A 57,671-nucleotide genomic window follows, 5' to 3' on the forward strand; every position below is an offset into this window, starting at 1 on the left:
AGTCCCCGTTCCACGGCTTTTCAGTCGAATTTGCTGAACATCAGCTCTACAATACCGGGGAATCTACCAGAAACATCGATTGGAAAGTATTTGCCAAAACGGATCGCTTGTATGTGAAACGTTACGAGGAAGAAACCAATCTCCGCTGCCACATCCTGCTGGATACGTCGTCTTCCATGTATTATCCGGAAGAAAACTATGGTAAAATGACGTTTAGCGTCATGGCTGCGGCAAGTCTGACCTACCTTCTTCAGCGGCAGAAAGATGCAGTAAGCCTTTGCACATTTTCCGAAGGCATTGAGGTCCAGACAGCAGTTAAATCCACCCCGTCGCATGTACATAAGATCATGCTAGAACTGGAGCGTCAGCTGGAAACCAGGCGCCCTCTTTTAAAAACTTCCGTTTCGGAAGTTTTACATCAGATCGCCGAAAAAATCCATAAGCGTTCCTTGGTCGTTATCTTCAGTGATATGTTCGATAACCTTGAAGAAGCGGACAAAATTTTTTCTTCCCTTCAGCATCTCCGGCACAACCTTCACGAAGTTTTACTCTTTCACGTCACCGATCGCAAAACAGAAGAAGACTTCGCATTTGAGAACCGGCCCTATGAATTTATTGATTTAGAAACAGGCGAAAAAATCAAAGTGCAGCCCGATCAGGTAAGGGATTCCTACAAGGAATTCGTCGGTGATTTTTATCAAAAATTGAAATTGAAGTGTGGTCAATATAAGATAGACTTCATTGAGGCTGACATTGCAAAGGGATTTGACCCCATTCTGATGGCCTATTTGGTCAAACATTCAAAAATGAGGTAATTTTTTAAGAAATTGGTAGCAGTTCCTCTATTCAGTTTGCTATCACACGATGAAAAAGTACCTTGCATTACGCTGCCTATACCTCATCTGTCTGTACTTTGCCGGTTGTAAATCTGCGGAGAAGTCACTCAAAAAGGGCGATTACGACAACGCAGTCTTCCAAGCCGTCGATAAACTCACAGGCAACCCCACCCACCCTTCGTCCACGGAAGCGCTCAAACAGGCTTATCCTTTGGCGCTATCTCAGCATCTCGATAATATCAGGGTTAGCCAGTCGTCCGAGGACATCTTTAAATGGGAGCCTCAGCTGCAAGATTATATCCAACTGAACAGACTTTTTAGCGCGGTAACCCAATGCTCCGCCTGTCTGAAAATAGTGGCACCCCAGCATTTCGAAAAGGAGGAAAAAATAGCACGGCTCAATGCTGCCAATGTGCGCTACAAGGAAGCCAAAAGCCTGCTGACCATTGGCGATCGTGAAAATGCCAGAAAAGCATACGAATATTTTGAAAAAGTTGAACACCTGATTCCGGATTTTGAAGATGTCCGAACAAAAATGGATCTGGCCTATGAAATCGCCTCTTTTAAGGTAGTCGTAGAACAGGTGCTTGTTACCTCCAAAAGATACCAGTTGAGCAATGAATATTTCCAGGACAGGGTGAACGAGTATCTACAAACCAATAAACGACTAAATAAATTTGTACGGTTTTACATGCCCGACGAAGCTGCCAAAGCCAAGTTACAACCCGATCATTTAATCATCCTTCAATTTGACGATTTTGTTGTTGGTCAAACACTGATAGAGAAGAATACCGAGACAGTAACCAGTAAGGATACCGTGAAAGTAGGGGAAAAATTCGTGGGGAGGTCAAAGATCCCGGTTTATGGAAAAGTAACTGCAAAGCTGACGCAGGCCCGAAAAACCGTGCGCTCGGGTGGTTTATTGGACATGCAGATTGTCGACTTCAAAACAAAACAGGTGGTTAATCGGGAAAAATTTAACGGAGAATATAACTGGATGTGCGAGTGGGGTAATTTCAGCGGAGATGAGCGGGCTCTTACCCCATCGCAGCTCCGCAAATGCAAGAGCCAGGAACTCCTGCCACCCGACCCTCAACAGCTTTTTATTGAATTCAGTAAACCCATTTATGAGAGGCTGACGAGCAAGCTGCAGAATTTTTACGCAAGATATTGAAGAAACTCCAGCCGTCAGTAGACGGCTACCCGCGGCATACTAATTAAGGAACAGGGACATAAAAAGCTGATCAAGGTGAGCAACCGGTATTACTTCGATCTTCGACCTTTTTAGATCCAATCCTTTGCTGCTGTACTTGGATATATAGATCTTCTTGAAGCCCAGTTTTTCCGATTCGGATATCCGGCTTTCAATACGGTTAACCGCCCGTACTTCTCCTCCCAGCCCTACCTCACCCGCAAAACAGACGGATGGAAGAATGAATTTATCTTCATAAGAAGATACTATTGAGGCAATTACGGCAAGATCAATTGCAGGATCCTCCACTTTCAGGCCGCCTGCCACATTTAAAAAAACGTCCTGAACACCCAACCGAAAACCTCCCCTTTTTTCTAATACAGCCAGCAACATTTGTAATCGCTTGGCATCAAAACCGGTACTGCTCCGCTGGGGTGTTCCATAATTCGCAACACTAACCAATGACTGTATTTCAACCAATAACGGCCTGTTTCCCTCCATCATAGAGCCAATCGCGATACCACTTACCGGCTCATCCCGCTGAGAAATCAGGATTTCAGAAGGATTGCTTACCTGGCGTAATCCCGAACCCAACATTTCGTAGATCCCAAGTTCTGAGGTACTTCCAAACCGGTTTTTGATCGTCCGCAAAATCCGGTAGGTATTGTGGCGGTCCCCCTCAAACTGCAATACGGTATCGACCATATGTTCCAGCACCTTAGGTCCGGCTAAAGAGCCATCTTTTGTAATATGCCCGATCAGAAAAACAGGCACACCCATTTCCTTGGCATATTTCATAAATTCAGCAGTACATTCCCGGACTTGAGACACGCTTCCCGCACCTGACTCAATGTAAGTCGACTGCATAGTCTGGATGGAATCGACAATCAGTATTTCTGGCTGAAAATCTTCAATCTGTCTGAAAATGTTTTGCGTATGGGTTTCTGTGAGTATGAAACAATTGTCACTTTTGGCAGACATCCGCTCAGCCCTCATTTTTATCTGTTGATCGGACTCCTCGCCAGAAATGTACAATACCTTTTTGTTGGAAAGTGTCAGCGCTATTTGCAGCATTAAAGTAGATTTCCCTATCCCTGGTTCCCCACCGATTAAAACTAAAGATCCCTGCACGATACCACCACCCAGAACACGGTTTAACTCTTCGTCAAAAGTGCGGATCCTGGGTTCGTTCTGATATTCAATTTCTGCCAGTGCCCTTGGTCGGCTAGCCAGGTTGACCGATTTCCACGATACCGCTGTTTTCTTGTCCTCCTTTTCAATAACTTCCTGAACAAATGTGTTCCACTCGCCGCAAGAAGGACACCTTCCCACCCATTTTGGCGAATTATACCCACATTCCTGACAAAAATAAGCGGTTTTGGCTTTAGCCATAAGAAGAAAAGTCTAATTTGTATGTATCTAGTGTAAACAGCATTAAGCCGCTATTTATTCAAAGATTTGTACGTTTCAGCCATAAAATCAAAAAAAATATGGCTAAGGTATAGTTTTTTATTTTTTGGCGTTATTAACCGGTTTTACTAAAAAAATTATATTATCCATGAACATCCTGACAAAAGTAGCCTGTATCTGCATGCTATGCATTTTTGCATTGACTTCAGCACAGGCGCAGAAAAAAGGTTTTGCGTTTGGTATCAAAGGCGGGGTGAATTTGTCGCGCCTGACAATGGGAGATGTTTTTACAACGCGTTATGACGATGCCGGCAATCCTTACCTGGGTTATGACGGGAAGGAAGTAAGGGATAATCTAAAACAAAGCTTCAATACCAGGACAGGAGCGGTGGGCGGGATTTATGCACGCTTTGGACGTACCTTATTTATACAGCCGGAAGTGCTGGTCTCTACCAAGGGCGGCTCTTTTGAAATTGTCCAGACAGATCAGGAGCAGCCTGTTACCAAAACCGTTAATATCAAATACAGCAACATCGACGTCCCTTTGCTGATTGGGTTAAAGGGCGGCCCTATTCGCATTCTCGCGGGGCCGGTAACTTCTTTTCGTATTGGGGATAATCAACGATTAAGAGATGCATTTAAATATTATACATCAGATCTGAATAATGCGATGTCCCAGGCGACTTTTGGATACCAGCTTGGCGCAGGCCTTGACCTCGGCAGCTTTAGCCTGGATGTGAGAAAAGAAGGGTCATTCACGAATCTGGCCTCTTTCCAGACCAGCGGCTCAAATGGCGGGAATGTGAAGCAAAAGATAACCTCCTGGCAAGTCACGTTGGGATTGAAGTTGTTTTAGATATGTTGAGTCGCCGGTTGATTGAATTTACTGACTAATCCGCTGGCTTGACCAGTAATTCCCTATAAACAAAACGAGCAGCCTTCGATCAAGCGATGGCTGCTGTTTTTATGAATAACCCACTAATTTAATTCACCAAAAGTTTTTACTTATGCGCTAATACGGAGATTGGAATGGTCCAGGAAGCAGGTGATCTCCTTGATCTTTCTGCGGGATACCATTACTTCTTTGCCGCAAGACAGTTTAAGCATCCTGTCGTCTTCGAGACGTGCCACCACGTAGTCCGCATTTACCAAATATGATTTGTGAACACGCATGAAATTTGGATTCAGCTGTTCTGCAAGCGATTTCAGTGTTTTGGAAACCAGGTACTTTTTGCCTGTGTTCGTATATATAAATGTGTAATTTCCTTCACCTTCAAGGAAGGTGATTACATCGGGAGTCAGAAAGATGGTCCGCCCCATGGACTGAACAGAAATGGAAGAACGGCTGTCGTTGTAGGACCTTTCAGACAGGTTTGGGTGTGTAAAGCTTGCAAAATTTTTCATGGTAATTACGACTAATAAATGTTATGTTTTTCTTGAATCAAAAATAGCACATAGCGTAATGTTAGTAAAATGCGTAAAAGTACGCACAGCTATGTAATAATCTGATTTACAATAACTTAAACCTTATCCTTAAAATCAAATGACGTAACTGACCTTAGTAAAATGCGTAATTTTACGTAGTGTTGAAATTGGATATTTTTCAAGAAAAATGGCCTTGCGTTCGGCATACGGGCGTTATCGGGAAAAATGACCGCCTTCTTTAATTATCTTTACGTCCTGTTTGCGACTGCCAAGCCTCTCCGGCCGGGAAGAAGCGAGTTCGTTACCAACATTAAATTGACCTTATGATTACCGAACGGGTAAAAGAATTGGTTGCCGAAATTGACAACGCCATTGTCAGCAATAAAGAACAACTGGAATTTTTCAGATTAAAATATATCAGCAAAAAAGGTGTTATAACCGAGCTTTTTGACGGGCTGAAAAACATTCCGCAGGAGGACAGACGTGCCGTGGGGCAGGAACTGAATACTTTGAAAAATCTGGCTCAAAGCCGTTTTCAGGAATTTTCAACAGCACTGGAAAATTCGGAAGAATCCAATGCCGAAATGGTCTTTGACCTCACATTGCCCGTCACACCAAATCTATTGGGAAGTCTGCACCCCCTCACAATTGTGAGGCGCCGGATCATCGAGATTTTCGAAAGAATGGGATTTAATGTTTCCTATGGACCGGAAATCGAAAAAGACTGGTACAACTTCAGTGCACTTAATTTTGCAGACAACCACCCCGCGAGGGAAATGCAGGATACTTTCTTTATTTCCAAGAGCGAGGGGGATGTAAAGGACGATGTACTGCTTCGTACCCATACGTCCAATGTTCAGGTGCGACTGATGGAAAGGCAAAAGCCGCCGATCCGCTCCATTATGCCAGGCCGGGTGTTCAGAAATGAGGCAATTTCAGCCCGGGCTCATTGTGTATTCCACCAGGTTGAAGGTCTTTATGTAGATAAAAACGTCAGTTTCAAAGACCTGAAAGACACCTTATACCACTTCGCCAAGGAAATGTTCGGCAAGGATTCGAAGATACGCCTACGCCCATCCTACTTTCCTTTTACCGAACCAAGCGCAGAGATCGATGTGTCCTGCTTTATATGTAAAGGTAAAGGCTGCAATGTTTGTAAATATACAGGCTGGGTTGAGATAGCTGGCTCAGGAATGGTTGATCCTAACGTACTTACCAATTGTGGTATTGATAATGAGGAATATACCGGCTTTGCATTTGGAATGGGCATTGAAAGAATTACCATGCTCCGGTATGGCATTAATGATCTTCGCCTGTTCACCGAAAACGATGTCCGATTTTTAAGGCAATTTGAAGGAGCCTGAGAACCTTCTATCATGAAAAAAGCTTCGTGATCGATGGCCACGGAGCTTTTTTCATTCACAGTCTTTCTTCTAAAACCTGGTCTCGAGATAATAAGGAAGCATCCGCTTCCACACCCACCATTCATGGGGCATATCGCTACCCCAGATATCGAGCTCATGCGGTACATCCTTCGAATTCAGGATAGCGGAAATTTGTCGCGAATATTCGGGGACTTCGTATGCTCCCGAACCTGTCACGAAATGGATATGCCGACTATCCCGGTACATAGAAAGATGCCATTCTGCCTTCAATTGCGGCAGATAATGGACCGGTGAGTTGAAATACACATTGTCGTCGTAATATCCGTCTGTGTAAACACTCAGGTCATAACATCCGCTCATGGCGATCACCCCATTGATGTAATCCGGATGTTTAAAGAAAAGATTTGCCGCATGCATTGCTCCAAAAGAAGCACCTCCGGTAATGATTTCATTGGTAGGACTACTGGTATCCTTGATGAAAGGAATAACTTCTTTGATCACATAGTCATTAAACAGCTGATGGCGGACAGCCTTATCATAACCATGCATATAAGGATTAAGCCAACTTTCCGAATTAATGCTGTTGATGCAATAGACCTTTACTTTTCCAGCATTTATGTATGGACTAATGCTTTCGATTAGCCCATTTTGCTCATACTCAAGATAATCCGAGGCTGCCGTGGGAATCAATAAAAGAGCGAATCCGTAATGTCCGTAAACCGCAATATTCATGTGTTCATTCAGCGCCGGACTATACCAACCGGTTACTTCACGTAGCATTTTTCTATCATTTTAAAGTTACTGTTATATTCTTCATATATGCTCAGGCTATTTCAGATACAGGCTTCGCAAAAGATTGCACACCTTTATCATCAACAGCCCGACAGTAACCGTTTATGATAAATTAGTACAATACCCAGGTATCCTTTCCGCCACCGCCCTGCGACGAGTTCACCACCAGAGAACCTTTGCGCAATGCAACCCTAGTCAATCCGCCAGGGATTACGCTGATGTCGTCACCATAAAGAATATAGGGACGCAAGTCAACATGTCTTCCTTCTGCGTGGCCTTCTATCATACAAGGTACCCTTGATAAGGAAATGGTTGGCTGCGCAATGTAGTTCCTCGGATTGGCCCTAATTTTTTGCCTGAATATTTCATGCTCCTCCTCAGTCGCTTTCGGCCCGATGAGCATACCATACCCGCCCGCCTCATTGGCTTCTTTAACAACTAGTTGTGAAATATTCTCAAGCACATAGTTCAAATCGTCGTCTTCGCCGCAAATGTAAGTTTGCACATTTGGTATGATCGCCTCTTCATTCAAATAATACTTAATGATGCGTGGAACGTAGGCATATACAACTTTGTCATCTGCCACACCGGTACCAGGAGCATTGGCCAATGCAACCCGGCCCTTTTTATAAACTTCAAATATGCCCGGAATACCAATCAGCGAGTCGGGGTTAAATGCTTCGGGGTCCATGAAAGTGTCATCAATGCGTCGATAAATCACGTCCACGATCTGCAAACCGTTCGTTGTGCGCATTTTGACGTAGCCATCGGATACCACAAGGTCCCGAGTATCAACCAGTTCGACACCCATTTGTTGCGCCAAATAAGAATGTTCGAAGTAAGCAGAATTGTAAATTCCGGGTGTCAAAACGGCTACCGTTGGATTGGGCCTGTCTGCAAGGTGTTGCAGCATTTGCAGCAATCGGGTTGGATAGTCTGAAACCGGCCTCACGCCTGTCCTGGCCAGTACATCCGGAAAAATTTGCTTTGACAACTCTCTATTTTCCAGCATATAAGAAACCCCCGAAGGACAACGCAGGTTATCTTCCAACACCATAAACGTCCCGTCGTCGCCTTTGATCAGATCTGTTCCTGTAATGTGGCACCAGATGCCTTTGGGTGGTTTCAATCCCAGACAAGGCTTCAAAAAACATTTACTGGATTCGATCAGCTCACGGGGAACTACACCATCGTTCAGGATATTCTGCTCATTGTAAACATCGTCGATGAACATATTTAAAGCCTTGATACGTTGTTTCAGGCCTTTTTCCAACCACTCCCACTCTGCATTGGACAGCACACGGGGGATAATATCAATGGGCATGATCCGCTCTGTTCCTTCGCCTTCAGAATACACATTAAAAGTAATCCCCATGGAAAGCAATGCACGCTCGGTCGCCAGCTGACGGTTCGTAAGATCATCATGTGTAAGGTTTTCGAATTTGCTTTTCAAATGTTCATAGCCGGGACGTATCTGTCCATCCGGAGTAAACATCTCGTCAAAGAAATTTTCGTTTTGATAACCTGAAAATGAGAAATTCATACTATACAAAATTTGAATAAGTCTATGTCTATAATTTACAGAACAATATATGGTCAATGTTTGAATTAACAAAACATTGACTCATGCGCCTTTTCCCGGCTGATGCAATTGTAATATAAACAATGTACTTATTGCTTTTATAATGCAGTATAAAGCAAACCATAAACTCTTGACTGATAAACCTTCTCTGCTTCTTTAACAGCCATTTTTAACTAAATATTAAAATCATGCCTTAGATAAATGCCCGATTATTTTTCTAATCGGGCAACATTCGTTGCAAGTACACCTAGTTCCCCTTTTCTTTGCAGACGATATAAGAGCGTTATATCCATCATTTTATATCCCACTATGCCCAAGAGTCTTTTACCTGTACTCATCGTCCTGATCTTTGGATTGTCCCTTAGAGGGATATCTCAACATATGCCGGGCGTTGCCATGGGTAATTATGCGGGTATCAATGCGCTATACCACAACCCGGCGTTTGTAGCGGACAGCCGGTATAGCGTGTATGTCAATCTGGTTGGGAGCCAGTTTTATACTGCCAACAACCATGTCAGATACAAGGCCCCGTTTTCCTTCCTGAGCCTGATTACCAACACTGTTTCAGACGAATACCGAAATGAAAGGGGTGTTCTGATGTTCCCGCGCTCTTATCTGGGCGAAAAATTAAATGGAAACAAAAAATACCTGAATGCAGGTGGCGACACCCGCCTTCCTTCAATCATGTTCAACCTTTTCAAAGGTAAAATCGGGGTAGGGATTTCCACAAGGGCAAGGTACATTCTCAATACCAGCCAGGTGACAGAACCGCTTGCCCGTCTGATCAGCAAGACGACCCAGTTGAAAGAACTGCAGGGGCCTGTTTTTGAGCATCAGTCAGGACAGCTACACTTCAACGGGCTTGGAGAAATCGCGTTTACTGTCGGCGGTGTTCTGATAGACGACGAAACCGATTTTTTTAAGGTCGGGATTACTGTAAAAAGGCTTCTTGGCCTGTACAATGCACATGCGATCATCGATAATTCGTCATATAACATTCAGCCCGACGAACTTTATGAAAACAAACGCCAATATATTAACGTCAACGAAATCAATGTGCGTTACGGAATTACACGGGACGAAGGCTTTCAAAATATCAAACTCTCGCCAGCCTGGCTGTTAGGTGGCGCACCTCCGGGCAGTGGGTGGGGGTTTGATATTGGCGCTGTTTACGAATATCGCCCCGATATCCAGAAATTCACTTACACCGAAAAAGGGGAAAGAAAAAGGGATGCTTCCAAAAGCAAATACCTCTATCGGGTCGCTGTGTCCCTGACGGACATAGGTAGCGTGCATTTCAAAAATCCTGCTTATGTACTGCAACAGGAGACCCATACCACCAGTAAAGAATTCAGATACGATACCTTCCAGAAACTGCAGGGTTCAGAAGGTATCTTCAATGCCATCAATACCTCCCTTGACGGTGGCCAGCCGATTGCGCCTAATTTTCGTTCGGTTTTGCCTACTGCTTTCCAGGCGAGTATCGATTATCAATTAAAACCCAGGGTTTATGTAAGCGGATTATGGGTTCAAAACCTGATTTCGCAGGGTGCATTTGGGATGAAAGCCGAATCTTATATTGGAGTCACGCCACGGTACGAACATAAATGGTATGAATTTTCTGTACCATTGTCATTGATGAACCGCTACCGTTCCCCGGCTATTGGGTTGGTAGGAAGGGCAGGCCCTTTATGGATTGGGACGGATCATTTGTCCGGGCTTTTAAATATCGGAAATCCAAAGGCATTTAACCTGTATTTTGGGATCTCCGGAGGCATTTTCCGTCGCCCGCCGGAATCCGCGAATAAATGCTGGCCTCCCGAAGACTCGTGGATTAGACGAATTTTTACCAAACGATAAATATTTCTATAACGTTATAGAGGAGAGCAGTTTTCCGACTGTTCCCATTTCCAATTCAATTTCAGCTAAAATGAGAGAGATACAAAAAACCAAAGAAGAGTGGCAGCAAGAACTCACAGGACAACAATGTTTTGTTCTCTTTGAAAAAGGTACGGAAAGGCCCTTTTCGCATCCTTACAATGACAATAAGGAAAAAGGGACCTATGTTTGCGCAGCTTGCGGAACACCGCTTTTCAGCTCAGACACCAAATATGACTCGGGCTCCGGCTGGCCGAGCTTTTTCCAACCGATCTCCTCCGGTAACGTAGAAGAGATCACCGACCGAAGCCACGGAATGACCCGCACGGAAGTAGTCTGCCGGACTTGTGGTGGTCATCTTGGGCACGTCTTCAGTGACGGCCCAAAACCAACAGGTCTCCGATATTGTATGAATGGGGCCGCGTTGAAATTCGACAAAGCTGAGTAAAAAATCACGTAAAAGCCGGACTTGAAGAGATTTGTCCGGCTTTTCTTATCTTTGAACTCTTACGAACCTTAACGTTTGATGGAAGTTATCCGATCGTTCTTTACCAAAATAAAAGCCCTATTCCAATTCATTGGAACACAGCTGTCAACATTCATCAACCGCATTGCTTATAAGCTGACTTCACTGGTTACCGGCAAAGAACGCGCCGACGAAATGTTCCAGACCTACCGGAAAAGCAAAAGGTCAATCCGCACCTGGTGGGAAGATCATGTAGATGTCAATTCCAAATACTACCGCCCTGTTATCCTGATATGGAAAAGCGTAATTTATGGATTCTTAACCATCGCTATCTATATCTTTTGTGTTGAAACAAATTTCCTTTGGCTGATGGGAAGTATGCCCAGCGTGGAAGACCTTCAAAACCCGAAAGTAGCCCAATCATCGGAGATCTATACAGCGGATGGTGTGATGATCGGTAAGTTTTATACCGAAAACAGAACGCCGGTTACAGCTAAGATGATATCGCCAAACCTGGTAAAAGCACTCATTGCAACAGAAGACGTACGGTTTTACAAACACTCAGGCATTGACTACAAAGCGATGGCAAGCGTCGCAATAGGAATTGCAACGGGAGCAACAGACCGTGGGGGCGGCAGTACAATCACACAGCAGTTGGCAAAAAAGCTCTTCAAAACTCGCAAATCAGGCGCCAGGGGCCTCCTGGGTTATATTCCAGGCTTTGGGACCCTGATTTATAAGACCAAAGAATGGCTTACCGCCATCAAACTGGAAAGAAATTTCACCAAGGAAGAGATCCTGACCATGTATTTCAATACGGTCGATTACGGGAACAATACTTACGGGATCAATACCGCTGCCCAATCCTATTTCAGCAAATCTCCGGATAGCCTCAATGTACAGGAATCGGCCGTCCTGGTGGGGTTGCAAAAAGCGACAACCACTTATAACCCGATCCGGAATATGAAGCGTTCATTGGAACGGCGCAATGTGGTCATAGGCCAGATGCAGAAATATGGTTATCTGTCTGCGAAACAAGCCGATTCGATCAGTGCGTTGCCCATCGAGCTCAAAACAAAATTTGAAACTCCTTACGACGGTAATGCCAATTATTTCAAAAATGCCGTAGTTGATTTTGTAAAAAAATGGGGTGATGAAAACGGATATGACCTCTATACCGATGGGTTGAAGATCTATACAACCATTGATTCTCGGATGCAGGAGGATGCCGAGGAAGCGATGACCCAGAAAATGAAACAACTGCAGCGGGTTTTCGAGGACCATTGGCGGAACCAGAATCCCTGGATCGATGAACAGGGGAAAGAGATTCCCGATTTTCTCGAAAACGTGGTCAAACGAACCAGCAAATACAAATCTTTGGCAGCTAAATTCCCCAATAGCCCCGACAGTGTATCTTATTATCTGAACAAAAAAGACACGATGACGGTCTATGACTGGAAAAACAGCAGCGAAATGACCAAATACTGGAGCTCAATGGATTCACTGGACTACTACAAAAGAATTCTGAGAGCAGGTATGATGGCCATGAATCCCCAAACCGGGCAGATCAAGGCTTGGGTAGGCGGACTGGATTACAATTATTTCAAATATGATGCGGTAAAACAAGGCAAAAGGCAGCCCGGATCGACTTTCAAATCCTTTGTATACACAACTGCAATTGACGATTCCACCTTCAACATGAATCCGTGTGATCAAATTGAAGATAAGCCTTTTGAAAAAACCTATATGGAAGACGGTGTGGAGAAGGTCTGGAAACCGCGAAATGCAACCGGTGTATTTTCCTACGCAAACATGACACTTCGCCGCGCACTGGCACAATCTATCAACTCCGTAACCGCCCAGCTGACTGATCAGGTTGGCGCGGATAATGTGGCCAGATATGCCAAGAGAATGGGTATCACAACACCTTTGAAAGGTGTCCCTTCCATTGGATTGGGGCCTTTCGATGTTTCATTGTATGACATGGTAGCGGCTTACAGCGTTTTCGTCAATAACGGAACCTATACCCAGCCCATTTTGGTAACCAAGATCGAGGATAGCAACGGAAAAATAATAGAGGAATTTCAACCGGAACACCGTCAAGCCATCCGTCCCGAATCTGCTTTTCTGATGGTCCAGATGCTTAAAGCGGGTGTGGAAGAAGCCGGCGGGACTTCGGGAAGTATACGATGGAAATTTAACGTCGCTGCGGATAAGGGGAATGAAATCGGCGGAAAAACCGGTACAACATCTAACAACTCCGACGGCTGGTTCATGTGTATCACGCGCGACCTCGTGGTTGGTGCCTGGGTAGGTGGCGACGACAGGAGTATCCACTTCCGGACTACCAATCTGGGTGAAGGCGCCAAAACCGCGTTGCCAATTGTAGGGAGCTTTCTTGAAAAAATTTACAGAGATAAATCGATAGAGCCGGGGCCCTTTCCCAAACCGAGTTTTAAAATCACTAAGACTTATAACTGTCCAACTCTTTATGCACCAAGCGAAAGCGATTCGCTGGGAATTGAAGGAGATAGTACCCCGGCAAAAAGGAACGAAGAAGATGACTTCCTGATCGGCCCGCCGCCGATCCCGCTGGATACCGGGAAACGGAATTAGATTGGCATAAACACTGGTCAGGTTTTCTAAAATCTGACCAGTACCATTATACGCCTATTTTTAATACCTCCTTATACTGCATCCGGTATAAATTTGCGTACACGCCTTCCTTTTCGAGCAGTTGCTCGTGGTTACCTTCTTCCACGATCTGTCCTTTGTCCACAACGATGATCTTATCTGCTCCCTGGATTGTAGAAAGCCGGTGAGCGATAACAATAGCAGTCCGGCCCTCCATTAACGTTTCTATTGCATGCTGGATCAATTCCTCCGTTTCGCTGTCTACCGAAGAGGTAGCCTCATCCAACACAATGATCTTGGGTTCGTGAACCATCGCCCGAACGAATGAAATGAGCTGTCGCTGGCCTACCGAAAGTGTTGCGCCCCTCTCCATTACATTATAGCTGTACCCGCCCGGTAACCTTTCTATAAAGTCGTGGACACCTACCAACTTGGCGGCCTCCACGATCTTTTCATGCGTAATGGTCAAATCGCCCAACCTGATATTATTCTCAATCGTATCCGAAAAAAGGAAGACATCCTGCAAAACCACCCCGATATGCTTCCGCAAGGCATTCAGTTCGTAATCATGCACTTCAACTCCGTCCACGTAAATGTTACCCTTATTGATATCGTAGAAACGCGTTAACAGATTGATGATGGACGACTTTCCAGCGCCAGTGGCGCCCACAAAGGCAATTGTCTGCCCTTCACTGACTTTGAAATTGATGTCCTTCAATACATATTCCTCTTCATTGTAAGCAAACCAGACGTGTTTGAACTCAACGTCCCCCTTCACCGTTTCGGGAGCAAATGTGCCTTCATTGGAAGTGAACTCCTCGCTATCCAGCAGTTTCAGAATTCTGTCGGTACTCACGATACCCATTTGCAAGGTATTAAAACGGTCTGCCAGCTGACGTATCGGCCTGAAAAACAGGTTGATGAACATCACAAAAGCGGTTACAGTACCAAAAGTGATATCGGCATTCAATATTTGTTTGGAACCATACCACACCACCAGGCCCGTCCCTGCGGCGGCAATGACGTCAGCCACAGGATAGTAAATGGAATAATATAAGATCGAACGAATGTTGGCATCACGGTGGACTTTATTGATTTCTCTGAACTTCTTGTATTCAATATCTTCGCTGCTGAAAATCTGGACGATCCCCATGCCTGTCAAATGTTCCTGTACAAATGAGTTGAGGTTTGATACAGCCGCCCGTACTTCATTGAATGAATCTTTGATCTTCTCCTTAAAAATATAAGTGCAAAAAAGCATCAGCGGGATCATCGACAAGCTGATCAGCGATAATTTCCAATCGGTATAAAACATCACTGCAATGATCAGCACCAGTTGCAGAATATCACCTGCAATTGCCGCCATACCATCGCTAAATACATTGGATAGTGTTTCAACATCCGAAATGGTGCGGGTTACCAAACGGCCGATTGGCGTATTGTCAAAGAATTTTAACCTTAAACCAATGATTTTCTGGTAAAGCTGCACTCTGATATCCCTGATAATATATTGGCCCAACCAGCCCGACATATAAGTGTTCCAAAACTGCGCAACCCCTTGGAAAACCGTAACTACAATCATCACCACGATCATCATGGTGAGTTGAGTAAAGTCTCCGTTTGCAATGGGAGTATCAATGGTGTATTTAATCAAAAGCGGCGTAAGGGGGGCCAGCAATGCATTCAGCAGAATGATCCCGATCAGCAGGTAAAACTGGCTTTGATAAGGTCGAACGAATGCATATAACCGTCGTAGTGTGGGTAGATCAAAAATCTGGCCGCTCTTGGTTTCCTGATTCACCGGAATGGATTTAAGAAAATTGGTTTTGAAACTATTGTAACCTGACCAACAATGCAAAATTAAAAAATGTCGCCGACGTCTGGTGGTTTTTTGCCGCGGCTGCCGCTATAATGGTAGTTTTGGTCGTTTTAAGCCTTTTTCCAACAATATTAAAAAGGAAAAGAGCAGTTCATGATTTCAATATCTGATACCATCCCGGTCCATTCCCTGCCCAAAACACCGAGCAAGGTCCCGGCACTGAAGATATTTCGGTTCAAGAATAGCATTGGGATCAATAAAGACGCCCCCGTGTCGCTACCCATCACACCTTTACCTACTGACACCCCCCATAGGCATACTTATCATGAAATTCTTTTCATTGAGGAAGGCCAGGGGTTTCACGAGATAGATTTTCGCTCCTATGGCATTCAGGGCCCCGGGCTACATTTTCTGACCCCCGGCCAGGTGCACCTCCTTACTTTTTCTACCTCGTTCCAGGGGTACATTGTGGCTTTTTCGGAGGACTTTTACACTTTTTATAACCCCGTTAACCAGCCGCTTTCGCAGCTGCCGTTTTTCCAGCCAGCCAGGAGGCAGCCTATCGTCTCGTTGTCTGAAAACGAAAAACATTACTTCCACAACATCCTCGAAAATATGGTGGAAGACCATCTCAATTCGGGAGCTGACCAAACCCTGCCCGGGCGTTACCTTGGATTGCTATTGCAAAAGTGTGCTCTAATAAGTCAGAAAAATGTGGAATACCAGGAATCTGCGTCATCGACGGTCCCCGAACTGGTAGGCCGGTTTCAGGAGTTGGTCGAGAAGAATTTCCTGGTGATGCATGAGGTGCAGCAATACGCCCAAACACTCTCAGTCTCTCCCGACTATTTAAGTAAAATCATCAAAAAATACCTGGGCACACCTTCACAGGAATATATTCTGGACAAACTGCTTCTGGAAGCCAAAAGACTCCTCGTGTTCACCAATCTCAGCAGCAAGGAGGTCGCCTATCACATCCATTTGGACGACCCCTCTTATTTCAGCAGGATCTTTAAAAAGAAAACCGGACTCACTCCAAACGAATACCGCGAACAAGTTCGGAAAAGTGCCATTTAATATCCAATATGTACCTTGCTATGGCTGCAAGGCCAAGATATCTTTGTATTATCCAAAAATAAAACGACTAAATAATACTATCGATATTTGTCATGCAGATTCGCCACGATTTGACTACCGCATTACTTCAACCTAAAATCGACAGGCTCTGGGAGCTTTCTGCTGAAAAAATCGCCTTGATTTCAAAGGAATATGATAACTCCAAAGGAACTCCGGTATTCACCGTTAACGGCAAATACACCTTACGCGGCTGGACTGAATGGACTCAGGGATTTCAATACGGGGCAGAGGTATTACAGTTTGACGCCACCGGAGAAACTGCATTTCTGGAAAGCGCGAGAAAAAATACAGTTCACTACATGGCGTCGCACGTAGGCCACTTTGGTGTACACGATCACGGTTTCAACAATGTCAGCACCTATGGAAATTTGCTCAGATTGATGAATGAGGGCCGCATTGCGGAAAATGAGTGGGAACGCAATTTTTACGAGATCGCTCTGAAAATTTCGGGGGCAGTACAGGCCAAACGGTGGACAAATGCAAAAGATGGCCACGGGTTTATCCATTCATTTAATGGTCCGCATTCACTTTTTGTGGACACCATCCGCTCGGTACGGGCATTGATGGTTTCGCATTTAATGGGACACAGCCTGATGGGTGAAAATGATGTTAAAACCAGTCTGCTATTACGCGGTACATTGCATTCTATCGCTACGGCAAAATATTCAGTGTACTACGGTGAAGGCCGTGACAGCTACGACATCTGGGGACGCACCGCACATGAAAGTGTTTTCAATATCAATGATGGCAATTACCGCTGCCCCAATTCACAGCAAGGTTTTTCTGGATTTACAACCTGGACGCGTGGCCTGGCATGGGCTATGGTGGGTTTTGCGGAGCAACTGGAAACATTACCAAGCTTTTCCGACGAAGAACTTGCCCCATTCGGAGGGCGCAATGCCGTCGAAGAAATATATCTCAGAGCAGCCCAGGCAACCTGCGATTTTTATATTAAACACACCGCATCCGATGGCATACCTTATTGGGACACCGGTGCACCCGAACTTTACAAACTAGGCGATTATCAATCCCGCATTTCCGACCCTTACAATGAATTTGAACCTATCGATAGCTCAGCGGCTGCAATCGGTGCGCAGGGTTTATTGCGTCTTGGAAAATATTTGAGTGACAAAGGCCAAACTGAGCAAGGCGACCAATACTGGCTGGCGGGCCTAACTACCGTCGATTCCCTGCTTGCCGAACCCTACTTGTCGACCGATCCGACGCATCAGGGATTGATCCTGCATTCGATTTACCACCGTCCAAATGGCTGGGACAATGTACCCGCCAGGCAGAAAATCCCTTGTGGCGAATCGAGTATGTGGGGTGACTACCACGCACGAGAAGTTGCATTATACCTGCACAGGATCAATAATGGGATGCCCTATTACTCCTATCTGGGTTGTATAAAGTAAAGTCATCCTGTAGGGACCTGGCTTCACGGCGGTCGAAGAACGCTACCGGCTCGGCACTATGCCTACTGCATACTGCTTCTCACACTTCGACTCCGCTCCTTTAGATTGGCAGATTACAAGTTCACAATTGGTTAAAGATATTTTTGAAGACAACAAATTGGAAAATATAACACTCGACCGCTGCTGCATCCATACCATTACTACCAAGCCCTGGGAACTCGCTGAGGCGGTGGAAAATTATGCGGCAGCAGGTGTCAAAGGAATAAGTGTCTGGCAAAACGCAGTAGACTGGATCGGCCCTCACCATGCCGGAGAGCTGATCCGGTCCGCCGGGCTCGAAATCGTTTCCTACGTACGTGGCGGCTTTTTCCCTCATACCAGTAGTGCTGGTCGCGCGCAGGCAATCGATCATAACAAGAAACTACTGGAAGAAGCCGCAGCTTTGGGTGCTCCCATGATCGTGCTTGTTTGCGGGGCGTCACCGGACCAGTCTTTGGAAAAATCGCGGGAACAGATCAAAGAAGGGATCGCTGCCATTCTTCCCTTGGCCGAAAAGCTCAACGTAAAACTGGCCATTGAACCGCTGCACCCTATGTACGCCGCAGACCGATCTGCGATCAACACATTGGCTCAGGCCAATGACATGGCCGAATATTTCAAATCTCCTTTCGTGGGCGTTGCCGTGGATGTATACCATTTATGGTGGGACGGCGACCTGGAAAAAGAGATAGCCAGATGCGGTGCCAACGGCCATTTATTGGCTTATCATGTCTGTGATTGGAAAGTCAATACAATCGATTTACTGAATGACCGTGGATTAATGGGCGAAGGGTGTATTGATCTTAAAAAAATCAGGGGTTGGGTTGAGGCGACTGGATTTGACGGTTTTTGTGAGGTCGAGATCTTTTCGAATATCCATTGGGCTAAGGATCAGCATTTGTTTCTGGTAGAGATTACGGAGGCGTTTTTGAGGACTGTTTAATTCCTCTACCAGCCGGAGGCCATACTAATCGGCACGAAGCAGAGCTTCTCGCCAACCACTTAGAAAAAATAAAAACCGAATTGCTAAAAGCTAACAGCTAATAAAATGACAACACATACCATTGGCATTATCATGAACGGCGTAACGGGCCGCATGGGAACAAACCAACATTTGCTTCGTTCGATCAAAGCGATCATCGAGCAAGGCGGCGTAAAAATTTCCGCTGACGAAGTGATTATGCCGGACCCTATTCTGGTAGGACGCAACGAAAGCAAATTGCAGCAGCTTTGCAAACAGTCTGGCATCCAGAAGTATACCACCGATCTGGACTCTGTCATGTCTGATCCAAGTTACCAGATCTACTTCGACGCGCAGGTAACTGGTCGCCGTGCCGCTGCTGTAAAAAAAGCGATTCTTGCCGGAAAACATATTTACTGCGAAAAACCGACCGGTACGACCACGGAGGAAGCATTGGAATTATACGAACTGGCAACTGCCGCCGGGCTCAAAAATGGGGTAGTCCAGGATAAGCTCTGGCTGCCCGGTATGCTGAAATTAAAGCGTTTGATGGAGAATGGTTTCTTTGGAAAGATCCTCTCGGTACGTGGCGAATTTGGTTATTGGGTTTTTGAAGGCCATAGCATTCCGGCGCAGCGTCCTTCATGGAATTATAGAAAAGAGGACGACGGCGGTATCATTGTAGATATGCTTTGCCACTGGAGATATGTGCTCGATAATCTTTTTGGTAACGTAAAAGCCGTTTCATGTCTCGGTGCAACGCACATTCCGGAGCGCATTAATGAAAACGGCCAACCCTACAAAGCCACTGCGGACGACGCCTGCTACGCAACATTTGAATTGGAAGGTGATATAATCGCTCAATTCAATTCGTCCTGGACAGTCCGTGTACGCCGCGACGATCTGCTGACATTGCAGGTGGATGGTACCAAAGGATCTGCCGTAGCGGGGCTTCGTGATTGTTACATTCAACATTACGGAAATACGCCCAAGCCGGTGTGGAACCCGGATATTCCACAGCCAATTCCTTTCTTCGAAGGCTGGGCGAAAGTGCCTGAGCAAGAGGTTTTCGATAATGCATTCAAGGCACAGTGGGAGCTTTTCCTCAAACACATTGTAAAAGACACGCCATTTCCATGGGATCTTAAAGCCGGAGCGCGCGGCGTTCAATTGGCTGAAAAAGGGATCGAAAGCTGGGAGAAACGCCAATGGGTTAATATTGAGGCATTATGAAAAAAACCGCATTGATAACGGGCGGAAGCCGTGGGATTGGTTTTGGCATCGCCAAAGCATTGGCCAGAGAAGGATTTAATTTGGCGATCAATGGGGTTCGTGATGAAGAAAACGTCACCGAAGCATTGGATGAACTTCGCAACCTCGGCGCAGAAGTCGTTTACTGCCAGGGAAGCATCGCCAGCCCAACCGACCGCGATTCGATTATTGAGAAAGCCTATTCGGTTTTGGGAGAAATCAATATTCTGGTAAATAACGCAGGTATCGCTCCCCGCGTGCGGCTCGACCTTTTAGAAACCACTTTGGAGAATTATGAAGAAGTAATGACCACGAATTTGCAGGGGCCGTTCTTCTTCACCCAGGCCATCGCGAAAAAAATGGCGCATACCAAGCAGAATAACCATGCCTTTGATGCAACCATCATTTTTGTAACATCCATATCGGCGACTGTCGCTTCCATTAACCGTGGAGAATATTGTATTTCAAAAGCCGGGTTGGCTATGACGAATTTACTTTTTGCGGTAAGAATGGCAGAATATAACATTCCTGTTTTTGAAATCCGTCCGGGTATTGTCGCTACTGATATGACTTCTAAGGTTACCGAGAAATACGACAATCTTTTCCAAAGCGGCATCGCATTGCAGCCTCGCTGGGGCACGCCGGAAGATGTCGGAAAGGCCGTCGCATCATTAACAAGAGGCGACTTCCCCTACTCCACCGGTCAGGTGATCGGCGTGGACGGCGGGATGCTGATCGATCGATTGTGAGTAGCTTTTAGCGATTAGCGGTTGGCTATTAGCTTCTTAGGTTTTATCTGAACTAAACATATTGTCAAACAAGCTAACAGCTAAACGCTAGCAGCTAAAAGCTCTCAATAATGTCCCTAAATCCTGAATCCCGCCCTTCCCTGCTTTCGCAATTGCTCCAAGTGCCGGTCATTGTGGCGGCATTGGGTTATCTGGTCGATATGTACGACCTTTTCTTGTTCAGCGTCGTGCGCGTCCCGAGCTTGAAAGCACTCGATGTACCTGCTGATCAATTATTGACCGAAGGTATCCGCCTGTTGAACTATCAAATGGCAGGTATGCTCATTGGCGGCGTTCTGTGGGGAGTTATTGCTGATAAAAAGGGGCGGCTTTCGGTCCTTTTTGGGTCTATTATCATGTACTCCATCGCTAATATCGGCAATGGTTTTGTGCAATCTCTGGATCAATATGCCCTGCTCCGGTTTGTAGCCGGCGTTGGGCTGGCGGGCGAATTAGGTGCAGGAATCACACTTGTAACGGAGGTTCTTCCGAAGGAAATCCGAGGCTACGGTACCACATTGGTAGCAACATTGGGCGTGATGGGCGCTATCCTGGCCTATTTCGTGGCTGACCTTTTCGCGTGGAGGGTATCCTACTTTGTAGGTGGGGGAATGGGTTTGCTGCTTCTGGTTCTTCGGTTCAATGTTTTTGAATCCGGTATGTTCAAGCAAGTAAAAGAAAATACGGTTGATCGCGGAAACATCATGATGATCCTGACCAATGGAAAGCGCCTTGGGAAATACATGATGGCGATATTGGTAGGCTTGCCGATCTGGTTTGTGGTGGGTATCCTCATTACCTTTTCTCCTGAATTTGGCGCTGCAAAAGGTGTCGAGGGAATCAATGCGGGTAAAGCGGTTATGCTGGCATTTTCCGGGCAGGTTGGCGGAGATATCATTAGCGGGCTTTTAAGCCAGTATTTGAAAAGCCGTAAAAAGGTGATCCGATTGTTCATCCTGCTTTCTCTTGCAATGGTGGTTGCGTATCTCATGATTCCAATGCAAGATCTCTTTTCGTTTTACCTGTTATGTGCGTTGCTCGGTTTCTGCAATGGATACTGGACATTGTTTATCACCATTGCTGCTGAGCTTTTCGGGACTAACCTCAGGGCTACAGTCGCTACCACAGTTCCGAACTTTGTCAGAGGCGCTACTATTCCACTTGCCGCACTGTTCGTCAGCTTCAAGCCTGACCTGGGTGTGATCCAAAGTGGTCTGGTCATTGGCGTTGCCACCTCGGTTGTCGCGTTGCTTGCCCTGTATTTCCTGGAAGAAACATTTACCAAAGACATGAATTTTGTTGAGAAGGAATAGTTCCTCCTCTTGTTTATCACTCCGAAAAACGGCTCCTGCGAAACAGTGAGCCGTTTTTTTTAACAGTTATTAACATTTCTCAAGCAACATTGTCCCATCAGGTGCTCTCATTGAGTCAAAATTCAAATAACCGCTTAATTGCTCATGAAAGATAACAACCACTCATTTACCTAAAATTTCCACTTGTGTACTATGCAATACATAGTACCGTAAAACCTGCCACTTTTGTCATGTCCTCAGGGGGCAAAAAAGAAAATCAAACCAACAATAGCCATAAAAATAAAATAGCCATGAAAACTTCAGTAAAAACAATCGCATTCGCATTCGCTTTTATCGCCTCTACTTTCGCTGCCAACGCAGAAGACAAAGAAACCAAAGCTTCCAAATTCGGAACCGGTATCTACCCCACTAAAACTGGTAAAATCAACGTTCTGGTCAACAAAGCAGACGCTCAAAACAATACAGTCCTTTTGTTGAAAAATGAAAACGGGGATGTGGTATACCGTGAAACAATCAGCAAAGACAACCAGAAATTCGGTCGCTCTTTGAACATGGACCAAATGGAAGCCGGTCAATATAAATTGGACGTGATCAGCGGAGACGAAGTTCAGTCCAAATCGTTCCAGGTCTCGGAACAAAAAACAGAAAGAGTTTTGACTGTTAAATAGTCACTTTAATGAAGGTTCGCAAAAGCTCCCAGGTTCGCCTGGGGGCTTTTTTGCTTTATACGTATAGACCATTTATTTTGGGACGTATAAACTCAGCACTATGGATACGAAACTGACTTTAAAACTCGACACCGATACGATCGAACGGGCAAAAGATTATGCAAAAGCAAAAAAGATAAGCCTTTCACAGCTTGTGGAAAACTACTTGAATTTTGTCACGTCAAAAAGTGAAAAGTCTGACGAAATCACTCCGTTGGTAAAAAGCCTTTCGGGAGTAATTTCCCTTCCTCAGTCTTACGACGAAAAAGAAGAGTACAGAAAACACATTATAAAAAAATATAGTAAATAACATTGGAGCAAGTATTTGTAGATACTGACGCGTGCGTAGATCTGTTGTCGAGCAATTACCATTCTTCCAGTCACAGACAAAATCATCGATCGCGCATTATCATCCGGCTTCCCTGATTTCGAAGATGCTATTCAATACCACACAGCTATTGAGAAAGGTATTTCGGTTTTAGTGACAAGAAATATCAAAGATTACAAATTAGCCCAGATTCAGGTTGTGACGCCAGAGGCATATCTGGCCTAGATAATAAGGAGATAATTTCCGCCAAGCCCTTTTCCAGTTGTTTCCAACACTTTAACAACTGACTATGAATTCCCGCCGTGATTTCCTGCAAAAACTTTCACTAGGAATCGGAGCCGCCACGCTCGCTGACCTCACTCCTGCCATAGCTGGCCCGACACTTCCGAATCCGTCAGCCGACAAACAACTACGCGTAGCATTAATGGGCCTGGGCGGTTACGCGAACATTGTAGCCCGGGGAATGAAAGAATGCAAAACCGCGAAACTGGTGGGGATCGTAACAGGCACTCCTTCCAAAATCCCGGATTGGAAGCAGAAGTATGGGATTGAGGATAAGAATGTTTACAACTACGAAAATCTCCATGAAATCAGGAATAACCCGGACATTGACCTTGTATATGTGATTACTCCTAACTCGCTGCACCATAAGCATGTATTGCAAGTTGCAGCTGCCGGGAAACATGTGATTTGCGAAAAACCGGTGGCCGATAATGCACAACAGGCGAGAGAAATGATTGCGGCTTGTGAAAAGGCTGGTGTGAAATTTTACATTGGATATCGGTTGCATTTTGAGCCGCATACGCGCGAACTGATCAGAATGCGCGAGGCTGGGGAGTTTGGCAAGATTATGCACGTCAATAACTATGCGGGTTTCCAAATCGGCGATCCTACGCAATGGAGGCTGAAAAAGGCATTGGCAGGAGGCGGCGCTGTGATGGATGTTGGGGTCTATTCTACGAATGGCGCGAGGTATTGCACGGGTGAAGAGCCGATTTGGGTCACGGCACAGGAGTCTAAGACCGATCCTGTCAAATTTAAAGATGTAGATGAAACCGTTACTTTTCAGCTCGGATTTCCCAGCGGAATTATTGCCAATTGCGGTTGCACCTATGGTTTCAACCACGTTGAAATGCTGCGCCTGATGGGCGAAAAGGGTTGGGCTGAGTTGAACCCTGCATTTGGATATGGTCCGATTAGGGGTACCACACATAAAGGACCGATTGAGCAACCCGATGTAAATCACCAGGCTTACCAATTGGACGGAATTGCAGATGCAATCCTCAATGGCAAACCGGACCCGAATGTAACCGGCGCCGAAGGCTTGAAAGATATGCTAGTGATCGACGCCATTTACGAATCGCTTGGTAAAAACGGCGCAAAAGTATTTATCAACAAATAATCACTCAATTACTATGGATACTCGTCGTAATTTTCTCCAAAAAATGACATTAGGAATTGGTGCCACTGCATTGTCTGGTTTGCCTGCCATGGCCAGCGGGTCTTACCCAGGACCCAAGGCTGACAAACAGTTGCGTGTAGCTTTGATGGGCCTCGGCAGCTATGCAACGCGAGTTGCAGAAGCGATGAAGGACTGCAAAATGGCCACGCTCGTAGGGGCAGTTTCGGGTACGCCCGCTAAGTTGGAAGACTGGAAAAAGAAATACAACATTCCTGAAAAGAACACCTACAACTACGAGACAGTCAGCCAGATCAAAGATAATCCGGATATTGACATAGTGTACATCACCACACCTAACTCGCTGCATCACAAGCATGTGCTGCAAATCGCGGCGGCCGGGAAACACGTACTTTGCGAAAAACCGGTTGCGGATAATGCGCAGCAAACCCGTGAAATGATCGCAGCCTGCGAGAAGGCCGGGGTGAAATTTTATATCGGTTATCGCATGCATTTCGAGCCGCATACCCGCGAACTGATCCGTATGCGCGAGGCTGGCGAGCTAGGTAAAATCATGCATGTCAACAATTATATGGGTTTCAAATCAGGCGATCCCAATCAATGGAGGTTGAAAAAGGCACTGGCTGGCGGCGGAGCGATGATGGATGTGGGAATTTACGCATTGAACGGCGCGCGGTATGCGACGGGCGAAGAGCCGATTTGGGTGACGGCCCAGGAAACCAAAACCGATCCGGTGAAATTCAAGGAAGTGGACGAGACGATCATGTTCCAGCTGGGCTTCCCGAGCGGCGTGGTGGCGAGCTGCGGCACGACCTATGCATTTAACAATTACGAAAGATTGTACGTGATCGGCGAAAAAGGTTTCGTGGAACTCAGCCCCGCATTCAGCTACGGCCCGATTAAAGGCCGGACGCACAATGGCCCGATGAACCAGCCCGTGATCACGCACCAAACCCTGCAAATGGACGGTATCGCCGACATTATCCTCAACAACAAGCCCGACCCGAATGTGAGCGGGGCCGAAGGATTGAAGGACATGATCGTCGTCGACGCGGTTTACGAATCCATCCGCAAAGGCGGCGCGAAGATTATGTTGGCAAGCAAATAGCATTTCAAATCACAAAGAATCACCATGAAATTCCCGAAGTTGTTCAAGCAATGCATCTCCGTTTTCATGGTGATTCTTGCATTCAGTACCAGTTGCAGCAAGAAAAGTGTCACCGTTTCCAAAGGCGGCGATACTGATAATCGTTTTAAGGTAATCGGCTACCTTCCAAATCGGACGGATTTGCTAGTCTCTGCAAAACAAATTGATTTCGCGAAGATCACGCATTTGTACATTGCCTTTATCAATCCCGATTCGCTAGGTAAAGTCACAAGAACCGAAAACCTCAAAGAAGTCGCGGCACTAGCGCATTCCAAAAATGTGAAGATCATGGCTTCCATCGGCGGCGGCGGTGCTCCGAAATATTATCCTGCCTTTTTGATTGGAGAAAAGAAAACCAAATTAATCAAAGACCTTGTAAATCTGGCAATTGACAACAATCTCGACGGCATTGACGTAGACCTGGAAGGTGCATTGATCGACGCCAACTACGAAAGCTTCGTGATCGATTTCGCAGCAGTATTGAGGCTGAAAAACAAACTGATCACGGCCGCTATCGCCACAGTTTACAAAAGCCAGTTTACCGACAAAGCCTTGGCACAGTTCGATTTCGTCAACATCATGTCCTACGACCGCACCGGTCCGTGGCGTCCCGACAAGCCCGGCCCGCACGCCCCCTACTCCATGGCCGAAGAAGACCTCCAATACTGGCTCGAAACCCGCAAAATCCCCAAAGAAAAGCTAACCCTCGGCGTCCCATTCTACGGTTACGGCTTCGGCGGCACCGCGCCTGAAAGTATGTCTTACAAAAACATTCTCCGCCAATATCCTGATTCCATTAACCAGGACCAGATGCATTTGAATGGCGGGATGGTTTATTATAATGGTCTGCCGACGATCCGGAAGAAAACTGAGCTGGCGAAGGATAAGGTTAGCGGGGTGATGATTTGGCAGTTGTTGCAGGATAGTACGGGGGCGAAGTCGCTGCTGGGGGAGATTGATGGGGTGGTGAAGGGGAGGTAAAATTAATAGACTAATCAAGATGAGTCTGATAGATGAATTTTTCCAAGATAAAGCCCAGCTATACGACGCGATTGTTGAGTTTGACAAAATGCATAAACAAACTCTTGAAAGGAAACTCGCTTCGACTAAGGACAGAGTCACTTTTCTGTCATTGATTACCGAAATCAACTTTGGACTCTTTTTTACTAAATTCTGCAATAAGATTGAGCATGACAAGAAAATTGAAGGACAAACCCCGGACTGGACGTTAGAGTTGAATGGACAAACGGTAGTAGCGGAGGTTATGAGATTAAATCCTTCAAAAACTGATAGTAGTCTCTTAGACCGTTCTGATCGTTTAATTGATGCTTTAAGCGAAATTAAAATAGGCGCCGTCCTATCGATGCAGTCTGGCAACTACAATATTAGTAGCCAAGATATAGATGATATCAAACATGCTGTTGAAGCATGGCTTGGCACTTGTCCCTCAGAAGATGATCAGATTTTTACTTCGTATGGGTTTTCAATCAGCCTTGTTAGTTTTACAGAACATGTTAACAATGTCTGCCTAATTGTAGGTGGAGATATAAATTATAACTCTAATAGGCTCAAAGGGGAAAAGAGTGCACTCCTATTAAAGGCTGCTAAGTATAACCACTTAATCGAAAATTTTCAGTTACCCTATATTATTTGTATCTATATAGACTTTCATTCCTGGTTCAAGGAGCGAGACTTGGCTGATTTTTTGAGGGAGGCGTTTTATCCAGTTGAAGCTGAGGACAATGCTTATTCCATCGAATATCGTCACAATAAGCTTAGGAATGTGTCTGGAATTTTGTTGAGGATGAATGATCAGCACATATATTATCACCATAATATACCAAGCAATCGCCTAAGCGATTTGAACAAAGAACAACTTCTGCGTTGGCAATAATTTATATTTAATGGTAGGGAGCTAGATTTTAAAATCATTTAGACGCCACAAACAATTCCCTAACATCGACTTCCAGCAGCTTCGCAATCTCATAAAAAGTCTCAATCGTAGGCTGCATATCATTTGTACACCAGCGCGATACCGTAGATTTGTCCTTTTCAATCGCTTCCGCCAGCCACTTGGCTAACTTATCTTTCTCCGCAAGAATTATCTTAATTCGGTTGTAGTTTCGCCTTGAAATCATTTCTTACTTGAAACCAGGAGTTCGCGAGAATCGACGTCAAGTACCTCTGCGATTTTAAACAAAGTTTCAATAGGTGGCTGAACATCATTTGTACACCATTTTGAGACGGTAGTTTTATTCTTTCCAAGCTCCTTGGCTAGCCAGATATTGGTTTTTCCCTTCTCTGCAAGAACTGCTTTTATTCTGTTGTAAGGTTTATCTTCAGCCATTGAGTGACGTAAAATACCATTTTAGTGGTAAGATAATCACATCTAAAAACTCAACTCCAATTAAAAAATAGTGTTTTATTTCACTAAAACTAATTTTTATATCACTATAATTGCATATTATTACACTTATTACTATTTTTGAAAATCATCAATTTAAAATTGACACCGTGTACACACTACCGCCAAAACCCCGACAACTAAAAATTTATCCAAAGTTTCAAAGGACTTCCCAATGGCGAACCAAGTTTGTTCCAGAAATCAAGCTCTGCGGCGAGTGGCTGAAAGATTTGGGATTCGATCATGGGGAGCACATTACGGTTCGTTTTGAAGATGCTAGGTTGATTATTGAACCTGTGGGAGAGTTACGGAAGAGTCCGCAGTTGGAGATTTGGGAATAGTTCCCAAACGGAACTTATGCAGAATAATCTGTAAGTGACCTCATTTATCTGTCGGTCGTTTAGAGTTACTTATCGGGTATTGCTAGAAATTACTTCTGTTAACTTTGAAAGCTTAAAATCAAACCATTTCAAATTGACAATTAACGTAGGCTTAACCAATTAATGTTATCAGAAGAAGTTGCGCTACAAACACTAAAAGACAAAGATATTGTATTCACAGTTTCGGAGTTCAGACGGGCAATAGCCCAATCCAATGCTGATGAGGCATTTCATTTGTTCATCCAGGCAGGAATTTTAAAGAAAATCGGAAATCAAACCGGTATTCTGAAATATTCAATCCGAAGAGGATCGTCAGGAAAGGTTAGCGGGATCTTGTCCGAACTAAATTTGCAAATTCTTTCTCCGGAATTATTTTTTGAACTTATCGACCGGGCTGCATTCGAACAATACGACGTTCCCAATAGTAGCGCAGCGACGCAATGGAAGACACTTTTATATGAATTTTTGAATACTGAAATAGATGTGAATTTTATAAAGATACGGACTTTCAAATCAGCCAATTGGCAGGAAACAGACGAGCAGTCGCCGTTAAGATTGGCCGTGTTTATGAAAGACCCTCAACTTGTTCAGTTATTAATTGACAAACAGGCATTAGTCAATTTTCAGTTTTTGCAGGACAGCTACCTGCGAGGCGGAAACTTACTCCATCATATTGCAGCGCAGAAAAAAAGTACTGATGCCGATCTTAGAATCACTGAAATTTTAATAAAAGCGAAAATTCAAATTGACTTAAAAGACAAGCATTGTTATACCCCGCTGGCTTTATGTGCCGTAAACGGATTGACCGAGATAGCGCAAATACTGATCATAAATGGTGCTCAAATTGAACAGAAAGTAGGCTTGGATGAAGATAGAACAATCTTAATGTACAGCATTGCTCATAAAAATTATGATATAACCCGGCTCCTGCTAAACAATGGTGCCAGCATTCATCATCAAGACAAACATGGCTGGACAGCCGCAAGACTGGCCTTCCTTTGCCGTAACAGAGAGCTAGGAGAAGCGTTGATCACAAAAGGTGCCGTGCTGCGCCCGTTCATCGGTCTGGGTGGATCGTCCTGCAAGAGCGGAGGCATTGTTATTGAAACATTAGACAACACTGCTTCGGGAAGCGCATATGAAGCAGGTATTAGAAGAAATGATGTTCTTATTGAAGCAGACTCTCAGCCGATCAACACAATCCCAGACCTAATAAATGTTATTTGTCGAAAACGACCATTGGATACCGTCGAAATAATCGTTCTTCGAGAAAATGAAGTTTTGACATTCTCAGTTGAAATTCAGGTAATCTAGTTCGGATGCTTAAAGAAGAGACTAGCAGGGAGACAATTGAAGCAAATGACTCAGGACAAACTTCCAATTAAAGCTATTTTCGAAAACTTCGTCACCTCCTCACTCAAACACACTACCAATGATACCCGCCGAAGATTTGAAAGAAATTGCCTTTGAGCGTTTGGCTGACGCAGAGACTTTGTTACTTGCACGGCGCTTCGATAGCTCTTTTTATTTGTGCGGCTACTCGGTGGAAATCGCTCTGAAATACAAAATTTGTAAAACCTTAAATTGGGTCGGATTCCCTTCTTCATCCAAAGAATTTGAAAAATTAAAGAGCCTGAGAACGCACGATTTAGAATTACTATTGTCGCTAACTGGTTTTGAATCAGAGTTTAAAATCCGTTATTTTGATGAATGGTCGCTTATTAGCGACTGGACGCCAGAATCGCGCTATCATGTAACCGGTCTAGTTAGTGAAGCCAAAGCGACAAACATGTTTTCCTTCACCAGCATTATTCTTCAAAGTTTATGAAAGATATTATTAGAAAACTTATCGAGATCGAACGTGACAGTTCCGCCGAAAAAGGTGATTATGAACTATTTGCCTTATTCCTGAGAGAAGAATCTATTGGTCGCTGGGACATCGTGGTATATTCTGAATGGGCATACCGCGACTATCCTAATTCCCAAAGTTATTTGGCAAAAAAAATACAAAATTCCTTATCGGCAGATGAAATTATTCAGATCGCGAGGGTTGTAGTTCTGGAACAAGCGGATTTGGAGCTGCCGGATTTTATTCAAAATATGAATGTTCAGCACGGCGTTGCAATGATCAAGGATGAAGAATTTCTTGGCCAGCAAATTGAGCGTGGTTACATCATTACTGCAAACACTCAGCACGCTGCCTAACTAATGCGGATCATCACCTGGAACTGCAACATGGCTTTTCGCAGGAAAGCCGATCCTCTCCTACCAGCCCGATATCCTGGTGGTTCCCGAATGTGAATGTCCCGACAAACTTCTGTTTCCAGCCGGTACACCCAAGCCTACCGATGTTTTGTGGTTTGGAAAAAACAATAATAAAGGACTTGCGATCTTTTCGTATAGCGACTACCGCTTCCGCGTTCTTGACAATCACAATGCCGATTTGCGGATGATTATTCCGATTCATGTCACAAATGGACGATCGGATTTCAATCTATTTGCGATTTGGGCTAATAATCCGCAAGACAAAGACGGGCAATATGTGGAGCAGGTCTGGAAAGCACTTTTCCAATATGACAACTTGATTTCCGCTACGAAAACAATTCTAATCGGAGATTTCAACAGTAATACGATCTGGGACAGAAAGTCGAGGGTTGGCAATCATTCGGATGTGGTGAGCCTACTGGAAAGTAGAGGCATTCACAGCACTTACCATCTGCATCACAAGCAAACCCAAGGCATGGAGGAACATCCGACATTGTATTTGTACCGGCATCGTAACCGGCCTTATCACCTTGATTATTGTTTCGTTTCCGCAGATATGACTGAAAAGTTGCAATCCGTGGAAGTGGGCGACTTTGATTTCTGGACGAAATATAGCGACCACGTTCCGGTGATTGTGACTTTCAGGGATTGAAATGCTTGTTATCTTGTGGCAAAAAACAATTTCAAACCGCCATGAAAATCAAGCTCATTATTCTCTTACTATTCGGCTCGTTTTCCACTTTTGCCCAACTAGATCTTACATCTCCATTCCAAGACTGCAATCTTTTCGGCAGCATTACCATTTACGATTATAAAAAGCATAAGTGGATCATCAGTGATGAAGCAGATTCCAGCAAAGAAACGCAGCCAGCTTCTACATTCAAAGTAATCAACCTTTTGATTGCATTGGAAACCGGCACAATCAAGAACGAAAATGAAATCGTAAAGTGGCCTGGCTCTACGGATACGACACTTTACGGGTATCGTCCTGAGATTTATAAAGACATCACAGTTAAAGAAGCGTTTGAGGTTTCGGCTGGCTGGGCTTTTATTGAACTGGCGAAAAAGATTGGCCGGGAGAAGTACGCGCATTATCTCAAACTCGCTGGCTACGGAAATGGTGATCTTTCCGAAAAAGGCGATGATTTCTGGAATTTTGGTGCATTTGGCGTTTCGCCACGCAATCAGGTTGAGTTTCTGACTAAGGTTCATGAAGGCAAAACGCCATTTTCAAAGCGTAATGTGGAGATTTTGAAAAAGGTAATGATCAATGAAGAAACTGCGGATTATGTACTTCGAGCTAAAACAGGTTGGACGCGTGTGGATGGAAATGACATTGGCTGGTGGGTTGGGTATGTGGAGCGGAAGGATAATGTTTATTTTTTTGCGACGCGGGTGATTAAGAAGCGGAGTACGGTGAATGCTGATTTTGGGAATTGTCGGAAGATGATTACGAAGAATGTGTTGAAACAGCTTGGTGCAATTTAAGTTGTTTACCAAACCGCTTGCTAACTGTTCCCTACCAACAAATAATTCTTTGAATTTGCGTCAGAACGTCGCCTTAGCTTTTGCCATTTCAAAATAAACCTTGGCAATGGCTAGTTCGACAAATGTATATGATGTTATTGAGGAGCGCTCATCTGAAGAAGTGCGCTTCGTATTTTTCAGCATTGGAAGAAAAATCGTTACTAAGGTCATAGTATTTTCCTACACACACCAATTCGAAGATAGAGCTGTTTATAATCTTGGTTTCGGGGATTATGATATAAAGCGCAACGACATTGAGGATAGGGTTAAAACGAATAATGGCGATGCTTACCAGGTCTTTAACACGGTATTGTCAACCATTCCCTTGTTTTTCAATGTTTTCCCTGATGGAGCAGGGAAGTGACAGTGGGCCAGATTTTGTTGACGATTGCATGAAAACATGTCAAAGAAAATGTCAATCATTTTGCCGAAATTTCAATCAAAGGGTCTCCATTTATCGAAATTTCGTCGAAAAGCATTTCATTGATCTGGGTCGTAGCTACTGGTTCCTTGGTGGGTTTATAAGAGCAAGCCGGACAATGACGACTGAGAATTACATCCCCGGCAAAAAGTACGATGCGATTTTAATGTTCAAAAAATAATCCTAAATTAGATTATGGAAGAGAAAAAAATAAAACTCGAAGGTCTGCCTGAGATGACTGAAAAAGAAGCACTTCTGTATGTGTTGGAAAAGATCCGTGGCAAAGACTTATTTCCTGAAAGAACAGCATTTGCCCGAAAGCTTCTCGAAAATGTCAATGGGAGACGACAAAATTTAATCCCATAAAACCAAAGGTGTCCTCTCCGACACCTTTTTTTGTGAGCTTTTCAACAAACTAACTTTGAGCTTTTCAACAAAGTTAGCCGCTCCAATTCCGCCGACCTTTGTTATCGTTAATTCAAAATAAAAACACGATGACAAAAGTTTGGTTTATTACAGGCAGCTCCCGCGGATTGGGAAAAAGCCTTACGGAAGCAGTCTTGAAACATGGCGATCAAGTCGCTGCCACAGCACGCAATACACGTCATTTAGACGAATTTGTTCAGCAGTTTCCCAATCAGATTTATCCAATCCAATTGGACGTCACCAATAAGGAGCAGATCTACTCCGCAGTTGAAAAAGCAATCGCCCATTTTGGCAAAATAGATATCCTGGTCAACAACGCTGGTTTTGGCATTACCGGGGCGGCAGAGGCTTTCACGGATGAACAGGTTCGCAGCCAGCTGGAAACAAACCTCTATGCACCTATTGAAGTGACTCGCGCGGTGTTACCCCATATGCGTAGGCGACGTTCGGGACATATTCTGCAGATCAGTTCTGTGGGAGGACGTGTTGGCGGAGCTGGGTTGACCATGTACCAAGCCGCAAAATTCGGTCTGGGCGGTTTCAGCGAAGCACTTTCCAAGGAAGTTGCACCGCTTGGAATTAAGGTAACATGTATTGAACCAGGCGGGTTTCGCACAGACTGGGCGGGTCCGTCCATGGGCTTTGCACCTGAGATTGAGGATTATGAGGCTACGGTTGGTGGCGTTACACGGTTTTTAACGAGCGGCGCTTTTGTTCCTGTGGGAGATCCCGGCAAAGCTGCAAAAGTAATGGTAGAACTGGTGGACCATCCCGAACCGCCTTTGCATTTAATTCTGGGCAGCGAAGCTGTTGGCATCGTCCAACGCGCAAACCTGATCCGCCAGGCTGAATTTGAAAAGTGGATGCCAGTGAGTATTTCAACCGACCACGATGAGGCCGAAGATTTTTTTGGATCAGAAGTCGGCAAAGCCTATCTGAGCATGAAGGGTATTTAGGGCATGACAGCATTGCAGAACAAAACAGGGCTGCAATGCTGTTTCATTTTTATAAGCTTGAAATAAAATGAGTCAACCCGTTGAAGAGCCCCAATTGTCGCAAATTACGTATTCCTGCTATTATACCCGAAGCCGGGAAGGTGAACAATTCGTACCTGAACATGTACTGAGTTACCAAATTGCAGGCACTCTCACGCTCCATGACGGCATTCAGGATTATACTTTCAATCATGGTGATTTCAGATTTACGAAGAGAAATCACCTCGTCAAATTCAATAAGCAGCCGCCCGAAAACGGAGAATTCAAGTCGCTATCCATCTTTTTGGATCAGCAAACGCTAAGCAATTTTTGTCTTGAATTTGGCTACGAGGCTGCGCCCCGTCAGGGTGGTAAGGCCGTGGTAGAATTGGAATCTCACAAACTTCTGGTCAGTTACATCGATTCATTGATGCCTTACCAGGAATTTCAGCCGCCAACGAATCAACAGCTTATGTCGTTGAAACTAAAAGAAGCAATACTCGTCCTGCTTCAAACCAACCCCGAAATGAGAGACGTGTTATTTGATTTCAGCGACCCTGGCAAGATTGATCTCGAAGGTTTCATGCAGCAGAATTTCCATTTTAATGTCCAATTGAAGCGTTTTGCCTATCTGACCGGCCGGAGCCTGGCTACATTTAAGCGGGATTTTGAGAAAATATTTCACATTTCCCCTAGCCGCTGGTTATTGCAGAGAAGACTGGAAGCGGCCCATTATCTGATCAAAGAAAAAGGAAAGACACCATCCGATGTGTATCTGGAAACCGGATTTGAGGACCTTTCGCACTTTTCTTTTGCATTTAAAAAGGCTTATGGCGTACCCCCATCGCGGGTTGCATAAGTAAGGAAGCGGGACCTTGGGGCTTTTAAGGCAACCGGGGCCAACACAACCCGGCATTGTTTTGATATGAAAAAGTCAGCAGGCATTTATTACATTTTAACCGGGTTAGCTACGCTTCTCTTCCCGGCCTTACTTTCAGCACAAATCATGGACTCCAAATCGATAGTAGCGCCCGGCGCGCAGGTTGAAAAACTCGGTGACGGTTACAAATTCACCGAAGGCCCTGTGGCCGATAAAGACGGCAATGTATTTTTTACAGATCAGCCCAACAACAAAATCATACGCTGGGACGCAGAAACTGGTAAATTCTCTGTTTTTTCCGACCATGCAGGCCGCGCTAACGGAATGTATTTTGATAAAAAAGGGAATCTTGTCGCTTGTTCAGATGAAGACAATCAGGTCTGGTCCTTCGATAAAAATGGCAAACCCACAGTTTTGGTAAAAGACTACGAAGGCAAGTTGTTAAACGGCCCCAATGACCTCTGGATCGACCCAAAAGGTGGAATTTATCTGACAGATCCACTGTACAAACGTGATTACTGGAAACGCGACCCAAAAATGCAGCAGGAAGGGGAGTATGTGTACTACCTCGATCCAAAAGGCAAGAACCTGATAAGGGTTGACGCCAACATTAAGAAACCCAATGGTATTATTGGAACAAAAGACGGCAAGACTTTGTACGTGGCCGATATTGGTGACAGCAAGACCTATAAATACGACATCCAAAAAGATGGTACGTTGACCAACCGTACGCTTTTCGTTTCCAAAGGTTCCGACGGAATGATCCTCGATGCCGAAGGAAATCTTTACATTACTGGAAAAGGCGTGACCGTTTTTGACAAAACCGGAGAGCAGATTGCCCAGTTTCCGATTCACAATGGCTGGACCGCCAACATTTGCTTCGGAGGGAAAGACAATGATATGCTTTTCATTACAGCCGAAACGGCCGTTTATGGATTGAAAATGAAAGTGAAGGGAGTCAAATAAACCGTTTGCTCAGAAATCAATTTCTCGCTTCCAACTTCAGAAATATTTCTTGTTTCATGGCTAGTGTAATAAAACTTACTAGTCATGAAACAAAAATTCAAATTCGCATCCCCAGTCGCCGTCTCTGTGAAAGCAGCTCTTCTGGGCGTTTTAATGTACACTTTTTCCTGCCGTACCGCCGAACTGGCGGTTGATCAGGATCTTAAAAACGAGGCTGAAATCCATGCGGTAAAGGGGCGGCAGGGTACTCAGATTGGACAGGTCATTTCATTTGGCGATTTTAAAACCAACAAAGTCAAGCGGGGCTGGACTTTCGGTTATTCGATTCCCTTTATCGTTAAATTCAATAGTGCCAAAGAAAAATTGAGCTTTCAGCAATTTGCTCCAAATGGCAAAAGTGCCGAAGTTGCTTTGGTCAGCCGGTTTAAGGAAACAGATTTTGAGCCCCTCAATGATTATTTCTCGATTTCCTTAAGATACAAAAACTACTTCGCTGGTTCTGTCAAGCCAAATGATCAGGTACGGGCCTGGGATTTCATTGTGCACAATGTGGACGGTGCGAGCCGAAGTCTTGGTAAGAACAAAACCGTTGGATTTTTACGAAACCACCAGACGCAGATAGATATTACCGGTATCCGGGAATTAGAAGGATCCGCCCCTTTTATGACCCAAAATGATGTGTATGGCTATGAATTCTATTTGGACGGAAAAATTATCGGCGCGGTTTCCACTATAAATAATGGAAAGGTATGGTTCAAGAAAGGATTGGATGAAGATCTAAGGCTGATCCTTGCAAGCGTTTCATCGGGATTAATGCTTCGTAATCATATAGAAGATAGTTCCCTAAGCATGAACTAGCTCCTGCTTTACTTTGAATATATTCTGCTATAGTCCGATTTAGAGTATGTCTCAGAGCAATTTACAAAACCATGTTTGGCCGATTTCTATTTTGAGACAGCCTTTTTGGATCAAATCAAAAGGAACTTTATTTGATCCAAGTTTCAGGATTTTGAGTATATATCGCAGAGTCGATAGTTAAGATATCATTTGACTTTACCCTGTGCAATGGTTCATACTATATACCTGACGAGGTCGTTACAGAAACAACTCTGCTTTCTGTCTATGCGATTAATTTTTACGGTTATCTTTTTCTCTGTTTCATTGATCGCTCTTGCTCAGGAACGTATAACGATCAGCGGTTTTGTAAAGGAAGCGGGAAGTCAGGAACAATTGCCAGGGGTGAACGTCTATCTTGCAGGAACACCATACGGCGCGGTCACCAATACGTACGGATTTTATTCACTTACCGTACCAGTCGCTGATACCGCTACGCTTTCTTTTTCATTTGTGGGCTACGAAAAAACAGATCAGCACATTCAGTTAAGCAAGAATTTAGAGCTGAATATTTTCCTCAAAACGGTTAATCAATTGGAGGAGGTGGTGGTTTCTGCCAGACGGCAGGAAGATTATGTGAGCCGTAATGTGCAGATGAGCCAGATTGAGATTCCCATTGCGCAATTAAAAAAGGTACCCGCTTTTTTTGGAGAAAAGGATGTATTGCGAATCCTGCAATTGATGCCAGGCGTACAGAAAGGTACGGAGGGCCAAACCGGCCTGTACGTCCGCGGTGGCGGGCCCGACCAAAACCTGATCATTCTTGACGATGCCGTTGTTTATAATGCCAATCACTTATTTGGCTTCTTTTCTATTTTCAACAGTGACGCATTGAAAAGTGTCGAGTTGACCAAAGGGGGGTTTCCCGCCCGTTATGGCGGACGGCTTTCTTCGGTTCTGGAAATGAATATGAAGGAAGGGAGCAAAGACAAGCTGCATGGTGAAGGTGGTATTGGACTCATTTCTTCCAGGTTAACATTGGAAGGACCTATTTCAAAAGGCAAATCTTCGTTTCTGATCTCCGGACGCAGAACTTACATTGATATCCTCGCGTCTCCCTTTATTGCCCAATCCCAGAAAGGCGACGACAGCCAGGTGAAGCCAGGCTATTATTTTTACGATCTGAATGCGAAAATGAATTACGACCTTGGACCAAAGGACAAGCTTTATATCAGCGGATATTTCGGCCGGGATAAATTCCATGCGAGCGAAAAAAGCTCAGATTCGGAAACCAGAGCTGGCTTGGATTGGGGGAATGCAACCGCTACCATGCGTTGGAATCACCTGCTGAATCAAAAACTCTTTGTTAATACCTCATTCATCTTCAGCAACTTCAATTTCGGGGTTTCCAGTTATTCCAAAGATATCAATGGCGATGGGTCGACAGAAGACGAATTCAGCCTTGACTATAATTCGAAGATCCGTGACTTTGGGGTGAAGACAGATTTCGATTTTTATCCTTCCACCCATCACGCCGTCAAATTTGGCGCACAGGCGACTTTTCACAAATTCGTACCGTCGGCACTGGCCATAGAAGGTTCTTTTATCGATAACCCGATCGAACGTTCGGCAAAGCCAATCAACACTGTTGAGACTGGTCTGTATGTAGAGGATACCTGGCAGGCGGTGGACGCTTTGAAGATTAACGCAGGCCTCAGGCTCAGCACTTTTCAAACTGAAACCAAAACTTATGTCCGCCCCGAACCACGTTTCTCCGCTGCTTTGAGGCTCGCACAGGATTTCTCCTTCAAGGCTTCTTATGCGAGGATGAACCAATATGTCCATTTGCTTTCCAATACGGGCCTTGGCCTACCCACCGATCTCTGGGTACCTACCACCGATCGCGTCGCTCCCCAGCAGTCGCAGCAGGTAGCCGCTGGTTTTGCAAAAGACCTGGAAAAGCCCGCACTCACGCTCACATTGGAAGGCTATTACAAAAAGATGAACCACATTCTGAACTATAAGGAAGGATCGTCGTTTTTGAGTATCAATGGTGAAAACGCCAATGAGCTAAGCTGGGAAGACAATGTGACGGCAGGAAAAGGGTGGTCCTACGGCGCTGAATTTTTGGTACAGAAAAAAACAGGTAAGCTTTCCGGATGGATTGGTTATACTTTATCCTGGACACGCTGGCAATTCCCTGAGCTCAATTTTGGCAAGACTTTTTTCCCCAGATACGACCGCCGGCACGATCTGTCCATTGTGGGTATTTATGAGGTCAGCAAAAGAATCACCATTTCCTCTACTTGGGTCTACGGGACAGGGAACGCGCTGACTCTGCCGGTATCGACCTACCAGGGCGTAAGCGACAATTTCATTACGAGATTGAACACTGGCGGCAAAGCGATTATCGGCTGGAACGGCCCGACTGTGAGTGAATATGGTCAGAAAAACAGCTTCCGTGCCGAGCCTTTTCACAGGATGGATCTCTCTGTTCAATTCCATAAAAACAAAAAGCGGCACGAGCGTACCTGGGAGTTTGGGATCTATAACGTTTACAACAGACGAAATCCCTTCTTTTATGACTTGTCGGACACCACAACAGAAAACGGCGTAACAACAAAGCGGACTTTGAAAAGATATTCTCTTTTTCCAATCCTGCCCTATTTCAGCTATAATTTCAAGTTTTAAGAATCGACCAATGACGAGATTTGCATATACATTTCTTTTCCTGTGTGCATTTGCACTTTCGGCCTGCGAATCGCTGATCACGGATATCGACGAATCGAAGCTCCCCGTTGTGGAGTCCAAACTGGTCGTTCAATCCTTTATTTCTCCCCAGTCGGCCCGTATCAACGTAGTTGTAACTGAGTCGGTGCCGGTATTTGGTGAATCAACGGGCAATGGCGGGGTAGTCAGGAATGCTATTGTTAAAATTTCCGACGGGATCAATGAAGCCATCGTTCCTTACGATACCGCCAGCCAGCTATATAGCCTTGATAAAAGCCTTTTCGCCATAGTCGCAGCCAAGACTTACTATCTGAATGTGAGTGACGGCAAGCGCACCGTCACCGCCAGCTGCAAAGTTCCAGCAAAACAGGTCATGGCAAAATCGTTTGTGATCGATACCTCTTTTTCCCGTAATTCATTTGATCAGGACACGGCAATCACCGTCAAAATGACCTGGGACGATATCGGGATCGATACCAATTTTTACCGGGTAAGGGCATCGATGGACCTGGAATACAGTGTGCCCGAAGGCACCAGTGCCGAAACTTTCAAAGAGAGAAGAGTAAGGAACCGTTTCAATTTCAATTGGGACGAGACGATCGGGAGAAATGACTTCCAAAGTGACGGCAATCTGGACGGAACCTCATTTACCTCACCTATTGGTCGCGCTACGTTGCCGCAGGCAGTGACGTATGATTATGGAAACGGAAATAAATTTACCGTATACCCCAAAAGCAAAATGATCTCGTTGACGCTGGAAGTTTATAACACGGACGAAAGCTATTTCAGGTACCACCGTTCCCTCGAAATGCGTGGAAATTCGGATAACCCTTTCATTGAGCCCTCCCTGATATTTACCAACATTGAGGGTGGATTGGGTTGCTTTGCAGCGTATAACTCCGGGCAGCTCATTTACCACCCCAGATAGCTGCGCACTTTCATTCTACATTTTAAGACAAACTGAGGTCAAAGCACCTCAACATGTTCGCTGATATTTGCTGCTTGTCCGGAAATACAGGCATTAACTTAAGACTAAGTTCAGTGAGCCGAATTAAAACAGATTGAAATAGCCGCGAATACGAGGCATCAGATCACTTGCCCGGCCGGTTTCCATTCCATTGAGCCGCATTTCGGATTGTTGCAAGCACCTGTTTCACAACAGCCGGGTCGAGGCATACTTTTTTCTTATTGAGGGATAAATGCTCCCGTCGCCTGTATGGATAGGCAATCACGATGAACGCGCATCGCGGAGACAACGATTTTAATGGCATATCTCATCGGGTATGCAGGCTTAGAACAACCTTTAAAACAACTTGATTATGGACTTACAAGGCACAGATCAGGATAAGATAAAATCATCGAATCCCAGTAATAAAAATATGAATGAGCCGGACACTCTGATTGAAACGCTCCAAGATTTGCAAAAACAGGGTTATACCTATGACTTCAACCTGACAGCGCACTCGCTAGAAGTACACAAGGATGATGGGATATGCCTGACCCTTTCGCCGGAAGATTTCGACATTGTGCATGTATATCGGTTCGAAGGCATGACCAACCCTTCCGATACTTCGATCCTGTATGCAATCGAATCAAAAGATGGTTTGAAAGGCACGCTGGTAAGCAGTTACGGGGTTTATGCGGATGCTATGTCCAGCGAAATGATCAGAAAGCTTGATACCAGAAGTTCGCTGATCGTACACCCGAAGGAGGATGATATGGCACACTAGCCCATATGTAACAACGACCACATCAACAAACGTAGAGGATGTTACTTTGCCATAACATGGTTTTGTAACATCCTTTTATTTTGATATCATTTAACTATTTGATTATCTACATTTTAAATGAATGAAATTATGGAATGGGAAAGGTTATTGTTCAATAAGCTTCCCCCTGTCTTTCTTATTGAAGTAGTATTGCGGTCGACTGTAATGTTTGTCTTTCTGTTAATTGCGTTGCGTATTACCGGAAAGCGAGGGGTGAGGCAGCTATCGATCTTCGAAGTGGTGATTATCATCGCACTGGGATCGGCGGCTGGCGACCCGATGTTTTATGAAGACGTGGGTATTGTCCCCGCATTGGTCGTCTTCGGCACAATCATTGTTTTATACCGTTTCGTGACCTGGCTGACGGGCAAAAACGAATGGTTTGAGAAGCTGGTGGAAGGGAAGACCGTTTGCCTGATTCATGAAGGAAGATTTTCGGTAACAGAATTTGCGAAAGAGTCTCTTGCACAGGATGAATTTTTTTCTGAATTACGGGTAAAAAGCATCGAACACCTGGGGCAGGTCAGAAGTGCCTATCTCGAATCCTCAGGCGAGGTGAGTATCTTTTATTATGAGGATAAAGATGTGGTATACGGGCTGCCGATCTTGCCGGAGCTCTATTATAAGAAAAACAGAATGATCTTCAAAAACGGCTACCATTCCTGCTCTTTTTGTGGGCACACGCAGCAGCAGTTGAAAGGCACAGCCATATGCCCGGTATGTCAGCGTGAAGAGTGGGTCGAATCGGTCCGTACTTTAAGGATCGCCTGATTCAAACCTTGACACAATCCACTGGCACGGCATTTTAACCTACAAAATTTTAAAAGATAACAGCTATGGAACTGATTGAATTAACCGACGACCTCATAAGGTCTGCCGAGCAACGGGCTGCGGGACAGCCATACCCCTATTTTGTCAAAAACCTTAAAGCACTCGGTGTCGACAATTATGAGATCAAGGTTTATAACCACAAACGTACTTATACTTCCGTTACTGGCGAAAAGTTGGTGATCCCGGCGGATATGCCCGAATTCGAATGTGCGGAAACCTTCGAGCTCGACTCTGTTAAAGCGGCGATCAGGCGGAACCAGGAAGGTATTACGGATTACGAGACCTTCCTCCGGGAAATTGGTGCGGCGGGAATTCACACTTATGTGGCAGATCTGGCTAATATGACAGTCATCTATCAAGGTCCGAATTCCGAATACGAGTACGAGGAAAAAATCCCTGAGGTATAGCGGTCAAAATGTCCAGACCGCTCCTATTTTATTCTCTTTTCAAGTTCTTCCAAATGCGCGTCGGTCAAGTCAAGATGGGTTACAAAACGTACGAGGCCTTTGCCAAAAGTGACGGCAAGTATCCCGGATTCTCTCAGCTTATTCACATATTCGATCTCGGATAGGCCGGAAGCCAGGCGGATGATCACAATATTGGTATCAACCGGAAAAACTTCTTCCACCTCAGGTTTGCCTTGGAACAAAGCTCCGATCGTGCGCGCCCTTTGATGGTCCTCTTTTAATCTTTCGACGTGATGGTCAAGTGCATAAATTCCGGCTGCTGCCAAAAACCCTGCCTGACGCCATCCGCCGCCCATCACCTTCCGAAAACGTTTCGCTTTAACAATCATTTCTTTGGTTCCCAGTAATAAGGAGCCCACCGGACAGCCCAACCCTTTGGAAAGACAAATACTGATGCTGTCGAATACCCCGCCATATTGCAACGGAGTTTCCCCCGTTTCCACGAGGGCGTTAAACAATCTTGCTCCGTCGAGATGCAAAGGTAAATGCCGCTGCTTACAGACTTGTTTGATCGCTTTGATCTCTTCAAAATCGTAATAACAGCCCCCGCCCTTGTTCATGGTGTTTTCCAGAGAGACTAACCTGGTCAGTGTGGAATGAATATCATTTTCCGGGCTGATCGCATTTTCGACCTGTTCCGCCGAGATCCTGCCGCGGTCGCCATCCAGCAGCTTTACCGAAGACAATGCATTGAGCATAATCCCTCCGCCTTCGTATAAGTAGATATGCGAATATTTATCACAAATCACATCGCTTCCCGGCTGAGTGTGAACACGTATGGCGAGTTGGTTAGTCATTGTTCCGGACGGGCAGAAAAGTGCATCTTCCATTCCGAACAACCGCGCAGCTTTTTCCTGCAACGCATTCACAGTGGGATCGTCGCCCAAAACGTCGTCCCCTACTTCCGCTGCCCACATTGCTTCCTGCATTTCTCTGGTTGGCCGGGTAATGGTGTCGCTGCGTAAATCAATTTTCATCAAACACGGATTAATTTATTTTTCTTCTAATAACGGAACAACCGATGATAAGTACCAAATACTTTTTAACTGATATATTGCAGCCAAAACGGCAGCAATGGAATTTGACGAGTTTTTAAAATCAAAAAAGATCGACGCGGGGATGTTCAAAAACGAAGACCTCAACCGCTTCAGGGAATGGGAAGAACTGTTTTTAACCATGCATCCAGAGAGTTTTATAGCGCATAAGAAATTTCTGATCAACGAAATTCGCAGAAGATATCACCTCAAAGAACAATAGTTACCCTTTCATGTCTTCCATTAGTTTCATCAAAATCCCGACCGTTTTTTCGGTCTGCTCTTTACTTGGCGTGGTATCCCAGTTACCTACTATGCCATTACTTCCAATGTAAATTCCGTCTTTGCGGGAAATAAAATTGGCACCCTGGGTATAAAGTTTGTAGTTGATTTCACTTTGCGGAATCAGACAGGAAAGCTGGCCCGAAACCGGTGTCAGTTCCTGGTCATTGAAAACAGGCTTTGCGCCCAGTCCCATGCAGTTTACAACCACTTTTTCTGGTAAAGCGTCGATATCTTCCAGCTTTTTGATCTCCTGAATCTTCACTTTCCCGCCAAACATGGTGAAATCCTGCAAATGATGTCTCAGGTAGGTAGGGATATTGAACATGATATTGGACCTTCTGGTCACCTGATAACCCCTGAAAGGATGTTCTTTGGCTACCAGTTTGACACGTTCCGGCAACAAACCTTCCGCTTCAAAATCCTCTCCCCCGGCCCCCGGAATGTAGACCGGCGCGTCTTTAAAAACACCATATTCCTCTGCCCAGCAAGCAATATCGTTCATGCCCAGTAAGAATTGAAAACGACGGAACGAAAATCTGGCCGCTTCTTCCCAGATCGTTTGAAATTCTGGTTTTGCAACTGTTTTATCGCAGACACGCGACGCGGGCGACCAGGTGCCGGTTGCCAGGTTACTGGTAATATTGGGTGGGACATCTCTAGTGTAAATCGTCACTTCACATCCGCTTTCCTGCAATAGCCGCGCGGTTGCAATACCCACCGTGCCGCAGCCCAGCAGTGCGACTTTTTTTTCTCCTGTTTTCAGCACATTGTTTCTCGCAATGTTACCCGTCCCCCACGAAAGTGACCAGCCGCTTCCTCCATGCCCGTAGTTATGCACAATGGTTTTATTACCCAGCTGCTCCACATCCAATCTCGGGCCGGACGCCCTGAACGGCCGCAAACCCACCGTTTCCTTTACAATCCGGTCCATCGACAACCTGAGCTTGGGTATCTGGTGATATCCTCGACTGATGTGGAAGTGCTTGTCGGGATATTGCAGCTGGGCCTTTGGGACACAGGAAGTGGCCATGGCACCGAGGGCAACACTTGCAGGAATTGCCTTTTCGAAAAAGTTTCTGCGATTCATCTGGGGAGTTGGTGAGCGTGAAATGTTACAATATACTCAGCCCCCCGGAAATTACTTTCATTAAATGTTCCAAAAATAATGGTATGTTAGTTCAACTGAATCCTGATATATGAAGTCGAAAACACCTTTTCTATGAAAATAAACGTGATTGATACCGGTTTCTTCAAGCTCGACGGTGGTGCCATGTTTGGCGTGGTACCTAAGTCGCTCTGGAATAAACATAACCCTGCAGACGAAAAAAACCTGTGCAGCTGGGCCATTCGCTGCCTGCTTGTAGAGGATGGCGACAAGCTGATCCTCATCGATACCGGGATGGGAAATAAGCAGGATGCCAAATTCTTTGGACATTATGATTTGCATGGCGACGCTTCACTAATCTCCTCCATTCAAGAAAAGGGATTTGATCCCAAGGATATTACCGATGTAATCCTCACCCATTTGCATTTCGACCATGTCGGCGGGGCGGTGGAATTCAGCCGTGACGGCTCCCGGTTACAGCCGACATTTCCCCATGCAACCTACTGGTCCAATGAAGCACATTGGAATTGGGCCGGTAATCCCAATCCGAGAGAAAAAGCTTCCTTTTTAAAAGAGAATATTAATCCGATCAGGGAATCAGGGCAGCTAAAGTTCATCGACAAATCCGCTTCCCCTTTTGCAGGCATTGATTTCCTTTTTGTCGACGGGCACACGGAGCAAATGATGCTTCCTGTTATTTCTTTCAATGGTCAAAAAATCGTGTACGCCGCAGATTTGCTTCCTTCGTCATTTCACGTTCCCATTCCATGGATCATGAGTTACGATATGAGGCCTTTGCAAACCATCGTTGAAAAAGAGCTGGTCTTGCAAAATGCAGTCAATGAGGGTCATATCTTATTTTTTGAACACGATCCGTTTTATGAAGCTGCCACCGTTGAACAAACAGAAAAAGGGATCAGGATCAAGGAAAGAGGTTTTTTTAGTGATTTTATTTGAGGTAACTCCATGAAGATCGGGCTGGTTTTATCTGGTGGCGGCGCGAGGGGAATTGCTCATATCGGGGTTATCAAGGCTTTGCAGGAAAAGGGCATTTCCCCCGATATGATCAGCGCAACGAGTTCCGGCGCATTTATCGGCGCCATGATCGCCTATGGCTATACGCCGGAAGAAATCCTCAACAAAATCATTGAAACGAAATTCTATCCCTATCTCAGACCTGGTTTCGGAGCTAATGGGCTCTTGCGGTTACGGCTGATTGAGCATGTATTTTGTAAATATATCCCCGAAAATTCCTTCGAATCGCTGAAAATAGGCCTGGTGATCAATGCTACAGATGTGGTATCGGGGGAAGAAGTCTTATTTCGAACCGGCGAGCTTGCCGTGCCAATTCTGGCATCGTGCTGTATTCCAGGACTTTTCAGTCCCATTCAATTTCAGGGGCATGACCTTGTTGATGGCGGCGTGCTCAACAATCTACCCGTTGAGCACCTCCAGAATGAGGTTGACTATGTCATCGGAAGTCATTGCAATCCTTTTGGGCTGGATAAACCTTTAAAAAAAACCAGCGAAATCGTCTACCGCAGCCTGATCCTGGCCATGCACGCCAAAACCAGGGAGAGATGCAAGAAGTGCAACCTCCTCATCGAACCGCCAGCACTCAGCCGTTACAGTATTTTTGATTTCAGGAAGGCCAGGCAACTTTACGAAGTTGGATATTCCCATACAAAGGATTTATTGGAAAAGAGAGGATCACTTTCCTAGTTTACCTGGTAAATCCAAAGTTGAATTTTGGATTTACCAGGTAAAAAGAACATTTAGAATATGTTAGAAAGAATTATTCAAAAAAAGAAGCCGGGGCTTCATGCGATTTGGCCTGATGAAGATATCACTGCCGTCGCGTGCATTGAAATCAAGCTAAATAACGCCCCCGACAGTATCGGGTGGATTCATGAACTGCACCGAAGACTTAATACCCAATATAAATACACCATTACTCCTGCAGGTGATAACTACCACACCAAGCACGAGGTAAAGGTCATCAGTCTGCCCCCATTTTCTTGAAAAAGAATTGCCACATAGCTAGGGCTGCGGCTTGCCCAGAGTTTCGATCACCCAATTCCCGACTTGCCTGCCCTGCGAGATCCCATTGTCAATGGCGTCCATGAAGTGGATGCCCCCGTAAAAACGGGAAATGGCGGCTTCGTTTGCTGCCTCCCAGAATGACTTGAATTTTCTTGCTTTCAGATTGAACCGTTCTTCGACGGTGTCCGTATATGCAAAATTTTCGCCGAAATAGTGGGTAAGTATCACTGCGGAGGAAGCAGATATGACCGAATGCCCACTCAGGTACTCGGGAAACGGGGGAGTTTGTAAAAATGGCTTCCAGGTTGGGTCAATGTACTTCCGAATAGCTGTCTCAGGGCGGATCCTATTGCTTCTGTATTTCTCATCCCAGCATGTCATAAAACTGTCCATCAATCCGATGGCAACAGAAGTGGTAACCAACATGGTCTTTCCGAAGTCGGCTTTGCCTTGCCTGCAGGCGATATCGGTGATGCCCATCCAATGCGCTGCGGGCGAGATCTTCTTCATCCCGACCAGCAAATGGCCTTTATTCTCCAGCGCAAATGGATTACAATCCCAAAAAGCCGCAATTACCTGATGCTCCGGATTTTTCTGATCATCATAATTCCTTTTCATGAGCTGGTAAAACTCCGACTTCTTACTTTCCGAAAAGGCGACTGGGGGTGCCGGCTTAAACTGTGCCGCGGAATCCAGGGTAAAGGGCCTGACTGTCCCGAAAAATGGTTCTACCGGAGGAAAATACCCTGGAGGCGTCGGATACCAGGTTCCTGGCGTTCCCTTCGGCTCGTATCTTGGAAAATTGCTGATGCGATTGTATTTATCCCCTTTTGCATATTTGAGGATTTGCTTGCTGATTTCCAACGCGTATTGCTGCGAACCGGCAATGGTTTCTTCATCAAACCCACTGGTCTTGCAGGAGTCAATCAGCTGGTCCTGGAATTTTTGCAAAAGTTTGCCGGAAGGCTGCATTTTCTTGGCTGTCTCGAGCATAGCCAGTGCAGCGCTGAGCTGGTACGAATACTTTTCTACCACGGGTTTGGTAACCTCGGGAAAATCGTTCAAAACGCCATGCATACTTTTGTATGCCGAGTCATTCTGGGCAAGTACTTCATACCCTGCCAAGCATGCGTAGGAGAAAAAGCGGGAGCTCAGCGGCGGATTGGTTACATCATGCACCATCACGTCCGTCATTTGCAATGTGATCCGTCCAATCGTTTCAGGACTGATCTTTGCCTGCTTTGTCGTTTCCTTACATGCGCTGAAAACCAAAACCACGGTAATAGCGAAAAGGGTGTTAATGAACTTTACCAATTTGATAAGCTTTAATGTCCTGCTGATTAATTCCAAATAATAGTTTATCCCCCACGGGCAAAACACTACGCACATCTCCCTTTAACCTGAACCCGGAGGTATCCTGATTGACATAATCAAAATTCCCTTTCCCATCACCTTTTAGCAGAATGCCATAGTTAGCATCATATTTGCCAAACCGTAATCTCGCCTTGCTCACGTTTCCACAAAGGATCAGATCCTTCTTTCCGTCGGAATTATAATCCAGCGCTGTGATGGTATAAACAGGAGAGACCTGGGCCTGCAGGGGCAACGGCTTTTCTACAAATTTACCATTACCGCTCCTTTCGAAGTAAGCCGTTTTCAGATAGTTGGATTTCAACTCCTTTGCGCCTTCCAGTTCTTCCGGTGTGAAAATTTCCTTTACCGTGGCGTCTGCGTAGCTTTTATAATCCTGGAACCGGGTACGCATAATACTCATCTGGTCCAGCAGTTCGTCCCTTGTTATGTAGGGGTAACTCTTGCCCTGAATATAAAAACTCATGATCGGGTCTACCGAGCCATTGTCGTCAAAATCCTTGTAGATCATCTGTACCGGCTCCGAGTCGCTCGCTTTGCATTGGGTATTCAAGCCCATATTACCAATAATGAGATCCGTTTTGCCATCCCCGTTCAGGTCCTCGGCTAGAATTTTATTCCACCAGCCACTGTATGTTTTCTCAAAATAGTCGGTTGATTTATTTTCCAGCTTGCCGTTCGCATTGATAAGCACTGTAACCGGCATCCATTCACCTACTATAACGAGGTCTGCCTTGTTATCACCGTTCAGGTCAGTCCAGGCAGCATCGGTTACCAAACCGATGTGCTCCACCTCCGGAGCAAATTGGGTGGTCTGGTCTGAAAAATTCCCTTTGCCGTCATTGATCAGGATGTAGCTTCTAGGCGTCTCGGGATACCTGCCCGGTATTACTCTCCCGCCTACAAACAGATCGGGCTTGCTGTCCCCATTGATATCCGAAACCCGCACGCAGCTGGTGCTGGTCAGCATCTTGGGCAGGGAATTGGGACTTTTTGCCAGATTCCCTTTTCCGTCGTTAAGATAAAGACGGCTTTGCAACAAAGGGTCTTCAGGCATAAAGCTGGCAAAACCGCCGCTGCAGACAAACAAGTCCAGGAAACCATCTCCATTCGCGTCAAAAAATGATGCGTCGGTGTCTTCGCTTTTTTTATCCGCTTCGAACGCCGCAACCGGTTTATTTACAAAAGATCCGTTTTTTTGTTGAATGTAAAGTCTGGCAGCTTCTCCCGATCCTCCTCCGGCGAAAATATCTTCCAAACCATCGCCATTGATATCCCCTTTTTTAAGACAAGGCCCCGAAAAAGAAATCGGGTTGATCAGCAATGGCTGGCGTTTGAAATCATTGGTCTTGATAGCCGGGCTACGGAAAGCCACGGGCGATGGTACCTGTGCATATATCGGCGCGGGAGAAGTCGCATTGGGTTTCCCCGGCTTGGCATCTTTCTCAGATAACACGATCTGCTGATTGGACTTGGGGTTTACCAATCTTTGTATCTTACCGCTCAGCCAGACAATCGATAGGGAATCGATATGCTCATCCTTTCCCAAACCAAAATGCAGTACTGGCGAAACGCTGGACTGATAACCGCGCGTCGGCATTTGTTCCAGGTATTGCATCTTGCCTTTTTGATAGATCGTGATTTTCGCACCAACTCCAAATGTGTTTGTTCCATCCCCTTCCAACTTCACTTTCAGGAAGCTGTTCTTCAGTAGCTTATCCCCGCCGTTCTGATAAATAAATGCGGGTTTGTTGATATTATTGACAATCAGGTCCAGATCCCCGTCATTGTCAAGGTCGGCATAAGCCGCGCCGCCGCTATTGGAAATTTCCCCCACTCCCCAGGCATCCGCTACGTTACTGAATGTCAGGTCCTTTTTATTTTGAAACAGGTAGTTCTTCATGTTGGACGATGGCATCTGATACACCAGTTGCAATACGTCTTCGCGCCTTACCTGCCCTTCAATGCGTTTCAGGTGATCTCCCATGAATTTCACGAAATCCAAATTGGTATAATCCCTCAGGTTGCCGTTGGTAATGAACAAATCCTTCCAGCCATCATTATCATAATCTGCAAAAAGCGACGACCAGCTCCAATCGGTATTGGAAATACCTGCCAGCTGGCCAATTTCCGAGAAGGAAGGCGTTTTAGAACCTTTTCCCATACCCTCGTTGAGCTGCAGCATATTCCGTGTATACTGATGATGAAAACCCACTTTCACATTGAAGTCGAACAATTCATAATTATCAAGTCCGGCCAATAATTTTTGTCTGCGATTGTCCTCCGGAAGCATATCCAGTGTGAAAATATCCGGCAAACCATCATTATTAAAGTCCGCAATGTCATTACCCATTGAAAAATGGGAAGTGTGACCCATCCCGGCATCAAGCGCATCGGTAAATGTGCCGTTTTGATTGTTGATGTAAAGGAAATCGGGAATAGAGTAATCGTTACAAATGTACATGTCCTGCCACCCGTCCTGGTTAACGTCGGAAATGCCAATTCCCAGACCGTATGTTAAAGGGGAACTGTTGATGCCCGCCTTCTTTGTAATGTCTATGAACTTAGGATCGCCTGTGCCTTTCTGGTCGTTTCTGAAGAACCTTACGCCAGTTATCGGATCGTCCTTTTTGAGCAAATCAGCAGTGCTGGCCTCATCTAAAATCGGCAAGGCTTTTGGATTATGGTTTAATAAAAACATATCCAGGTCACCGTCTCGATCAAAGTCAAAAAATGCAGCCTGTGTACTGTTGCTGGGAAACGCCAGTCCGTATTTTTCGGCTACTTCTTCAAATTGCGGGATTCCGTTCGCATTGTTCCCTTTATTGAGAAACAGTTGGTTTTTCAGGCTCTCGGGAGAAACGTTGCCTGAATAGCACACGTAAATATCCAGTTTTCCATCACCATTCACATCGGCCATGGTAACACCTGTCTTCCAGGGTTTCTCCCTGCCACCTACACCTGCGATTTGGGTAATATCCTCAAACACCATTTCACCTTTATTGAGATACAGTTTGTTGGAAACCATATTGCCGGTGAAATAAATGTCATCGAGACCGTCCCCATTGATGTCCCCCGCAGCAACGCCGCCGCCATTATAAAAATATTCGTACATCAGGACGTTGGTGTTCAACCCCTCAGTGAGCGTATTGGTAAAATCGACTTTGGTTTTTTCGGGACCGAGAAGTGTAAAAAGAGGAGGCCCGCTGTCATTTTTGTTTTCGTGCTCAGCCTTACTACTTTTTTTGCATCCGGCGAACAACAAACAAATCACTAAAACTATACTTCCTGATGCCCAGGATTTCATCCGCTTCATAAAAGGCACGAAGATTAAAACTCAATAGAAAAAAGAAACTATGCCTTCTTACCGAAGACATAGTTCTGTAAAATTACCTAATAAATGCTAACTATTTGTCGTAGCCGGGGTTTTGAAGCAACTTAGCATTACGGTTGATCTCATCACGGCTGAACGGACGGAAATACATCTTGTCTACCCAGGTGCGGTTTTCGTGCGACTTCTCTTCCACCGGAGTGTAAGTATAATCGTAAACCGTTGGATCGTAGTGATATGGCTCCTTCATAGACTTACCAGCCTTGAACTTGCCGATTACCGAAATGTATTGCAGTGAACGTCCAAGCGTAGTCGGGGCAATCATCCAGCGACGTGCATCGTGGTAGCGTTGCTCTTCGTAAGCCATTTCAATTCTTCGCTCATGACGATAAGCCTCTTTCAGTGCAGCTCCCGCTACATTCAATGCCGGCATACCAGCGCGGAAACGGATCTTATTCAGCCACGAAAGTGCAACCGCATCCTGGCCCAATTCAATGCTTGCCTCAATGTAGTTGAAAACAGCTTCCGTAAATCTGAAGAAAGGCCATGGAATATTCTGGCGGTCCGTATTATCAACCAGGTCTGGGTTTGGATCGATAAACTTGCGCATGTAATATCCAGTGCGGCTACCGTTCCAGTCTTCAATGGAGCTGCTGCGGGTATCCAGCCCTTTGCGGTTGAACAGGGTACCTTTGTCATCCAGAAGGTCATAAGCACCCGTCTGGATCTGGTTTGCAGGGTCAACATTCCCTGAAATTTTATTACGCGGTTTCCAATCCGCACCATCATACATCACAGTCGCGTAGAAACGCGGATCGCGGTTCACATACGGGTTGGCTTTATGCGTAGGGTTGGTCCAGGAGAAAGAAGTACCGTCCATCATTTCATAGTCATCAACCAGCAAACCAATCGGCGTGTTACCAGCCCAGTTATGGTATCCGTTCGGACCGTTGTTCAAACCGGTTTGGCGGGCACCCTCGCTCAAGCTTGAGGTAAAATAGCGTCCGAAAATGATCTCGCTGCTAGCGCTTGGATCCAGCGTTTTGTCACCACTGGCACCAGCCATTGCTATAGACATGTAATTGGTTTTTCCCTCCGCAGAGCTAACCGGAGCAGCCAGGTTCAATTTGTATCCACCGTTACCAGCGTCTATAACCGCTTTTGCAGCAGCTTGTGCAGCCGTCCAGCGGGCAGTCCTGTCCCCTGTCAGATAGCCCAGGAACTCAGGATTCGCGTAGCCGGATATCACTGTAGACTTTGCTTTGGCAGTTGGTATATCATGCAAATCACTGGCGGCATAAAGAAGAACGCGCGATTTCAAGGCCAATGCCGCAACTTTCGACGCACGTCCTTTGATTGCAGCTTGGCCGTCCAATAATAATGCTGCGCTATCGGCATCACTCACGATTGATTTGATACATTCATCGTAAGTATTACGGGGTACCGAATAGTCTTCGTTCAGGTCATAAACCTTTTTGATCAACGGCACGGCACCATAGTAACGTACCAGCTGCTGATAGTAATAGGCTCTTAAAAAATAAGCCTCACCCTTTAACCTTGATTTTAAGGTTTCATTAGTAAAACTAGCAGTAGCCAGGTTTTTCAGGGCGATGTTTGTCGCACGGATACGGATATACATCGGGCTCCATCCATAAGTATCATCTACCCAACCCAGGTTTGAAGGACTCAAACTTCCCTCGTTTACGGTGTTGATGTTACGTCCTGTGTGGGTGAATACCGCTTCGTCGGTCAAAGAAGCCAGCATCTGTTCGCTGAAACCACCTTGCTGAAGTCCCTGGTAAATACCTGTCACAAATGCTTCCGACAACGAACCGTCTGTCCACACCTGGTCACCCGCGATTTCACTTGGAGGTGTTACGTCCAGGAAATCAGAGTTACAAGACCACAACCCGCCAGCAGTCAGCAAGGCAATGGCAATTATACTTTTGTATTTAAATTTCATATTTCTAATCATTAAAATGCTACACGTAAACCTGCATTAACAATTCTCGACTGCGGATAGTACTGTCCGCTTGTTGTAGTTGCTTCCGGATCCCAGATTTTGATTTTTGCAAAAGTGAACATGTTCAATCCATTCACGTACAACCGGAATTTGCTCAAACCTATTTTCGATCCGAATTCGGACGGCAGGTTATATCCCAGCTCTATGTTCTTAAGACGGAGGTAGTTATTGCTTTTCAGGAAGTAATTGTTAAGTCCCGCATTGCCTGTATTGGTATAATAACGGTTGCTGCGGTTTGTCAAACGTGGGTACCTTGTATCCGGATTATCGATTGTCCAGCGGTGATCGAAGTCATATTTCAGATAGTTACCAATGTCACCCGATTCCGTCAAACCTACCAACTGAAGACCGCCCATAGCGCCCTGCATCAGGATAGATAAGTCGAATTGTTTGTAACCCAGGTTAATGCTTGCACCACCTGTAAACCATGGACGCTGTACTTTTTCAGAGCGGATCCTGTCATCAGCACTGATCTTTCCGTCGCCGTTCACATCTTTGAACTTCATATCGCCGGGCAGTAAATTTCCAGTGATCGGTTTGTAATCAATTTTGTTGGCATCGATCTCCGCCTGGTCTTTAAATGATCCGTCGAATTGGTACACAAGGAATGATCCATAAGGCATTCCCGTCGAGCGCTGGTAGGAAGGCGCACCTGGCGTTTCATCCCAGAACTTGATCTTGTTTTTGGCGTATCCGCCATTCACGCTCACCGAGTAGGTGAAATCATTGATACTTCCATCGTAGCTCACTTTGAATTCCCATCCTTTGTTTTGAAGCTTACCGATGTTTTGAGGAGGGAGCTTACCATCAATACCGGCAGTTGAAGGTGTCGAACCCAATTTAGGGATCAGGATTTTAGAACGGTTGTTTACGAAATAATCAAATTCGTAAGATAATTTGTCGTTCAGCAATGTTCCTTCAATACCAAAGTTGATGTTATTGGCGACCTCCCAGGTAAAGCTATTGTTGGCAACACGTGCTTCAAGAAGTGTTTTGGCAACCTGGTCATTGATCACATAGCTACTAAAGCCGGCTGTTGACAGGTATTGATACTCGGCAAGTGTTTCTGTTCCAAAAAGATAAGGCTCAGCACCCATTTGGCCCCATGAACCGCGAAGCTTCACATTGTTCATGAAACGGACATTGTTCTTCCAGAAATCCTCCTCCGATAAACGCCATCCCGCAGATACCCCTGGAAAAAATCCGAAGCGGCCTTGTTTAGGGAACACATAAGAACCATCCACACGCCATAGGAACTCAGCAAGGTATTTTTCTTTAAAGTTATAACCTGCGCGTCCAAAATAGCTTAACCGTGCTCTTCTGTACAAGTCAAAATTGCCGATATTTTGCTCTGGTGTACCACCTGCAAAAAGCTGGTCAACCACAGGGGAAATGAAATATCTACGGTAAGCATTGAACCCGTCAGCATCCACTTTCTCACGCTGGATACCACCCATTACGTTGAAGTTGTGGGCACCGATCGATTTCTCGTAGGAAACCTGTCCTGTTAACTGAACGGACAATTCTTGTGAGGATGATTCTGTTAAACGGGGATCCGTGAAGGTAGAACGTACCGATCCGGTTAAAACAGGAGTTACGCCGTCTGCTTCATAGGATTTTTTGTCCCAATAATACAATGTCCAGGGCTTTTGGAATGATTTCTGGCGACGCATCATTTTATCGATAGCGGCCATTGCAGTGATCTTCAAGCCCGTTACGCCTGGCACATCAAATTCCAATGCACCATTGGTTTGGATATAATCACGTTTATCGTTGTTATAACCGGTTGTATTGGTAGTAATAACGGCTGGGTTCTGACCATTTTCAATATCAGGACCTGGACGTCCATCCGGCCATATCGCAATTTCGGTTGGCTTACCGCGCATCAACATACGGAATATGTCGCTTGCACCACCACCGTTAGGGAAATGGCGGAACTCTTCACGAAGAGCGATACCCAATTTGGCTTTCAGGTACTTATTGATCTTGGTATCCAGGTTGATACGCATATCATATTGCTTATAACCTGTTGCCGAGTTGATATAGTTACCGTCCTGGTTCAAATAGCCCAAAGATGCCAGGTAGTTGATATTCTCGCTACCTCCCATCAATTGAACATTGTGGCGTTGCTGTGGTGACCATTTACGGATTACTGAACCGTACCAGTCGGTGTCCGGATGAAGCAAAGGATCAGAATGGTCCTTGAATTTTTGAATATCACCAGGCTGGAAAACGGCTGTCAGGACGCTTCCGTTATCCGTTCTTTTATAAGTTCCGTCGGTATTGAAGCCTGTGAGCGCACCATTCCACTGTCCGGCTGGCAAATTGTCATAAATCTGCAATTCGTTACGGATGGTCGCATACTCAGCAGCGTTGGACATTTTCGGAACCGTTGTTGGCTGGCCCATTCCCATATTCATGTCATATGACAATTGTGGCTTGCCCGATTTACCGCGTTTTGTAGTGATCAGGATAACCCCGTTACCGGCGCGTGATCCGTAGATCGCAGCCGCAGCATCCTTCAAAACGGAGATGCTCTCGATATCGGCCGGGTTCAAACGGTCCAAACCACCGCTACGGTTGGGAACGCCGTCCACAACGATCAGTGCATTGCTGTTACCCAACGAGTTGGTACCACGTATACGGATTGCCGATCCATCATATCCAGGCTCACCACTTGATTGTACCGTGGATACCCCCGGCAGACGACCGCCTAATGTGTTGGACAAGTTGGCTGAGGGTGCTTTTTCAAGCTCTGTACCCTTTACTGCAACAACCGAACCGGTCAAGGTTGCTTTTTTTGCTGTACCATAACCTACAACCACTACTTCTGTTAATGCTTTGGTATCGGAAATTAATGCAATGTCAATGGTATTTCGGTTGCCTACTTCCAGTTCCTGGGTGAGATACCCAATAAAAGAAAATACCAGTGTTGAAGTTTTATCTGCGTTAACAGAATAATTACCCGAGTTGTCTGTAACCGTACCTGCTGTGGTACCTTTTACGACAACGCTGACACCCGGCAGCGGTAGTCCTGTTTCGTCCTTAATCTTACCCTTGATGGTGTTCTGTGCATGGGCAACCATGACCGAGACAAGGAGCAGACTAAGTGAAAAAACACCTCGTGAGATGACACGAGATATCCATTCAGTAGAAAATCTCATAGATTAAAATTTAGAGTTAGAAATTGTATTGTAAAATTTTGCTTAACCGTATAAGCACGGAACGTAGAATCAAACTTTGGCTTTGAATATTGAGCCAGTCTACAAGTCGAAGAAGATGTCGTTTGGGAAAGTTTTTTACATAGATCGTTTGTTAGGGGATTGAGTTAAGTTTTTTCAGTTCAGAATTTAAGTGTGTAGATTTTACACAATTGAGTTCATATTATTCAGAAACTTGTAGGATAAGTACCAACTGAAGAGATATACTCATTTGATTATACAAAAAGATATTAATTTTTTTACAAATAAAAGCATTCTGGGTTAAGGTCTATGCATTCTTAAAAAATAACAATAACTAATGCGACAAAACGACGAAAACAGCATTATAGTGATATATAAGTTACAATTAATCATTGTTTTGTACAGAATATCCGCCTTATTTAAATCTTCCTTATCTTTATCTGACTTTTATCAATTACACAATATCCAGTTGCCCGACACGAATGAAATTGCGCTTAC

The 57,671-nt window shown here is 45.2% G+C and carries 56 protein-coding genes (2 of these 56 only partly in view); 42 read left to right on the forward strand and 14 right to left on the reverse strand.

What is annotated here, in order from left to right; genetic code table 11:
- Together AC1XUF_RS23765 and AC1XUF_RS23770 are read left to right on the forward strand one after the other, a co-directional pair.
- On the forward strand, nt 1–815 hold the 3' portion of the coding sequence (locus AC1XUF_RS23765) for a DUF58 domain-containing protein (RefSeq protein WP_483344344.1). The gene continues 100 nt to the left of window position 1, outside the view; only the last 815 of its 915 coding nucleotides appear in the window; the start codon falls outside the window, past its left edge; it ends in the stop codon at nt 813–815.
- Nucleotides 816–864: 49 nt separating this feature from the next.
- Nucleotides 865–2,010 (forward strand): outer membrane protein assembly factor BamD, encoded by a 1,146-nt coding sequence (locus AC1XUF_RS23770; protein WP_483344345.1) that lies wholly within the window; start codon nt 865–867, stop codon nt 2,008–2,010.
- A gap of 39 nt (nt 2,011–2,049) precedes the next feature.
- Here the strand turns inward: AC1XUF_RS23770 and radA are convergent, their stop codons facing one another.
- Entirely contained in the window at nt 2,050–3,420 is a 1,371-nt protein-coding gene (radA, locus tag AC1XUF_RS23775; RefSeq protein WP_483344346.1) for a DNA repair protein RadA, read from the reverse strand.
- Nucleotides 3,421–3,586: 166 nt separating this feature from the next.
- Here radA and AC1XUF_RS23780 point away from each other — a divergent pair, with 166 nt between their 5' ends.
- Nucleotides 3,587–4,294 (forward strand): porin family protein, encoded by a 708-nt coding sequence (locus AC1XUF_RS23780; protein WP_483344347.1) that lies wholly within the window; start codon nt 3,587–3,589, stop codon nt 4,292–4,294.
- 149 nt (nt 4,295–4,443) lie between these two features.
- Here the strand turns inward: AC1XUF_RS23780 and AC1XUF_RS23785 are convergent, their stop codons facing one another.
- The gene (locus tag AC1XUF_RS23785; protein ID WP_483344348.1) at nt 4,444–4,842 is read right to left on the reverse strand and encodes a LytR/AlgR family response regulator transcription factor; all 399 of its coding nucleotides are present in this window, start codon (nt 4,840–4,842) and stop codon (nt 4,444–4,446) included.
- 344 nt (nt 4,843–5,186) lie between these two features.
- Between AC1XUF_RS23785 and pheS the strand changes: the two genes are divergently transcribed.
- The gene (pheS, locus tag AC1XUF_RS23790; RefSeq protein ID WP_483344349.1) at nt 5,187–6,227 is read left to right on the forward strand and encodes a phenylalanine--tRNA ligase subunit alpha; all 1,041 of its coding nucleotides are present in this window, start codon (nt 5,187–5,189) and stop codon (nt 6,225–6,227) included.
- 69 nt (nt 6,228–6,296) lie between these two features.
- Here pheS and AC1XUF_RS23795 read toward each other — a convergent pair whose 3' ends face one another.
- Both AC1XUF_RS23795 and AC1XUF_RS23800 read right to left on the reverse strand, forming a co-directional pair.
- Nucleotides 6,297–7,028: an esterase family protein gene (locus AC1XUF_RS23795; protein WP_483344350.1), complete on the reverse strand. Its 732-nt coding sequence runs from the start codon at nt 7,026–7,028 to the stop codon at nt 6,297–6,299.
- Nucleotides 7,029–7,152: 124 nt separating this feature from the next.
- Nucleotides 7,153–8,583 (reverse strand): circularly permuted type 2 ATP-grasp protein, encoded by a 1,431-nt coding sequence (locus AC1XUF_RS23800; RefSeq protein ID WP_483344351.1) that lies wholly within the window; start codon nt 8,581–8,583, stop codon nt 7,153–7,155.
- Nucleotides 8,584–8,931: 348 nt separating this feature from the next.
- On the opposite strand from AC1XUF_RS23800, the gene AC1XUF_RS23805 reads away from it, so the two are divergent.
- The 3 genes from AC1XUF_RS23805 to AC1XUF_RS23815 all read left to right on the forward strand — a co-directional run bounded on the left by AC1XUF_RS23805 (nt 8,932) and on the right by AC1XUF_RS23815 (nt 13,582).
- A complete protein-coding gene (locus AC1XUF_RS23805; RefSeq protein WP_483344352.1) occupies nt 8,932–10,482 on the forward strand; it encodes a DUF5723 family protein in 1,551 nt (516 codons plus the stop codon).
- 70 nt (nt 10,483–10,552) lie between these two features.
- Nucleotides 10,553–10,948, forward strand: a complete 396-nt coding sequence (gene msrB / locus AC1XUF_RS23810; protein ID WP_483344353.1) for a peptide-methionine (R)-S-oxide reductase MsrB — start codon at nt 10,553–10,555, stop codon at nt 10,946–10,948.
- A gap of 78 nt (nt 10,949–11,026) precedes the next feature.
- Nucleotides 11,027–13,582: a penicillin-binding protein 1A gene (locus AC1XUF_RS23815; protein WP_483344354.1), complete on the forward strand. Its 2,556-nt coding sequence runs from the start codon at nt 11,027–11,029 to the stop codon at nt 13,580–13,582.
- A 46-nt stretch (nt 13,583–13,628) separates the two neighbouring features.
- Here AC1XUF_RS23815 and AC1XUF_RS23820 read toward each other — a convergent pair whose 3' ends face one another.
- Nucleotides 13,629–15,401, reverse strand: coding sequence for an ABC transporter ATP-binding protein (locus AC1XUF_RS23820; RefSeq protein ID WP_483344355.1), 1,773 nt, complete (start codon nt 15,399–15,401; stop codon nt 13,629–13,631).
- A 171-nt stretch (nt 15,402–15,572) separates the two neighbouring features.
- On the opposite strand from AC1XUF_RS23820, the gene AC1XUF_RS23825 reads away from it, so the two are divergent.
- The 13 genes from AC1XUF_RS23825 (at nt 15,573) to AC1XUF_RS23885 (ending at nt 27,819) form a co-directional block, all read left to right on the forward strand.
- Nucleotides 15,573–16,496 (forward strand): helix-turn-helix domain-containing protein, encoded by a 924-nt coding sequence (locus AC1XUF_RS23825; protein ID WP_483344356.1) that lies wholly within the window; start codon nt 15,573–15,575, stop codon nt 16,494–16,496.
- Between the two features lie 92 nt (nt 16,497–16,588).
- The gene (locus tag AC1XUF_RS23830) at nt 16,589–17,971 is read left to right on the forward strand and encodes a glycosyl hydrolase (RefSeq protein ID WP_483344357.1); all 1,383 of its coding nucleotides are present in this window, start codon (nt 16,589–16,591) and stop codon (nt 17,969–17,971) included.
- A 157-nt stretch (nt 17,972–18,128) separates the two neighbouring features.
- A complete protein-coding gene (locus AC1XUF_RS23835) occupies nt 18,129–18,953 on the forward strand; it encodes a sugar phosphate isomerase/epimerase family protein (RefSeq protein WP_483344358.1) in 825 nt (274 codons plus the stop codon).
- 105 nt (nt 18,954–19,058) lie between these two features.
- On the forward strand, nt 19,059–20,204 hold the full coding sequence (locus AC1XUF_RS23840; RefSeq protein ID WP_483344359.1) for a Gfo/Idh/MocA family protein: 1,146 nt from the start codon (nt 19,059–19,061) through the stop codon (nt 20,202–20,204).
- Nucleotides 20,201–20,971: a 3-ketoacyl-ACP reductase gene (locus tag AC1XUF_RS23845; protein WP_483344360.1), complete on the forward strand. Its 771-nt coding sequence runs from the start codon at nt 20,201–20,203 to the stop codon at nt 20,969–20,971. The genes AC1XUF_RS23840 and AC1XUF_RS23845 overlap by 4 nt, the downstream gene beginning before the upstream one ends.
- A 110-nt stretch (nt 20,972–21,081) precedes the next feature.
- The gene (locus tag AC1XUF_RS23850) at nt 21,082–22,323 is read left to right on the forward strand and encodes an MFS transporter (protein ID WP_483344361.1); all 1,242 of its coding nucleotides are present in this window, start codon (nt 21,082–21,084) and stop codon (nt 22,321–22,323) included.
- A gap of 290 nt (nt 22,324–22,613) precedes the next feature.
- Nucleotides 22,614–22,991 carry a DUF3244 domain-containing protein gene (locus AC1XUF_RS23855; RefSeq protein WP_483344362.1) on the forward strand — a complete coding sequence of 126 codons (378 nt, stop codon included), beginning with the start codon at nt 22,614–22,616 and terminating at the stop codon, nt 22,989–22,991.
- 100 nt (nt 22,992–23,091) lie between these two features.
- Entirely contained in the window at nt 23,092–23,340 is a 249-nt protein-coding gene (locus AC1XUF_RS23860) for a DUF6364 family protein (RefSeq protein ID WP_483344363.1), read from the forward strand.
- A 60-nt stretch (nt 23,341–23,400) separates the two neighbouring features.
- The gene (locus AC1XUF_RS23865) at nt 23,401–23,583 is read left to right on the forward strand and encodes a twitching motility protein PilT (protein WP_483344401.1); all 183 of its coding nucleotides are present in this window, start codon (nt 23,401–23,403) and stop codon (nt 23,581–23,583) included.
- A gap of 64 nt (nt 23,584–23,647) precedes the next feature.
- Complete coding sequence (locus AC1XUF_RS23870) at nt 23,648–24,760, forward strand: Gfo/Idh/MocA family protein (RefSeq protein WP_483344364.1); 1,113 nt, start codon at nt 23,648–23,650, stop codon at nt 24,758–24,760.
- 13 nt (nt 24,761–24,773) lie between these two features.
- Nucleotides 24,774–25,886: a Gfo/Idh/MocA family protein gene (locus tag AC1XUF_RS23875; protein ID WP_483344365.1), complete on the forward strand. Its 1,113-nt coding sequence runs from the start codon at nt 24,774–24,776 to the stop codon at nt 25,884–25,886.
- A gap of 24 nt (nt 25,887–25,910) precedes the next feature.
- A complete protein-coding gene (locus AC1XUF_RS23880) occupies nt 25,911–26,906 on the forward strand; it encodes a glycosyl hydrolase family 18 protein (RefSeq protein WP_483344366.1) in 996 nt (331 codons plus the stop codon).
- Nucleotides 26,907–26,925: 19 nt separating this feature from the next.
- Entirely contained in the window at nt 26,926–27,819 is an 894-nt protein-coding gene (locus AC1XUF_RS23885) for a hypothetical protein (RefSeq protein WP_483344367.1), read from the forward strand.
- A gap of 34 nt (nt 27,820–27,853) precedes the next feature.
- Here AC1XUF_RS23885 and AC1XUF_RS23890 read toward each other — a convergent pair whose 3' ends face one another.
- Both AC1XUF_RS23890 and AC1XUF_RS23895 read right to left on the reverse strand, forming a co-directional pair.
- Complete coding sequence (locus AC1XUF_RS23890; protein WP_483344368.1) at nt 27,854–28,063, reverse strand: helix-turn-helix transcriptional regulator; 210 nt, start codon at nt 28,061–28,063, stop codon at nt 27,854–27,856.
- Complete coding sequence (locus AC1XUF_RS23895; RefSeq protein ID WP_483344369.1) at nt 28,060–28,272, reverse strand: helix-turn-helix transcriptional regulator; 213 nt, start codon at nt 28,270–28,272, stop codon at nt 28,060–28,062. Before AC1XUF_RS23895 ends, AC1XUF_RS23890 begins: the two co-directional genes overlap by 4 nt.
- A gap of 167 nt (nt 28,273–28,439) precedes the next feature.
- Between AC1XUF_RS23895 and AC1XUF_RS23900 the strand changes: the two genes are divergently transcribed.
- The 14 genes from AC1XUF_RS23900 (at nt 28,440) to AC1XUF_RS23965 (ending at nt 40,660) form a co-directional block, all read left to right on the forward strand.
- Entirely contained in the window at nt 28,440–28,670 is a 231-nt protein-coding gene (locus AC1XUF_RS23900) for a SymE family type I addiction module toxin (RefSeq protein WP_483344402.1), read from the forward strand.
- Between the two features lie 162 nt (nt 28,671–28,832).
- Nucleotides 28,833–30,023, forward strand: coding sequence for an ankyrin repeat domain-containing protein (locus tag AC1XUF_RS23905; RefSeq protein ID WP_483344370.1), 1,191 nt, complete (start codon nt 28,833–28,835; stop codon nt 30,021–30,023).
- 118 nt (nt 30,024–30,141) lie between these two features.
- Complete coding sequence (locus AC1XUF_RS23910) at nt 30,142–30,537, forward strand: HEPN domain-containing protein (protein ID WP_483344371.1); 396 nt, start codon at nt 30,142–30,144, stop codon at nt 30,535–30,537.
- A complete protein-coding gene (locus tag AC1XUF_RS23915; RefSeq protein WP_483344372.1) occupies nt 30,534–30,914 on the forward strand; it encodes a hypothetical protein in 381 nt (126 codons plus the stop codon). The genes AC1XUF_RS23910 and AC1XUF_RS23915 overlap by 4 nt, the downstream gene beginning before the upstream one ends.
- Nucleotides 30,915–30,993: 79 nt before the next feature.
- Entirely contained in the window at nt 30,994–31,626 is a 633-nt protein-coding gene (locus tag AC1XUF_RS23920) for a hypothetical protein (protein ID WP_483344373.1), read from the forward strand.
- A 41-nt stretch (nt 31,627–31,667) separates the two neighbouring features.
- Nucleotides 31,668–32,462: a penicillin-binding transpeptidase domain-containing protein gene (locus AC1XUF_RS23925; protein WP_483344374.1), complete on the forward strand. Its 795-nt coding sequence runs from the start codon at nt 31,668–31,670 to the stop codon at nt 32,460–32,462.
- Between the two features lie 106 nt (nt 32,463–32,568).
- Complete coding sequence (locus tag AC1XUF_RS23930) at nt 32,569–32,865, forward strand: DUF6934 family protein (RefSeq protein ID WP_483344375.1); 297 nt, start codon at nt 32,569–32,571, stop codon at nt 32,863–32,865.
- Between the two features lie 252 nt (nt 32,866–33,117).
- Nucleotides 33,118–33,288 (forward strand): hypothetical protein, encoded by a 171-nt coding sequence (locus AC1XUF_RS23935; protein WP_483344376.1) that lies wholly within the window; start codon nt 33,118–33,120, stop codon nt 33,286–33,288.
- 128 nt (nt 33,289–33,416) lie between these two features.
- A complete protein-coding gene (locus AC1XUF_RS23940; RefSeq protein ID WP_483344377.1) occupies nt 33,417–34,304 on the forward strand; it encodes an oxidoreductase in 888 nt (295 codons plus the stop codon).
- A 67-nt stretch (nt 34,305–34,371) separates the two neighbouring features.
- Complete coding sequence (locus AC1XUF_RS23945) at nt 34,372–35,181, forward strand: helix-turn-helix domain-containing protein (RefSeq protein WP_483344378.1); 810 nt, start codon at nt 34,372–34,374, stop codon at nt 35,179–35,181.
- Nucleotides 35,182–35,247: 66 nt separating this feature from the next.
- On the forward strand, nt 35,248–36,168 hold the full coding sequence (locus AC1XUF_RS23950; RefSeq protein WP_483344379.1) for an SMP-30/gluconolactonase/LRE family protein: 921 nt from the start codon (nt 35,248–35,250) through the stop codon (nt 36,166–36,168).
- An 84-nt stretch (nt 36,169–36,252) separates the two neighbouring features.
- Nucleotides 36,253–37,026, forward strand: a complete 774-nt coding sequence (locus tag AC1XUF_RS23955) for a hypothetical protein (protein ID WP_483344380.1) — start codon at nt 36,253–36,255, stop codon at nt 37,024–37,026.
- Nucleotides 37,027–37,290: 264 nt separating this feature from the next.
- The gene (locus AC1XUF_RS23960) at nt 37,291–39,693 is read left to right on the forward strand and encodes a TonB-dependent receptor (RefSeq protein WP_483344381.1); all 2,403 of its coding nucleotides are present in this window, start codon (nt 37,291–37,293) and stop codon (nt 39,691–39,693) included.
- A 10-nt stretch (nt 39,694–39,703) separates the two neighbouring features.
- Complete coding sequence (locus tag AC1XUF_RS23965) at nt 39,704–40,660, forward strand: DUF4249 domain-containing protein (RefSeq protein ID WP_483344382.1); 957 nt, start codon at nt 39,704–39,706, stop codon at nt 40,658–40,660.
- Nucleotides 40,661–40,823: 163 nt separating this feature from the next.
- On the opposite strand, the gene AC1XUF_RS23970 is transcribed toward AC1XUF_RS23965, so the two are convergent.
- The gene (locus AC1XUF_RS23970; RefSeq protein WP_483344383.1) at nt 40,824–41,003 is read right to left on the reverse strand and encodes a hypothetical protein; all 180 of its coding nucleotides are present in this window, start codon (nt 41,001–41,003) and stop codon (nt 40,824–40,826) included.
- A 48-nt stretch (nt 41,004–41,051) separates the two neighbouring features.
- Between AC1XUF_RS23970 and AC1XUF_RS23975 the strand changes: the two genes are divergently transcribed.
- The 3 genes from AC1XUF_RS23975 to AC1XUF_RS23985 all read left to right on the forward strand — a co-directional run bounded on the left by AC1XUF_RS23975 (nt 41,052) and on the right by AC1XUF_RS23985 (nt 42,739).
- Nucleotides 41,052–41,462, forward strand: coding sequence for a hypothetical protein (locus AC1XUF_RS23975; protein ID WP_483344384.1), 411 nt, complete (start codon nt 41,052–41,054; stop codon nt 41,460–41,462).
- A 117-nt stretch (nt 41,463–41,579) separates the two neighbouring features.
- Nucleotides 41,580–42,272 carry a DUF421 domain-containing protein gene (locus tag AC1XUF_RS23980; protein WP_483344385.1) on the forward strand — a complete coding sequence of 231 codons (693 nt, stop codon included), beginning with the start codon at nt 41,580–41,582 and terminating at the stop codon, nt 42,270–42,272.
- Between the two features lie 65 nt (nt 42,273–42,337).
- A complete protein-coding gene (locus AC1XUF_RS23985) occupies nt 42,338–42,739 on the forward strand; it encodes a DUF1398 domain-containing protein (RefSeq protein ID WP_483344386.1) in 402 nt (133 codons plus the stop codon).
- A 23-nt stretch (nt 42,740–42,762) separates the two neighbouring features.
- Here the strand turns inward: AC1XUF_RS23985 and AC1XUF_RS23990 are convergent, their stop codons facing one another.
- Complete coding sequence (locus tag AC1XUF_RS23990) at nt 42,763–43,776, reverse strand: threonine aldolase family protein (RefSeq protein WP_483344387.1); 1,014 nt, start codon at nt 43,774–43,776, stop codon at nt 42,763–42,765.
- Between the two features lie 97 nt (nt 43,777–43,873).
- Here AC1XUF_RS23990 and AC1XUF_RS23995 point away from each other — a divergent pair, with 97 nt between their 5' ends.
- Nucleotides 43,874–44,056 (forward strand): hypothetical protein, encoded by a 183-nt coding sequence (locus AC1XUF_RS23995; protein WP_483344388.1) that lies wholly within the window; start codon nt 43,874–43,876, stop codon nt 44,054–44,056.
- Here the strand turns inward: AC1XUF_RS23995 and AC1XUF_RS24000 are convergent, their stop codons facing one another.
- Nucleotides 44,057–45,205, reverse strand: coding sequence for an FAD-dependent oxidoreductase (locus tag AC1XUF_RS24000; protein ID WP_483344389.1), 1,149 nt, complete (start codon nt 45,203–45,205; stop codon nt 44,057–44,059). It lies immediately after the preceding gene.
- Nucleotides 45,206–45,337: 132 nt separating this feature from the next.
- On the opposite strand from AC1XUF_RS24000, the gene AC1XUF_RS24005 reads away from it, so the two are divergent.
- From AC1XUF_RS24005 to AC1XUF_RS24015, 3 genes are read left to right on the forward strand one after another with little or no spacing between them, the layout of a single operon-like run.
- Nucleotides 45,338–46,180, forward strand: a complete 843-nt coding sequence (locus AC1XUF_RS24005) for an MBL fold metallo-hydrolase (RefSeq protein WP_483344390.1) — start codon at nt 45,338–45,340, stop codon at nt 46,178–46,180.
- Between the two features lie 9 nt (nt 46,181–46,189).
- On the forward strand, nt 46,190–46,945 hold the full coding sequence (locus tag AC1XUF_RS24010) for a patatin-like phospholipase family protein (RefSeq protein WP_483344391.1): 756 nt from the start codon (nt 46,190–46,192) through the stop codon (nt 46,943–46,945).
- 60 nt (nt 46,946–47,005) lie between these two features.
- Complete coding sequence (locus AC1XUF_RS24015; RefSeq protein ID WP_483344392.1) at nt 47,006–47,245, forward strand: hypothetical protein; 240 nt, start codon at nt 47,006–47,008, stop codon at nt 47,243–47,245.
- 18 nt (nt 47,246–47,263) lie between these two features.
- Here the strand turns inward: AC1XUF_RS24015 and AC1XUF_RS24020 are convergent, their stop codons facing one another.
- The 4 genes from AC1XUF_RS24020 to AC1XUF_RS24035 form a co-directional block, all read right to left on the reverse strand.
- Nucleotides 47,264–48,580: a vanadium-dependent haloperoxidase gene (locus AC1XUF_RS24020; RefSeq protein ID WP_483344393.1), complete on the reverse strand. Its 1,317-nt coding sequence runs from the start codon at nt 48,578–48,580 to the stop codon at nt 47,264–47,266.
- Nucleotides 48,564–51,944 carry a VCBS repeat-containing protein gene (locus tag AC1XUF_RS24025; protein WP_483344403.1) on the reverse strand — a complete coding sequence of 1,127 codons (3,381 nt, stop codon included), beginning with the start codon at nt 51,942–51,944 and terminating at the stop codon, nt 48,564–48,566. Before AC1XUF_RS24025 ends, AC1XUF_RS24020 begins: the two co-directional genes overlap by 17 nt.
- 100 nt (nt 51,945–52,044) lie before the next feature.
- Nucleotides 52,045–53,931 (reverse strand): RagB/SusD family nutrient uptake outer membrane protein, encoded by a 1,887-nt coding sequence (locus tag AC1XUF_RS24030; protein ID WP_483344394.1) that lies wholly within the window; start codon nt 53,929–53,931, stop codon nt 52,045–52,047.
- A gap of 11 nt (nt 53,932–53,942) precedes the next feature.
- Nucleotides 53,943–57,077, reverse strand: coding sequence for a SusC/RagA family TonB-linked outer membrane protein (locus AC1XUF_RS24035; RefSeq protein ID WP_483344404.1), 3,135 nt, complete (start codon nt 57,075–57,077; stop codon nt 53,943–53,945).
- A 578-nt stretch (nt 57,078–57,655) separates the two neighbouring features.
- Between AC1XUF_RS24035 and AC1XUF_RS24040 the strand changes: the two genes are divergently transcribed.
- On the forward strand, nt 57,656–57,671 hold the beginning of the coding sequence (locus tag AC1XUF_RS24040) for a vanadium-dependent haloperoxidase (RefSeq protein ID WP_483344395.1). Its footprint extends 1,334 nt past the window's final position; 16 of the gene's 1,350 nt are visible here — the first part of the coding sequence; its start codon is at nt 57,656–57,658; the stop codon falls past the right edge of the window.

It is taken from the genome of Dyadobacter sp. HNCC25DJ185 (assembly GCF_056895195.1).

Bases quoted from the DNA above. Each gene is read 5' to 3' on its own strand.
- AC1XUF_RS23915 (WP_483344372.1), top strand. From the start codon at position 30,534: ATGAAAGATATTATTAGAAAACTTATCGAGATCGAACGTGACAGTTCC.
- AC1XUF_RS24015 (WP_483344392.1), top strand. From the start codon at position 47,006: ATGTTAGAAAGAATTATTCAAAAAAAGAAGCCGGGGCTTCATGCGATT.
- AC1XUF_RS23855 (WP_483344362.1), top strand. From the start codon at position 22,614: ATGAAAACTTCAGTAAAAACAATCGCATTCGCATTCGCTTTTATCGCC.
- AC1XUF_RS23910 (WP_483344371.1), top strand. From the start codon at position 30,142: ATGATACCCGCCGAAGATTTGAAAGAAATTGCCTTTGAGCGTTTGGCT.
- pheS (WP_483344349.1), top strand. From the start codon at position 5,187: ATGATTACCGAACGGGTAAAAGAATTGGTTGCCGAAATTGACAACGCC.
- AC1XUF_RS23785 (WP_483344348.1), bottom strand. From the start codon at position 4,842: ATGAAAAATTTTGCAAGCTTTACACACCCAAACCTGTCTGAAAGGTCC.
- AC1XUF_RS23970 (WP_483344383.1), bottom strand. From the start codon at position 41,003: ATGCCATTAAAATCGTTGTCTCCGCGATGCGCGTTCATCGTGATTGCC.
- AC1XUF_RS23890 (WP_483344368.1), bottom strand. From the start codon at position 28,063: ATGATTTCAAGGCGAAACTACAACCGAATTAAGATAATTCTTGCGGAG.
- AC1XUF_RS23830 (WP_483344357.1), top strand. From the start codon at position 16,589: ATGCAGATTCGCCACGATTTGACTACCGCATTACTTCAACCTAAAATC.
- AC1XUF_RS23905 (WP_483344370.1), top strand. From the start codon at position 28,833: ATGTTATCAGAAGAAGTTGCGCTACAAACACTAAAAGACAAAGATATT.
- AC1XUF_RS24030 (WP_483344394.1), bottom strand. From the start codon at position 53,931: ATGAAATTTAAATACAAAAGTATAATTGCCATTGCCTTGCTGACTGCT.
- AC1XUF_RS23845 (WP_483344360.1), top strand. From the start codon at position 20,201: ATGAAAAAAACCGCATTGATAACGGGCGGAAGCCGTGGGATTGGTTTT.
- AC1XUF_RS23870 (WP_483344364.1), top strand. From the start codon at position 23,648: ATGAATTCCCGCCGTGATTTCCTGCAAAAACTTTCACTAGGAATCGGA.
- AC1XUF_RS23825 (WP_483344356.1), top strand. From the start codon at position 15,573: ATGATTTCAATATCTGATACCATCCCGGTCCATTCCCTGCCCAAAACA.
- AC1XUF_RS23840 (WP_483344359.1), top strand. From the start codon at position 19,059: ATGACAACACATACCATTGGCATTATCATGAACGGCGTAACGGGCCGC.
- radA (WP_483344346.1), bottom strand. From the start codon at position 3,420: ATGGCTAAAGCCAAAACCGCTTATTTTTGTCAGGAATGTGGGTATAAT.
- AC1XUF_RS23955 (WP_483344380.1), top strand. From the start codon at position 36,253: ATGAAACAAAAATTCAAATTCGCATCCCCAGTCGCCGTCTCTGTGAAA.
- AC1XUF_RS23995 (WP_483344388.1), top strand. From the start codon at position 43,874: ATGGAATTTGACGAGTTTTTAAAATCAAAAAAGATCGACGCGGGGATG.
- AC1XUF_RS23795 (WP_483344350.1), bottom strand. From the start codon at position 7,028: ATGCTACGTGAAGTAACCGGTTGGTATAGTCCGGCGCTGAATGAACAC.
- AC1XUF_RS23925 (WP_483344374.1), top strand. From the start codon at position 31,668: ATGAAAATCAAGCTCATTATTCTCTTACTATTCGGCTCGTTTTCCACT.
- AC1XUF_RS23895 (WP_483344369.1), bottom strand. From the start codon at position 28,272: ATGGCTGAAGATAAACCTTACAACAGAATAAAAGCAGTTCTTGCAGAG.
- AC1XUF_RS24010 (WP_483344391.1), top strand. From the start codon at position 46,190: ATGAAGATCGGGCTGGTTTTATCTGGTGGCGGCGCGAGGGGAATTGCT.
- AC1XUF_RS23935 (WP_483344376.1), top strand. From the start codon at position 33,118: ATGGAAGAGAAAAAAATAAAACTCGAAGGTCTGCCTGAGATGACTGAA.
- AC1XUF_RS24000 (WP_483344389.1), bottom strand. From the start codon at position 45,205: ATGAATCGCAGAAACTTTTTCGAAAAGGCAATTCCTGCAAGTGTTGCC.
- AC1XUF_RS24005 (WP_483344390.1), top strand. From the start codon at position 45,338: ATGAAAATAAACGTGATTGATACCGGTTTCTTCAAGCTCGACGGTGGT.
- AC1XUF_RS23860 (WP_483344363.1), top strand. From the start codon at position 23,092: ATGGATACGAAACTGACTTTAAAACTCGACACCGATACGATCGAACGG.
- AC1XUF_RS23805 (WP_483344352.1), top strand. From the start codon at position 8,932: ATGCCCAAGAGTCTTTTACCTGTACTCATCGTCCTGATCTTTGGATTG.
- AC1XUF_RS23975 (WP_483344384.1), top strand. From the start codon at position 41,052: ATGGACTTACAAGGCACAGATCAGGATAAGATAAAATCATCGAATCCC.
- AC1XUF_RS23945 (WP_483344378.1), top strand. From the start codon at position 34,372: ATGAGTCAACCCGTTGAAGAGCCCCAATTGTCGCAAATTACGTATTCC.
- AC1XUF_RS23880 (WP_483344366.1), top strand. From the start codon at position 25,911: ATGAAATTCCCGAAGTTGTTCAAGCAATGCATCTCCGTTTTCATGGTG.
- AC1XUF_RS23960 (WP_483344381.1), top strand. From the start codon at position 37,291: ATGCGATTAATTTTTACGGTTATCTTTTTCTCTGTTTCATTGATCGCT.
- AC1XUF_RS23815 (WP_483344354.1), top strand. From the start codon at position 11,027: ATGGAAGTTATCCGATCGTTCTTTACCAAAATAAAAGCCCTATTCCAA.
- AC1XUF_RS23800 (WP_483344351.1), bottom strand. From the start codon at position 8,583: ATGAATTTCTCATTTTCAGGTTATCAAAACGAAAATTTCTTTGACGAG.
- AC1XUF_RS23985 (WP_483344386.1), top strand. From the start codon at position 42,338: ATGGAACTGATTGAATTAACCGACGACCTCATAAGGTCTGCCGAGCAA.
- AC1XUF_RS23885 (WP_483344367.1), top strand. From the start codon at position 26,926: ATGAGTCTGATAGATGAATTTTTCCAAGATAAAGCCCAGCTATACGAC.
- AC1XUF_RS23980 (WP_483344385.1), top strand. From the start codon at position 41,580: ATGAATGAAATTATGGAATGGGAAAGGTTATTGTTCAATAAGCTTCCC.
- AC1XUF_RS23780 (WP_483344347.1), top strand. From the start codon at position 3,587: ATGAACATCCTGACAAAAGTAGCCTGTATCTGCATGCTATGCATTTTT.
- msrB (WP_483344353.1), top strand. From the start codon at position 10,553: ATGAGAGAGATACAAAAAACCAAAGAAGAGTGGCAGCAAGAACTCACA.
- AC1XUF_RS24035 (WP_483344404.1), bottom strand. From the start codon at position 57,077: ATGGTTGCCCATGCACAGAACACCATCAAGGGTAAGATTAAGGACGAA.
- AC1XUF_RS23990 (WP_483344387.1), bottom strand. From the start codon at position 43,776: ATGAAAATTGATTTACGCAGCGACACCATTACCCGGCCAACCAGAGAA.
- AC1XUF_RS24025 (WP_483344403.1), bottom strand. From the start codon at position 51,944: ATGAAATCCTGGGCATCAGGAAGTATAGTTTTAGTGATTTGTTTGTTG.
- AC1XUF_RS23850 (WP_483344361.1), top strand. From the start codon at position 21,082: ATGTCCCTAAATCCTGAATCCCGCCCTTCCCTGCTTTCGCAATTGCTC.
- AC1XUF_RS23940 (WP_483344377.1), top strand. From the start codon at position 33,417: ATGACAAAAGTTTGGTTTATTACAGGCAGCTCCCGCGGATTGGGAAAA.
- AC1XUF_RS23770 (WP_483344345.1), top strand. From the start codon at position 865: ATGAAAAAGTACCTTGCATTACGCTGCCTATACCTCATCTGTCTGTAC.
- AC1XUF_RS23950 (WP_483344379.1), top strand. From the start codon at position 35,248: ATGAAAAAGTCAGCAGGCATTTATTACATTTTAACCGGGTTAGCTACG.
- AC1XUF_RS23965 (WP_483344382.1), top strand. From the start codon at position 39,704: ATGACGAGATTTGCATATACATTTCTTTTCCTGTGTGCATTTGCACTT.
- AC1XUF_RS23875 (WP_483344365.1), top strand. From the start codon at position 24,774: ATGGATACTCGTCGTAATTTTCTCCAAAAAATGACATTAGGAATTGGT.
- AC1XUF_RS23930 (WP_483344375.1), top strand. From the start codon at position 32,569: ATGGCTAGTTCGACAAATGTATATGATGTTATTGAGGAGCGCTCATCT.